The 57283-nt window shown below is 66.2% G+C and carries 48 protein-coding genes, 3 tRNA genes and 1 pseudogene (1 of these 52 cut by a window edge); 38 read left to right on the top strand and 14 right to left on the bottom strand.

What is annotated here, in order from left to right; genetic code table 11:
* A protein-coding gene (locus Q1V78_RS04475; protein ID WP_300612089.1) for a hypothetical protein crosses the window boundary here: on the top strand, positions 1-77 show its end. It extends 694 nt beyond the left edge of the window; the window shows 77 of its 771 coding nt (coding positions 695-771); its start codon lies off the left edge, out of view; its stop codon occupies positions 75-77.
* A gap of 65 nt (positions 78-142) precedes the next feature.
* The gene (locus Q1V78_RS04470; protein WP_300612087.1) at positions 143-1072 is read left to right on the top strand and encodes a hypothetical protein; all 930 of its coding nucleotides are present in this window, start codon (positions 143-145) and stop codon (positions 1070-1072) included.
* An 87-nt stretch (positions 1073-1159) separates the two neighbouring features.
* Here the strand turns inward: Q1V78_RS04470 and Q1V78_RS04465 are convergent, their stop codons facing one another.
* Positions 1160-3760, bottom strand: coding sequence for a DEAD/DEAH box helicase (locus tag Q1V78_RS04465; RefSeq protein WP_300612085.1), 2601 nt, complete (start codon positions 3758-3760; stop codon positions 1160-1162).
* Positions 3761-3899: 139 nt separating this feature from the next.
* Here Q1V78_RS04465 and Q1V78_RS04460 point away from each other — a divergent pair, with 139 nt between their 5' ends.
* Entirely contained in the window at positions 3900-4751 is an 852-nt protein-coding gene (locus Q1V78_RS04460) for a 3-hydroxybutyryl-CoA dehydrogenase (RefSeq protein ID WP_300612083.1), read from the top strand.
* 78 nt (positions 4752-4829) lie between these two features.
* Positions 4830-5003 (top strand): CsbD family protein, encoded by a 174-nt coding sequence (locus Q1V78_RS04455; protein WP_284846627.1) that lies wholly within the window; start codon positions 4830-4832, stop codon positions 5001-5003.
* Positions 5004-5157: 154 nt separating this feature from the next.
* On the opposite strand, the gene Q1V78_RS04450 is transcribed toward Q1V78_RS04455, so the two are convergent.
* Positions 5158-7053 carry an ABC transporter ATP-binding protein gene (locus Q1V78_RS04450; RefSeq protein ID WP_300612080.1) on the bottom strand — a complete coding sequence of 632 codons (1896 nt, stop codon included), beginning with the start codon at positions 7051-7053 and terminating at the stop codon, positions 5158-5160.
* Positions 7054-7124: 71 nt separating this feature from the next.
* Entirely contained in the window at positions 7125-8426 is a 1302-nt protein-coding gene (locus Q1V78_RS04445) for an aminotransferase class I/II-fold pyridoxal phosphate-dependent enzyme (RefSeq protein WP_300612078.1), read from the bottom strand.
* Positions 8427-8644: 218 nt separating this feature from the next.
* Here Q1V78_RS04445 and Q1V78_RS04440 point away from each other — a divergent pair, with 218 nt between their 5' ends.
* The 18 genes from Q1V78_RS04440 to Q1V78_RS04355 all read left to right on the top strand — a co-directional run bounded on the left by Q1V78_RS04440 (position 8645) and on the right by Q1V78_RS04355 (position 27838).
* A complete protein-coding gene (locus tag Q1V78_RS04440) occupies positions 8645-9571 on the top strand; it encodes an ABC transporter substrate-binding protein (protein WP_300612077.1) in 927 nt (308 codons plus the stop codon).
* 98 nt (positions 9572-9669) lie between these two features.
* Positions 9670-11841 (top strand): M3 family metallopeptidase, encoded by a 2172-nt coding sequence (locus tag Q1V78_RS04435; protein ID WP_300612075.1) that lies wholly within the window; start codon positions 9670-9672, stop codon positions 11839-11841.
* Between the two features lie 35 nt (positions 11842-11876).
* A complete protein-coding gene (locus tag Q1V78_RS04430; protein WP_300612073.1) occupies positions 11877-12164 on the top strand; it encodes a hypothetical protein in 288 nt (95 codons plus the stop codon).
* A 236-nt stretch (positions 12165-12400) separates the two neighbouring features.
* On the top strand, positions 12401-14236 hold the full coding sequence (locus Q1V78_RS04425; RefSeq protein WP_300612149.1) for a long-chain fatty acid--CoA ligase: 1836 nt from the start codon (positions 12401-12403) through the stop codon (positions 14234-14236).
* A gap of 210 nt (positions 14237-14446) precedes the next feature.
* Entirely contained in the window at positions 14447-15154 is a 708-nt protein-coding gene (locus Q1V78_RS04420; RefSeq protein ID WP_300612071.1) for a hypothetical protein, read from the top strand.
* A 6-nt stretch (positions 15155-15160) separates the two neighbouring features.
* Positions 15161-16426: a radical SAM family heme chaperone HemW gene (gene hemW, locus Q1V78_RS04415; protein WP_300612069.1), complete on the top strand. Its 1266-nt coding sequence runs from the start codon at positions 15161-15163 to the stop codon at positions 16424-16426.
* A gap of 69 nt (positions 16427-16495) precedes the next feature.
* Positions 16496-17548 (top strand): heat-inducible transcriptional repressor HrcA, encoded by a 1053-nt coding sequence (gene hrcA / locus Q1V78_RS04410; protein WP_300612067.1) that lies wholly within the window; start codon positions 16496-16498, stop codon positions 17546-17548.
* 46 nt (positions 17549-17594) lie between these two features.
* On the top strand, positions 17595-18737 hold the full coding sequence (gene dnaJ / locus Q1V78_RS04405) for a molecular chaperone DnaJ (protein WP_300612065.1): 1143 nt from the start codon (positions 17595-17597) through the stop codon (positions 18735-18737).
* 94 nt (positions 18738-18831) lie between these two features.
* Positions 18832-19611, top strand: coding sequence for a 16S rRNA (uracil(1498)-N(3))-methyltransferase (locus Q1V78_RS04400; RefSeq protein ID WP_300612063.1), 780 nt, complete (start codon positions 18832-18834; stop codon positions 19609-19611).
* Between the two features lie 12 nt (positions 19612-19623).
* The gene (locus Q1V78_RS04395) at positions 19624-20676 is read left to right on the top strand and encodes a PhoH family protein (protein WP_300612061.1); all 1053 of its coding nucleotides are present in this window, start codon (positions 19624-19626) and stop codon (positions 20674-20676) included.
* A complete protein-coding gene (gene ybeY / locus Q1V78_RS04390; protein ID WP_300612147.1) occupies positions 20676-21263 on the top strand; it encodes an rRNA maturation RNase YbeY in 588 nt (195 codons plus the stop codon). Before Q1V78_RS04395 ends, ybeY begins: the two co-directional genes overlap by 1 nt.
* Positions 21264-22817 (top strand): hemolysin family protein, encoded by a 1554-nt coding sequence (locus tag Q1V78_RS04385; protein ID WP_300612059.1) that lies wholly within the window; start codon positions 21264-21266, stop codon positions 22815-22817.
* Positions 22801-23841 (top strand): GTPase Era, encoded by a 1041-nt coding sequence (era, locus tag Q1V78_RS04380; RefSeq protein ID WP_300612057.1) that lies wholly within the window; start codon positions 22801-22803, stop codon positions 23839-23841. The genes Q1V78_RS04385 and era overlap by 17 nt, the downstream gene beginning before the upstream one ends.
* A gap of 69 nt (positions 23842-23910) precedes the next feature.
* Complete coding sequence (locus Q1V78_RS04375) at positions 23911-24516, top strand: DUF4282 domain-containing protein (protein ID WP_300612056.1); 606 nt, start codon at positions 23911-23913, stop codon at positions 24514-24516.
* The gene (locus Q1V78_RS04370; RefSeq protein WP_300612054.1) at positions 24500-24919 is read left to right on the top strand and encodes a DUF4282 domain-containing protein; all 420 of its coding nucleotides are present in this window, start codon (positions 24500-24502) and stop codon (positions 24917-24919) included. The genes Q1V78_RS04375 and Q1V78_RS04370 overlap by 17 nt, the downstream gene beginning before the upstream one ends.
* Positions 24920-24949: 30 nt before the next feature.
* The gene (gene recO / locus Q1V78_RS04365) at positions 24950-25708 is read left to right on the top strand and encodes a DNA repair protein RecO (RefSeq protein ID WP_300612052.1); all 759 of its coding nucleotides are present in this window, start codon (positions 24950-24952) and stop codon (positions 25706-25708) included.
* Between the two features lie 110 nt (positions 25709-25818).
* Entirely contained in the window at positions 25819-26577 is a 759-nt protein-coding gene (locus tag Q1V78_RS04360) for an isoprenyl transferase (RefSeq protein WP_300612050.1), read from the top strand.
* 79 nt (positions 26578-26656) lie between these two features.
* Positions 26657-27838 carry a VIT1/CCC1 transporter family protein gene (locus tag Q1V78_RS04355; protein ID WP_300612048.1) on the top strand — a complete coding sequence of 394 codons (1182 nt, stop codon included), beginning with the start codon at positions 26657-26659 and terminating at the stop codon, positions 27836-27838.
* Between the two features lie 5 nt (positions 27839-27843).
* On the opposite strand, the gene Q1V78_RS04350 is transcribed toward Q1V78_RS04355, so the two are convergent.
* Positions 27844-28272, bottom strand: a complete 429-nt coding sequence (locus tag Q1V78_RS04350) for a Fur family transcriptional regulator (RefSeq protein ID WP_300612046.1) — start codon at positions 28270-28272, stop codon at positions 27844-27846.
* A 218-nt stretch (positions 28273-28490) separates the two neighbouring features.
* Between Q1V78_RS04350 and Q1V78_RS04345 the strand changes: the two genes are divergently transcribed.
* The 4 genes from Q1V78_RS04345 to Q1V78_RS04330 all read left to right on the top strand — a co-directional run bounded on the left by Q1V78_RS04345 (position 28491) and on the right by Q1V78_RS04330 (position 33418).
* Complete coding sequence (locus Q1V78_RS04345) at positions 28491-29870, top strand: glycine--tRNA ligase (RefSeq protein ID WP_148792506.1); 1380 nt, start codon at positions 28491-28493, stop codon at positions 29868-29870.
* Entirely contained in the window at positions 29870-30409 is a 540-nt protein-coding gene (locus tag Q1V78_RS04340; protein WP_300612042.1) for a hypothetical protein, read from the top strand. The genes Q1V78_RS04345 and Q1V78_RS04340 overlap by 1 nt, the downstream gene beginning before the upstream one ends.
* Before the next feature lie 31 nt (positions 30410-30440).
* Positions 30441-32042, top strand: coding sequence for an FMN-binding glutamate synthase family protein (locus tag Q1V78_RS04335; RefSeq protein WP_300612040.1), 1602 nt, complete (start codon positions 30441-30443; stop codon positions 32040-32042).
* Between the two features lie 95 nt (positions 32043-32137).
* On the top strand, positions 32138-33418 hold the full coding sequence (locus Q1V78_RS04330; protein WP_300612038.1) for a deoxyguanosinetriphosphate triphosphohydrolase: 1281 nt from the start codon (positions 32138-32140) through the stop codon (positions 33416-33418).
* Positions 33419-33431: 13 nt separating this feature from the next.
* Here the strand turns inward: Q1V78_RS04330 and Q1V78_RS04325 are convergent, their stop codons facing one another.
* The gene (locus tag Q1V78_RS04325) at positions 33432-33932 is read right to left on the bottom strand and encodes a ribonuclease domain-containing protein (protein ID WP_300612036.1); all 501 of its coding nucleotides are present in this window, start codon (positions 33930-33932) and stop codon (positions 33432-33434) included.
* A gap of 29 nt (positions 33933-33961) precedes the next feature.
* Positions 33962-35689: an FAD-dependent oxidoreductase gene (locus tag Q1V78_RS04320; protein ID WP_300612034.1), complete on the bottom strand. Its 1728-nt coding sequence runs from the start codon at positions 35687-35689 to the stop codon at positions 33962-33964.
* 154 nt (positions 35690-35843) lie between these two features.
* Here Q1V78_RS04320 and dnaG point away from each other — a divergent pair, with 154 nt between their 5' ends.
* Positions 35844-37856 (top strand): DNA primase, encoded by a 2013-nt coding sequence (gene dnaG / locus Q1V78_RS04315; protein WP_300612032.1) that lies wholly within the window; start codon positions 35844-35846, stop codon positions 37854-37856.
* A gap of 104 nt (positions 37857-37960) precedes the next feature.
* Here dnaG and Q1V78_RS04310 read toward each other — a convergent pair whose 3' ends face one another.
* A complete protein-coding gene (locus tag Q1V78_RS04310) occupies positions 37961-38290 on the bottom strand; it encodes a hypothetical protein (RefSeq protein WP_300612030.1) in 330 nt (109 codons plus the stop codon).
* Positions 38291-38585: 295 nt separating this feature from the next.
* On the opposite strand from Q1V78_RS04310, the gene Q1V78_RS04305 reads away from it, so the two are divergent.
* From Q1V78_RS04305 to Q1V78_RS04290, 4 genes are all read left to right on the top strand, one after another.
* Positions 38586-39686, top strand: coding sequence for an S-(hydroxymethyl)mycothiol dehydrogenase (locus tag Q1V78_RS04305; protein WP_300612028.1), 1101 nt, complete (start codon positions 38586-38588; stop codon positions 39684-39686).
* A gap of 70 nt (positions 39687-39756) precedes the next feature.
* The gene (locus Q1V78_RS04300; RefSeq protein WP_300612026.1) at positions 39757-40440 is read left to right on the top strand and encodes an MBL fold metallo-hydrolase; all 684 of its coding nucleotides are present in this window, start codon (positions 39757-39759) and stop codon (positions 40438-40440) included.
* A gap of 162 nt (positions 40441-40602) precedes the next feature.
* Positions 40603-43029, top strand: a complete 2427-nt coding sequence (locus Q1V78_RS04295; protein ID WP_300612024.1) for a cation-translocating P-type ATPase — start codon at positions 40603-40605, stop codon at positions 43027-43029.
* A gap of 4 nt (positions 43030-43033) precedes the next feature.
* Positions 43034-43405: a metal-sensitive transcriptional regulator gene (locus Q1V78_RS04290; protein ID WP_300612022.1), complete on the top strand. Its 372-nt coding sequence runs from the start codon at positions 43034-43036 to the stop codon at positions 43403-43405.
* A 109-nt stretch (positions 43406-43514) separates the two neighbouring features.
* On the opposite strand, the gene Q1V78_RS04285 is transcribed toward Q1V78_RS04290, so the two are convergent.
* Positions 43515-43588 (bottom strand) — tRNA-Ile (locus Q1V78_RS04285).
* A 118-nt stretch (positions 43589-43706) separates the two neighbouring features.
* Between Q1V78_RS04285 and Q1V78_RS04280 the strand changes: the two genes are divergently transcribed.
* Together Q1V78_RS04280 and Q1V78_RS04275 are read left to right on the top strand one after the other, a co-directional pair.
* Positions 43707-43778 (top strand) — tRNA-Asn (locus tag Q1V78_RS04280).
* Between the two features lie 894 nt (positions 43779-44672).
* Positions 44673-44744: transfer RNA gene (locus Q1V78_RS04275), tRNA-Asn, on the top strand.
* 34 nt (positions 44745-44778) lie between these two features.
* Here the strand turns inward: Q1V78_RS04275 and Q1V78_RS04270 are convergent.
* From Q1V78_RS04270 to Q1V78_RS04260, 3 genes and pseudogenes are all read right to left on the bottom strand, one after another.
* Positions 44779-46029 carry a BCCT family transporter gene (locus tag Q1V78_RS04270; protein ID WP_300612020.1) on the bottom strand — a complete coding sequence of 417 codons (1251 nt, stop codon included), beginning with the start codon at positions 46027-46029 and terminating at the stop codon, positions 44779-44781.
* Between the two features lie 85 nt (positions 46030-46114).
* A pseudogene (locus Q1V78_RS04265) lies at positions 46115-46660 on the bottom strand (BCCT family transporter); the annotation flags it as partial.
* 475 nt (positions 46661-47135) lie between these two features.
* Positions 47136-47876: an LppP/LprE family lipoprotein gene (locus Q1V78_RS04260; protein WP_300612018.1), complete on the bottom strand. Its 741-nt coding sequence runs from the start codon at positions 47874-47876 to the stop codon at positions 47136-47138.
* A 194-nt stretch (positions 47877-48070) separates the two neighbouring features.
* Between Q1V78_RS04260 and Q1V78_RS04255 the strand changes: the two genes are divergently transcribed.
* Both Q1V78_RS04255 and Q1V78_RS04250 read left to right on the top strand, forming a co-directional pair.
* A complete protein-coding gene (locus Q1V78_RS04255) occupies positions 48071-49069 on the top strand; it encodes a hypothetical protein (RefSeq protein ID WP_300612016.1) in 999 nt (332 codons plus the stop codon).
* Complete coding sequence (locus Q1V78_RS04250; RefSeq protein WP_300612014.1) at positions 49053-50036, top strand: hypothetical protein; 984 nt, start codon at positions 49053-49055, stop codon at positions 50034-50036. Before Q1V78_RS04255 ends, Q1V78_RS04250 begins: the two co-directional genes overlap by 17 nt.
* Before the next feature lie 98 nt (positions 50037-50134).
* Here the strand turns inward: Q1V78_RS04250 and Q1V78_RS04245 are convergent, their stop codons facing one another.
* Genes Q1V78_RS04245 through aceE form a run of 3 tightly spaced genes read right to left on the bottom strand, consistent with a single transcriptional unit; the run spans position 50135 to position 54297 of the window.
* Positions 50135-51016: a serine hydrolase gene (locus Q1V78_RS04245; protein ID WP_300612012.1), complete on the bottom strand. Its 882-nt coding sequence runs from the start codon at positions 51014-51016 to the stop codon at positions 50135-50137.
* Between the two features lie 44 nt (positions 51017-51060).
* Complete coding sequence (locus Q1V78_RS04240; protein ID WP_300612010.1) at positions 51061-51471, bottom strand: acyl carrier protein; 411 nt, start codon at positions 51469-51471, stop codon at positions 51061-51063.
* A 36-nt stretch (positions 51472-51507) separates the two neighbouring features.
* Positions 51508-54297, bottom strand: coding sequence for a pyruvate dehydrogenase (acetyl-transferring), homodimeric type (gene aceE, locus Q1V78_RS04235; RefSeq protein WP_300612008.1), 2790 nt, complete (start codon positions 54295-54297; stop codon positions 51508-51510).
* A 176-nt stretch (positions 54298-54473) separates the two neighbouring features.
* Here aceE and Q1V78_RS04230 point away from each other — a divergent pair, with 176 nt between their 5' ends.
* The 3 genes from Q1V78_RS04230 to Q1V78_RS04220 all read left to right on the top strand — a co-directional run bounded on the left by Q1V78_RS04230 (position 54474) and on the right by Q1V78_RS04220 (position 57067).
* Positions 54474-54926, top strand: a complete 453-nt coding sequence (locus Q1V78_RS04230; protein WP_300612006.1) for a DUF3052 domain-containing protein — start codon at positions 54474-54476, stop codon at positions 54924-54926.
* Positions 54927-55031: 105 nt separating this feature from the next.
* Positions 55032-56594 carry an AMP-binding protein gene (locus Q1V78_RS04225; RefSeq protein ID WP_300612004.1) on the top strand — a complete coding sequence of 521 codons (1563 nt, stop codon included), beginning with the start codon at positions 55032-55034 and terminating at the stop codon, positions 56592-56594.
* On the top strand, positions 56591-57067 hold the full coding sequence (locus Q1V78_RS04220) for a peroxiredoxin (RefSeq protein ID WP_300612002.1): 477 nt from the start codon (positions 56591-56593) through the stop codon (positions 57065-57067). Before Q1V78_RS04225 ends, Q1V78_RS04220 begins: the two co-directional genes overlap by 4 nt.
* Positions 57068-57283 lie beyond the last annotated feature (216 nt).

The following is a 57283-nucleotide window of genomic DNA, read 5'->3' as shown; positions in this document are numbered from 1 at the left end:
CCGCTGCCGCCTTCACCTGGGGCGGACCTGCTAAGCAGACGGAAGATGTGAAGTCCGCCCGCCCACACTCCTGGTAGTCGTTTAAGTCACCTAGACTGGTTCCTCAAGATAAGGGTTCTTACCCTGAAGGAGGACACAAACTGTGACCAACCACCGCGACAACGGAAGCGGCCGTCCGAACTGGAACTACGAGGACGACGACGCCGAGACCTCGTTCTTCCCCGGCGTGAACGACGAGGGCTTTGACCAGGCCGACGGGGGTTTCGACGGAGACGACGATGCGACACGCATCATTCGCCCGGAGCAGGGGCCGGATCACGGGGCAGATCACGCTGCCGCCGATCAGTTCGACACCCAGTACCTCCCGGATGGGATCGGTGACTACCCCGACCACGAGGCTGCGCAGTACCCGCCGCACCGCGCTGCCGGGCAGCCGGATAATCAGAACGGGCAGCCTCCCCAGTACCGTCACGATCAGCCCCAGTACCAGCAGGGGCCACCCCAGTATCAGCAGGGCCCGCCACCGGGCTATGCTTCCGGCTACCCGGGGCCGCAAGGACCAGGCCCACAGCAGGGCTATCGGCAGCCGCCGAATGGCTATCCGCCGCGCCAGCCGCAGCAGCACGGCAATCCCCAGTTCAGCGGCGGCGCCCCTGGGCGGAATGGTCAGGGCAAGCGGCGCACCCCAGTGGGACCCATCCTGGGAATCCTACTGGTCATCGCTCTGCTGATCGGCGGGTTCATGTGGTGGAATAACCGCTCCGACGAGTCCGCGGATGAGAAGTCCTCGAGCTCCACGACCGCCACCACCACCGTCACCACCGAGCCCACCACTGAGGATTCGGAGCCGTCGACGGAGCCCAGCCGCGGCCCCAACCTGGATGACCTGCGCAACCGCCTCGGCGGTCGCGATAACCAGGGTCCGGGTGGCCAGCCGGGCGGGGACACCAACCCCGCGCCGGAGGGCAATAACCCGGGCAACGGCACCGGCGGCATCGAGCTGCCCGACACAAGCCAGCTCGAGCAGGACCTGCGCAACCGCGCCGACGACCTGCTGAACCAGCTGGGCTAGTATCCAGCGCCTGCCCGCGAGCCGTTGCGGCGCGCCCCCTGGGCAAGCTTGAGAAGGCGAGAGTGGCCCAGAACGCCTGGGAACAACCTAAAGCGTCGGGGTCTCGCCCCGAAGCTCCTTGATCCGCTCCTTCTCGGCGGCGAGCACCTCGCTCATGACCTGCTGGTCCGTAATGTCCATGGCCTCCGGGTTCTGTTGCGCCGCCACCGAGTCGCGGGCATAGGAATCGAAGAGCTCCCGCTTGGTTGCCAGCAGCAGGTGCAGTCGCTCCTCCACGGAGTCTGGGGTGAGCAGCCGGTGCACCTCCACCGGGTTGATTTGGCCCATCCGGTGGGCGCGCGCGATGGCTTGCGCCTCGACCGCCGGGTTGAGCTGTGGCTCGATGAGCACCACGTGGTTCGCCGCCTGGATATTCAGCCCCTCGCCGGCAGCGTTGATCTGCGCGACGAGCACCGCGCCAGGCTCGGCTGCGGTGAAGTCATCCACCGCCTGCTGGCGTTCCTGGTGGCTCACCCCGCCCGCGATCGGGCCGAATGCCCGGTCGCCGAGGCTGTCCATGAGGTGATCGAGCACGCCGCGGAAGTACGTGAACACGATCGTCTTATCGTCATCCAGGCCATCGGTGAGCAGCTCGGCGAAGCGCTCCATCTTCGCGGACCCCGGCCCGCTGAAGCTCTGCCGCATCTGCATGAAGTTGCCCACCTCGACGGCCTCGTTGTACCTCTCACGATCCGACTCGACGGCCTCGATCCATTCCTCCGTCTCGGTCAGCGGTGGCAGCTCGGCGAGGACGTCGCTCTGGTTGCGGCGCAGGTAGCGGCGCGCGACGACGGTGCGGAACTCACGCGCGCTCCTGCGTGCCTTCTCGAGCTTGGGCCCTAGCTCGGGGTCGAGGTAGCCCAGCAGCGTCTCCATCTCGGCCACCCGGTTTTCCAGCGGGGTGCCGGAAAGATAGGTGACGACGTCCGTCCGTGCGGTGAGTTGCTGTACGCCCTGGGCCTGCTTGGACTTGGGGTTCTTGGCGCGGTGGGCTTCGTCGACGACGAGCGCGCCGTAGTTAAGATCGCCGGTCATGACCGTCGAGTCCCCGCGCACCTCGGGGAAGCCCACGATGGCCACCCCGCCCCGGTTGCTGAAGGCCTCGTAGGCGGCGTCCTTGTACGGGCCGGCGATGATGTGGGGCTCAAGATCCGTGAACTTTTTGATCTCGCGCTCCCAGTTGATGCGCAGGCTGGGCGGGCAGACCACCAGAAAGTGCTTCTCGCCGCGGGCAGCGAGGTGGGCGAACACCGCCAGGGCCTGCATGGTTTTGCCCAGGCCCATCTCATCGCCGATCAGGACCTTGCGCTGGGCAAGCGCGTACCTCGCCCCGAAGTCCTGGTAACCGCGCAGGCTCGCGTGCAGCACGCCACGGAGGGTGATCTCCTCGATGGACTTGGCGATGTCCTCCGGCACGGCGGTGGCGGACTTGTCGTCGCCGAAGGCATGGAACTCCGCCGCGCGGATGGCGTAGAGGTGCCACGCCTGCTCCGTGGACAGCGGGGCGCCGCGGGTGGGGATCTTCGCGAGCTCTGCCTGCGTGATCAGGCGCGGACCATCGGCCGGCCGGGCCAGCGCGAATTCGCTGACGCCCTGTGCGTAGGCATCGAAGCCTTCCGGCAGTGCCAGGAATGGGCCTTCGAGCTGCGCTTCGCGTTGCTGTTCGCGGAACTGGAGGAGATCCGCCAGCGCGCGGACGTAGCCCGTGGATGGGCCCTTATCCCGGTAGTCGATGACCGCGGGCTGGTCCGCGCGCATCTCTGCCGCGTAGCGCTTCGCCGCGGCGATCGCCTGCCGGGCGGTCTGTTCCCCCACACCGTCATAGCGGGTGAGATCGCTGACGGTGGCGGCCTCGATATCCAGCAGGTTCAGGTGCTGCAGCGGGCCTAGGCGCAGGGAGGTCGACGGCGTGAGCTGGTCGAGGATCTGGATGTCGGTCTGCCTCAGCTCCGCGTCCGCCAGCGTGCTCTTCAGAGAACGCTGCTGGCTCTCGACCTCCGCGAGCAGCGACTTCTCGGTGGCTTCGACCTCGGCCAGCCGGGCGAGCGCTTGCCGATGGACATCGAGCTCCGCGGGCTGGTGCCAGTGCACCTCCCAGCCCGTGAGGCGCTCCAGCTCGGCGGTGATCGCCGGGCGCATCGCCGCCAGATCGATCCCCAGGAACTGACCGCGGTCCGTGGAACCCAGGGCGGCGTCCACACCGGTCAGGATGGAGTGAACCGTGGCCCCGTCGATGGCGGTGTACCTGCGGTAGGTGTCGATCTGGGCCTGTGGGCGGGAGCGGAATAGGCGGCGCAGGCCCCGGTACTCGGCGAGCTTCTTGAGCTCCGGGCGCTGCTCCTCGAGCCCGTCGCGGGTGGGGATCTCTCCCACGGTCTGCAGCGAGGAGTTGACCTCGTTCCAGGGAATGCTCGGGGCCTGGCCTGGTTCGATGCTGCGCAAGAAAGCGGCCGTGCTGAGATTCTGCCCAAGCCCGAACAGGCGGGCGGAGTCCTCGGAGCACAGCGTTGGGGCGGGTCCACCCTCGCGGAGCCAGCTGACCCGCTGCGTGGTGGCCTCCCAGTGGTAACGCACGTCGACCAGCCCGTCGATGAGCGAATCGATGCGTTGAACTGTGACTTCCTGGCCGTCGATGTTCACGCCGATCATCCTATCAACGCCCGTGTCGGCAGACCGTGCGAAAAGTGGCGAGGGGAGTGGCAGCGGAGAGGGGAAAATGACGGCGAAATGTCGTCTGCGTCACTATGCTGGAAAATATAACTATCTACCGACAAAACGGAGGTTTCACATGGTGCAGCGAGTAGGCATCGTCGGAGCAGGTCTCATGGGATCCGGAATCGCAGAGGTTGCTGCGAAGTCCGGCGCGGACGTCCTCGTGTGGGAACTGAAGCAGGAGGCCGTGGACGCCGGCCAGGCGCGAATCGAGAAGTCCCTGGCTAAGGCCGTGGAGCGCGGGAAGCTCTCCGCAGAGGACCGGGACGCTACCCTGTCCCGTCTGGGCTACACCACCAACCTGGAGGACTTCGCAGACCGCGAGATGGTCATGGAGGCCATCGTCGAGAACGAGAAGATCAAGAAGGACGTCTTCGCACAGCTTGACGAGATCGTCGAGGACAAGAGCGCCCCGCTGTGCTCCAACACCTCGTCGCTGCCGATCCAGACCATCGCCTCGGCGACGAAGAACCCGGAGCGCGTGCTCGGCCTGCACTTCTTCAATCCGGTTCCGGTTCTGCCTCTCGTGGAGGTCATCCCGGCGCTGACCACCTCTGAGGAGGCAGTGGAGAAGGCGCAGACCTTCGCGACCGAGAAGATGGGTAAGACTGCTATCCGTGCGAAGGACCGTTCCGGCTTCATCGTAAACTTCCTGCTGGTGCCGTACATGCTCTCCGCGATCCGCATGGTGGAGCAGGGCGTGGCCACCGCAGAAGACATCGACACCGGCATGAAGTTGGGCGCCGCGCACCCGATGGGCCCGCTCACCCTGGCCGACATGGTTGGCCTCGACACCTGCGCGTTCATCGCGGACGTGATGTTCGAGGAGTTCGGCGACCCGACGTACTCCTGCCCGCCGCTGCTGCGCCGCATGGTGCAGGCCGGCCACTTCGGCCGCAAGTCCGGCAAGGGTTTCTACGAGTACTAAAAATTTTTCTGCCCCGCTCGCGGTTTTTCTGTACCGTGGATGGGGCACAGGAAAATTCCTACTTCTAGGAGGAACTACATGTCTATCGACGACATCAAGGGCAAGGCAAAGGAAGCTTTCGGCGACGCAACGGGCGACGAGTCCACCAAGGCTGAGGGCAAGATCGACCAGGCTAAGTCCGACCTGCAGGACAAGGCTAACGAGGTCAAGGACAAGGCTGCTGAGGCCTTCAACAACGCCACCGACAAGTAAAGAATTTTCCCTCGTTTAAGCCCTTGGGGCCTGAGCCCCAGAGCTTGAGCTGAAAATTTTTGAGGCTCCCAACCGGTTTTCCGGTGGGGGCCTTTCTTGTTGCCCAGTCGCCTCTTGTTGCCCAGCCGCCTGAGCTCGGGGCGAGCCCCTGTGCTTAGCCCTCCGCGGGCTCTTCCTCGGGCTCACCCTCCCAGAAGCCGAAGCGCTTCAATCGTTCGCGGTCGGCCGCCGAGGTCGATCCCGTGAGCTTCAACAGCTCGGAGTAGATACCCCCGGAGGTCGCCAGCTCCGCGGGGGAGCCGACCTCGTCGACGCGCCCCTCATCCAGGGTGACGATGGTGTCCACGTTCGCGATCGTCGATAGCCGGTGGGCGATCACCAGCGTGGTGCGCCCCTCCATCAGCTGCTCCAGGCCCGCCTGGACCACGCGCTCCGCCTTCGTATCCAGCGCGGAGGTGGCCTCATCCAGCACCAGCACGGGTGCGTCCTTCAGCATCGCGCGGGCCACCGCGATGCGCTGCTTCTGGCCACCGGACAGCCGCAGGCCTCGCTCGCCGATGATCGTGTCGTAGCCATCGGTGAAGCCCATGATGAACTCGTGCGCATTCGCGCGCTTGGCCGCATCCTCGATCTCCGCCTGGCTGGCATCCGGGGTGGCGTAGGCGATGTTCTCCCGGATCGTGCCGGAGAACAGCGCGGGTTCCTGGAAGACCACGCCCACCGAGGAACGCAGCTCCGCGCTGGTCAGCGTCGACACGTCCTTGCCGCAGACAGTGAGCGTTCCGGCTGTGGGCTGATACAGGCCCAGCAGCAGGTTCACCAGGGTGGACTTCCCGCCGCCGGACTCGCCGACCAGCGCCACCGTCTGGCCTCGCTGCGCGCTGAAGCTTACGTCGTGAATGACAGGCTCGCCGGGCAGGTATTCGAAGTCCACGTCCCGGAACTCGAACACCGGGCCGGACTCCGGGGCGGAGAGCTGCGGGACGAGCGCGGCATCCACGGTCTCCTGGTCGACGAGCATGCTGCCACCCGGGCGGGAAGCGTCCCGCAGGGCGGGGGCCGTCGTCGGCTCCTCCAGCTCCTCCATCGCCTCGAAGTACTCGCGGGAACCCGCGGCGGCGCGCTGGGCGGTGTCCACCAGCCAGCTCATCATGCTGGCCGGCTGGCGGGCCATGACCACCAGCTGCAGCAGCAGGACCATATCGCCGATCGTGAAGCGCCCGCTGATCGTCTGCCAGAACAGGGTGAGGTAGATGGCGAAGAAGATGATGTTCATTCCGCCCATGCGGAAGATATCCATCATGTGCCAGTAGCGGGACTGCACGCGGGTAATCTGCACGGTTTCGTCGAAGTGCTTCTGGAACAGGCGCAGCTCGAGCAGCTCCGTGACGAAGGACTTGACCACCTTCACCTGGCCGATGACCTCGGCGAACCGGCCCTGAGCTGTATCGATGTGCTCGTTTTTCTCCTTCTCCCAGACGATCCACTTCCGGCTCGTCAGCGCGGTGAGCCACAGGTACATCGGGAAGATCACGGCCAGCAGCAGGGCCAGTGGCCAGTAGTAGATCGCGGTGATGACCAGGATCATCGCCACCGTGAGAAGCATGGAGAAGAAGTTATTGGCGAAGGACTGCAGGAACTGGGTGAGCCCCAGGATCGAGCGGTCCAGTCGCGAGATGATGGTGCCCGTGACCTGCTTGTCGTAGTAGCTCTGCGGCAGGCTGAGGAGCTTCGCGAAGTAGCGGTTGGAGAGGATCTGCCGCATCCGAGTGGCCATCACGTCACCGAACCAGCCGCCGATGTTGCGCACCAGGTTATTGGCCAGCTCCACGCCGAGCAGGGCCACTGCCAGCCAGATCACGGTCTGCAGCGCGGTGTCGCGGGAGAGCTCGCCCTGCACCGAGGCCACGATCGTGTCGGTGGCGTTTTTCACCAAGAATGGCGCGGCCAGGGCCAGGCCGGCGGTGAGGATGCTCGAGATCATCACGATCACGTAGAAGGGCATGAGCTCCTTCGTGGATCGCAGGATCCTGCCGAAAGCGGCAATCATGTACTCGCGTGCTCCTTAATTGGGGTTGAGCTCTAACAACCAAGAAGCCTAGCGAAGAGGGCAGACAGGCCTTAAGCACGCTCTCCGAAGCCCGCAGCCGCGAGGCGATCCAGGGCCTCCGTGAGGATCGCCCTAGAGGTCGCGAAGTTGATCCGCAGATGCCCGGCGCCACCGGCGCCGTAGATGGCTCCGGTGTTGAAGGCCACCTTCGCTCGCTTGAGGATCTGCTCCGCTGGGTCTGTGGGCTCCGCTGCGTTCGGTGCTGTTTCGCTGTTCCCATCCATTGCTGCGCCGAGTCCGGGGACGTCGCGAACATCCACCCACAGCAGGTAGGTCCCTTCTGGGCGGTGGAACTTCGCGCCGGGCAGTACCTCGGGCAGTCGGCGTTCGAGCAGGTCGAGGTTGCCACTGAGGTAGTCGATCTGTTCCTCCAGCCAGCCGGACTCGTCGCGGTAGGCGGCGGTCGCGGCCGCGATTCCGATGGTGGACGCCTCGCCGCTGCGCAGCTTGTGCACCCCGGCCATGATCTCGCGGTCGCGTGGGGAGCTTAAGATCATTTGGGCACATCGCAGGCCGGCGGTGTTCCACCCCTTCGACGTGGCGGTGACCGTGATGGTGTTCTCTGCCGCGATTTCGCTGACCGAGGCGGCCGGGGTGTGCTGGTGCCCCGGGTAGACGATGGGGGCGTGGATCTCGTCGGAGATCACCCGCACGTTGTACTTCGCCGCCAGCTCCACGACGTCGCGCAGTTCAGACTCGCTGAACACCCGGCCGAGGGGGTTATACGGACTGCACAGGATCAGCGACCCGGCCGGCGCGGCTGTGTTTCCCTTTTCCTCCTGTCCGTCGTTGCCCGCTCCCTTATCGACGACGACACGCCCGCGCGTGCTTGCGGTGCCGGCTGCGAAGACCTCCTCCAGGGCCGCGAGGTCGAAGCCTCCCCCCGGAGTCATGGGCACCTCGATCGCCGGCCGACCGGTGACGTCGGGCATCTCGAAGAAGGGGTTATAGGCGGGCACGGGCAGCACGATCGCGGAGCCTGCGGGGGTGAGTTCCTCGACGGCGATTTTCACGCCTGTGACCACGTCGGGGACGGAGCGAACCCAGTCTGGGGAGAAGGTCCAGCCGAAGCGGCGTTCGTAGAAGCCGGCGAGTGCTTCCCGCAGCTCCTCGTCGTCAGCGGAGTAGCCGAAGTATTCGCGGTCCATGCAGTCCTGGATGGCGCGGGCAACGGCCGGGCAGGTGTGAAAGTCGGACTCCGCGACCCACATGGGGATGACGTCATCGGGGTAGCCGCGCCACTTCTTCGTACCGCGGCGTCGCAGTTCCGCCAGGGTGGGCAGACCGAGTGTGCTGGAGTTGTGGCTAGTCATGGCCAACAGTGTACTCGCCCGGTCGGGGGGATAGACAACTCTGTCTATATTCTGGTTTTTCGCATTTAGCTAGGATAAGTATCCATTGAACGCCAGAGCGATGGGTGTGTCGGATGCGGACCAGCCGGTCGCGACCCGGTGAATATCCCTCCCGTGACTGATGAAGGAAGATCAATATGTAGAATAAAACTCTGCGGATCGGCGCCGGCATCGTTGGAGTGACCCTGGCAGCAGGGCTCGTTGCGTGCTCGGAGGAGGACACCACCGCCCAGGGTGGGCGCACCATCGATAACTGGGGCATGGAGATTTCGATTGATGAGAAGCCGGAGCGCATCGTCACCCTGCGCCAAGCCACGACCGAGAACCTCTTCGAGCTGGGGCAAAAGGACAAGATGGTCGGAACCAGCTCGCTGCACGACAAGGTTCAGCCGAAGTGGCAGGAGGCCTATGACAGCATTCCCGTGCTGAGCAAGACCGTCGCGACCGCGGAGCAGGTGCTCGACGTGGACCCGGACTTCATCGTCGCCACCCAGCGCGGCAGCTTCGTTGGAAGCCTCACCGGGGCCCGGGAGTTCTGGGCAGAAAACTGTGTGCGCACCTTCGTCTCCAACACGGATTGCCCGGAGGACGGCACGACCGGCTTCGAGAACCTCCAGAAGGACTACGAGCAGCTGGGTGAAATTCTCGGCGCGGAGGAAGAGTTCAAGAAGCTCATCGACCAGACCCAGGAAGCCGTCGATAAGGCGGACGTGAACTCCGGTAAGTCGCTCGCCTTCCTCTTCAATATCAACGATGCCGCCCCGTGGGTTGATGGCCGCTACGGCATCTCCAACGACATCGCGAAGCTCACCGGCTCGACCAACGTCTTTGAGGACCTCAAGGAGGCCCGCAACGAGGTCAGCTGGGAGGCTTTCGCCGAGAAGGATCCGGACTACATTGTCGTCGCCGACATCTCCGGCCGTGGACTGCCGATGGACACCGCGCAGGAGAAGATCGACGAGCTCAAGCGCGAGCCCGCGACCAAGAACATGAAGGCGGTGCGCGAGAATAAGTTCATCGTCGTCCCGGGCGTTGGCCTGGACCCGTCCGTGCGCTCCCTCGAGCCGCTGGAGATCATCGCCAAGGAAGTGTCTAAGGACGACTAGCGCCAAAGCGCTTGGCGCCGAAGTTTCTAGCGCCGAGGTCCCTAGCGCCCGCCACCGGCCCCACAGCCGTGTCCGGGCGGGTCGCTACACTGGAGCGCATGTTAGATTTCGACACGCCTTCCAGCCTTCCCTACGAGCTGCCGGACTTCGCCAAAGTCGAGGTCAGCGAGCTCGTCCCGGCCTTCTTCACCGCGGTGGACGACCACGCCGCGGAGATCGCGGCCATCGCGGCGAACCCCGAGGAGCCGACCTGGGAGAACACCCTGGAGGCCCTCGAGGTCTCCGGTCGGATGCTCGACCGCGTGCTCGCGGTGATCTTCAACTACGCCGGCACAATGGCCACCCCGGAGATCCGCGACGTGGAGGAGGCGGTCTCCCCGCCACTGGCGAAGCACTTCTCCGAGCTCTACCTCAACGAAGCGCTGTGGGAGCGCATCAAGCGCGTCGACGAGAACACCCAGATCGAGGAGGGCAGCGAGGAGGCCGCGCTCATGGCCTACTGGCGCCGCAAGTTCCGCCGGGGCGGGGCGGAGCTCGCCCCGGAGCAGCGGGATGAGCTCAAGCAGATCGACGAGCGCCTCGCCGAGCTGTCCACCCGCTTCGGCCGCGTCCTGCAGGAGCAGACCGAGGCCTCCGCCGTGCTGATCACTGAGGAATCGGAGCTCGCTGGCCTCAGCGAGGCCACCCGCGAGGTGCTGGCTACCGATGCGAAGGAGGCCGGCAAGGAGGGCTGGCTCATCCGGCTCGGACTGCCCAGCGTGCAGCCCATCCTGGAGTCTCTCGAGAACCCGGAGGTCCGCCGCCGGATTTACGAGGCCTCCCTGCAGCGTGCCGGCACGGCCACTGATGAGACCCTCAAGGAGATCGCCCGCCTGCGCGCCCGCCGCGCCAAGCTGCTGGGCTACGCCTCCCACGCTGACTTCGTGGCGGAGGAGGAAACCGCCGGCTCCGTCGAGGCCGTCAAGGGGCTGCTGAACCAGGTGATTCCCCCCGCGGTGAGCAACGCCCACGGCGAGTACAAGCGACTGCTGGACAAGCAGGCCGTCTCCGCTGGAGCTTCCGGTCAGGAAAACCCCGAGCTCACGGGCGCGGACTGGGCCTACTGGTCCGCCCAGCTGAAGCAGGAGGAACTCTCGGTCGACGAGGAGGAGCTGCGCAGCTACTTCCCACTGGATCAGGTGCTCGTCGACGGTGCCTTCTACGCCGCCCAGCGCCTCTACGGCATCGAGGTTGTCCGCCGCGAGGACCTCGAGGGCTACCACCCGGAGGCCCTGGTCTGGGAGGTCCGCGAAGGCGCAGACAGCAGCTACCCGGGAGCGACCCCCGGTGAGGGCATCGGCCTAATCATCACGGACATGTACGCCCGCCCCACCAAGCGGGGAGGCGCGTGGATGAGCAGCTTCGTGGACCAGTCCGACCTGCTGGGGACCAAGCCGGTTGTCGTCAACGTCCTGAACGTCGCCAAGCCTGCCGAACTTGCGCCGGGTGAGGTGGGACGGGCGCTGCTGAGCCTCGACGAGGTGGCCACGGTCTTCCACGAGTTCGGTCACGCCCTGCACGGGCTGCTCTCCGAGGTTCGCTACCCGAGCCTGTCCGGCACCTCCGTGCCGCGCGACTTCGTGGAGTTCCCCTCCCAGATCAACGAGAACTGGGCCTTCCAGCCGGAGATTCTGGCCAACTACGCCAAGCACGTGGATACCGGTGAGGTGCTGCCCGCCGAGCTGGTCGCCGCCGTCCAGAAGCAGGCGCAGTGGGGTGAGGGCTTTGCCACCACCGAGTACGTCGCCGCCTGCGTGGTGGACCTGGCCTGGCACCAGCTGACTGAGGACGAGGCCGCCCAGGTTACGGACATCGCTGCCTTCGAACGCCGCGCGCTCGAGGAGGCTGGCATCGATATCGCGGATAAGATCGCCCCGCGCTACCGTTCCGCCTACTTCAACCACATCTTCGCCGGTGGCTACTCGGCGGACTACTGGTCTTACCTCTGGGCGGAGGTGCTGGACGCCGATGGCTTCCAGGCTTTCGTTGACACCGGTGCGGCCCGGGAGGCGACGTTGGATGCTGACGAGGCAGCGACGAGCAACGAGGAGGGCGCCGAGGAGATCGATCTGGACGACGTCCGCTTCGCCGGGGAACGCTTCCGCCGCATGATCCTCTCGCGCGGTGCGACCATCGACTACGAGGATGCATTCTGGATGTTCCGAGGCCGCCAGCGCAGCGTCGAACCGCTGCTGCGCCGCCGCGGTCTGTGGGGTGCGGTTAACGGCTAAGCGCCCGCAACGAGTAGATTCTCGGTAGAGAGAACATGAATTGGCTGATCAATGCCTCGGTATGGATCCAGGCTCCGGTGGTGGTGGCATTCCTGCTTGCCTTCGCCGGGGGTACCTCCTGGCTGCTCAACAAGGTGCTCTGGGGGATCATCCCGCGCAGCGCCGAGGAAGCGGAGGTCCTGGGGCCGGAGAGCGTGAAGCTGCTGGCAGCACAGGTTGAAAAATCTGCGCCCCCGGGGCATGCCCAGCGATCCTCGGGTGCTCAGCCAGAGGGTGTCGCCAGCGCCGAGAATGGGTGTGGCGGTGAACAGGAGAGTGTTTAGGAAACCATGAAGCACCATTCGAAGGTTCGGCAGGCCCTTGCCCTGCTGCTCGTGCTCCTTCTCGTGGCGTGGCTCGTGACTAACGTCCTTTAAGGTCCTCACCCTTCGGCGGTGGGGGAGATCCGCAGGGATGCGTGACTCGGGAAAATTGGCGTTTTAGTGATCTGCACCACTTATGTGTGTTTTTATAGCTGTAGCGAAATCTATTCCTGAGCTACGGTCCACAAAGGAGAATGATGAGGACGGAATACACCTCAGAGCCGCTGTATACCATCGGCGAGAACGAGACGATTCTCACCGCGCTACGCGACCTGCAGAAAGATCATCCGAGCGTGGTCTCCTTCAGTCGCCCGAAGAACTTCGACTGGGAGGACGTCACCACCACCCAATTCCTCGATGAGGTCTATGCCGTCGCCCGCGGCCTCATCGCCAACGGGGTGCAGCCCAAGGATCGCGTCGTCCTCATGTCGGAAACTCGCTACGAGTGGTCGCTGCTCGACCTGGCGATCCAGGCGGCAGGCGCGATCTCCGTGCCGATTTACCCTTCCTCCTCGACCTCCCAGTGCGCCTGGATCGTGCAAGACTCCGGTGCCAGCTTTGCGGTGGGTGAGACTCAGGAGCACTGCGAGCGCCTCGAGAACTTCATCTCTGAAGACGGCACCCCCACCGAGAAGGAGCCGCTGACCCGCGTGCTGGGAATCAACCGCGGCGCCGTCGACATCCTCATCAACGACGCCCGCGACAAGAAGATCTCCCAGGACGAGGTCGAGGCCCGCATCGCCGACGTGCGTAGCTCCGATGTCTGCTCCATCGTCTACACCTCGGGCACCACCGGTCGCCCGAAGGGCTGTATGGTGCTGCACTCCAATTGGCTTAGCGAGGCTCGTGGCCTGGGAACCCACCCGATCGGCCGCCTGGGCATGCCGGGCAAGAGCGCGGTAACCTTCCTGCCGCTGGCCCACGTGCTCTCCCGCGCGGTGTCCTACCTGCTGCTCATCACCGGCTGCACCCAGACCCACTGGTCCGACTTCGGCACCCTGGTCACCGAATTCCAGCGCTCCAACCCGAACCTGATCCTGGGCGTGCCGCGCGTCTTCGAGAAGGTCCACGCGGGCATGCGCGCCAAGGCCTCCGATGGCTCCACGATAGGTGAGAAGCTCTTCGAGCGCGCCGAGAAGATTGCTATTGAGTATTCCAAGGCGCTGGACACCCCGCAGGGGCCGAGCCTTGCCCTGAAGACCAGCCACGCCATCTTCGACAAGCTGATCTACTCCAAGGTTCGCGAGGCCATGGGCGGGGAGCTGGAGTACGCCATCTCGGGTGGCTCGGCGCTCAACGCGGAGCTCATGCACTTCTTCCGCGGCGTCGGCGTGTATATCTACGAAGGCTACGGCCTGACCGAATCTACCGCCGCCATCACCGTGAACTTCGAGCCGGATAACATCATTGGCACCGTGGGCCGACCCGTCGGCGGCAACACCGTCCGCATCGCCGACGATGGCGAGATCCTGCTCAAGGGCGACGTCGTCTTCGGTGGCTACTGGAATAACGAGGAGGCCACCAAGGAGGCCTTCGACGAGGACGGCTTCTACGCCACCGGCGACCTGGGTGCCCTGCTGCCGACCGGCCACCTGCGCATCACCGGCCGAAAGAAGGAAATCCTCGTCACCGCTGGCGGCAAGAACGTCTCCCCGGGCCCGCTGGAGGACATTCTGCGCTCCGCCCCGCTGATCTCCCAGGCCATGGTCGTCGGCGATGATCAGAAGTTCATCGGCGCACTGATCTCCCTGGATGAGGCTGCGGTGGAGAGCTGGAAGGCCCGCCACGGCATCTCCGCTGGCACCTCTATTCGCGAGCTGGCGAAGAATGCGAACCTGCGTGGCGAGATTCAGGACGCGATCAACGAGGCCAACCAGTCGGTCTCCCACGCCGAGGGAATCAAGAAATTCCGCATCGTTCACCGCGACTTCGAGGAGGAGCGCGGTGAGGTCACCCCATCGATGAAGCTCAAGCGCTTCATGGTGGAGAAGAACTTCGCCGACGACATCGCCTGGATCTACTCCGAGAAGTAGCTGCCCGGCTCCCAATCACCGCCCCACGGGGTGGTGCCGGGGCTCGAAAGCTCATATAAATCCCCGGACACGGCCAAGCCTCCCGGACGTACCCGCATCACTCACATAATGTGATGCGGGTACAGTCTTTTATGCGCCGCCCTACAGGGAACCGGAAGCTACAAGGCGAAGTGCCGGATGTCGTGGACGAAGCGAAAACAGGGAGGTCACGTGCACTACGATGCGTCGCTGCGCGTGCGCGACCTCACCCAGAACATCTACGACATTGGTGACGAAATCGCCGAGCACATCGAACACATCGCCCAGGCCGTCGCGGACTGGGACGGTGAGCTGGTCGAGGATTGCCTGCTCGAGTTCACCTCCGTCGTCCGCCAGGGACGCAAGGAAGTCCGCCCGGGGCTCGCGGAGCTCAACGGATTGCGTCAGGCCTTCGTCTCCGGCGTGCGCAGCGGCGAGATGTCTAATACCTTCCAGCACCCCGGACGCACCCTGTCCTTCCTGCGCAAGGGTGCGCCCAGACCGCCGTCCCAGGGGAACGGCGCTCAGAATGGGGAAACGTCCTCAACTCACGACGCGGACGATGGAGACCAGCCGCAGATGGCGACGACCGTCGGCTGGCGGCTGTGGTTGCGCGAGCGCAACGAGGAACTCATCGGGGAGCTGGAGGAGCTCGCCGAGTGGGTCGTCCAGCAGACCGACCTGGCCATCAACGCGCAAGCCGTGCTGTTGCCGCAGGTTTTCAACGAGGCGGAGAAGCGTACTCGGGAGATCGTGGCGCAGTGGCAGGAGGGCGTGGCCAAGCAACCCGCCGTGGCACAAGCCATGCGCGGGGAGGCCCCACCGCAGTTCCTCGCCGAGCGGGCCCGCATCGAACAGCTCATCGCAAAGCTGACGAAGCGGCGCGGCCGGGTAGTGTAGCTGGGCATGACCAGCGGGCTGTATATTCACGTGCCGTTCTGCGCCTCGCGCTGCGGCTATTGCGACTTCAACACCTATACCCCCGCGGAGCTGGCCGCCGATCCAGCCAGCATGGGTTCCGCGCAGGGGCGCACCCCCGCCGGCTACCTCGACGCGCTCGAGGTGGAGCTCGAGCTGGCGGCAGCGGCCTGGGACCGGCAGGGACTCTACGAAGGGGATTCCGACCCCGGGGTGAGCACCGTCTTCTTCGGCGGCGGCACCCCCTCCATGCTGGGGGCCGAGGGGCTGGTGCGCGTCCTCAATGCGGTGCGCCGCGCCGTTGGCCTGGCTCCGGGCGCGGAGGTCACCACGGAGGCCAACCCGGAGTCCACCAGCCCGGAATTCTTCTCCCAACTTCGCGAGGCCGGCTTCAACCGGATCTCCCTGGGCATGCAGTCGGCGGCCGGGCATGTGCTGAAGGTCCTGGAGCGCCAGCACACGCCCGGCCGCCCGGAGCAGGCGGTGGCGGAGGCCAAGGCCGCGGGCTTTGAGCACGTGAACCTGGACCTGATCTACGGCACTCCCACCGAGCGCGACGAGGACCTGGCCCGCAGCTTGGACGCCGTCATCGAGGCGGACGTGGACCACGTTTCTGCCTACTCTCTCATCGTCGAGGACGGCACCGCGATGGCCCGCAAGGTCCGCCGCGGGGAGCTACCCGCCCCGGACGAGGACGTCTACGCCGACCGCTACCGCATGATCGACGAGCGCCTCGTCGAGGCGGGTTTCCAGTGGTACGAGGTTTCCAACTGGACAAAGCCGGGCGGGGAGTGCGAGCACAACCTCATTTACTGGCGGGATGGCCAGTGGTGGGGTGCGGGCCCGGGAGCCCACGGCTGCGTGCGACTGCAGGAAGGTGCGGCGGCGCAGTACCTGCTGGCCGAGGCTGCGGAGCGCGTTGGCGCGGAAGACTTCTCTGGCATCACCCGCCTGGTCAACGCCAAGTACCCCGCCCGCTACTGGGAAGCCCTCATTCAGCGCCACAGCCTGCCGACGGTGACCTTCGAACCACTGAGCCATGCGGACCTGGCCACCGAGCACCTGATGCTGGGGCTGCGCCTGCGAGAGGGCGTGGCGCTCGCGGGGCTGGCGGGAGCCGAGGCAGAAATCGAGCGCTACCAGCGCCTGGGCCTGCTCGAGGTCGATGCGCACGCACAGCGACTGCGCGTCACGGAGCAGGGCCGCTACCTGGTGGACGGCATCGTCACCGATCTGCTGCTCGCCATGGAGTGATCATGGAGTGAGCCGGGCCTTTCGCCTAGGCTGGGGGAGAAGCAGAACAGATGGTGGTGAGCATTTTCCGTGACTAATCGCGTGCCCAAGAACCGCGCGTCGCTGTCGACCCAGCAACGCCGCAGCGAGGTGCTGCGCGCCATCGTGTCGGACTACATCTCCCTGCAGGAGCCGGTGGGCTCCAAGATGCTCCTCGACCGGCACCAGCTGGGAGTGTCCTCCGCGACGATCCGCAACGACATGGCCGCCCTCGAGAAGGATGGCTACATCACCCAGCAGCACACCAGCTCCGGGCGCATCCCCACCGCGAAGGGCTACCGCCACTTCGTGGACGGCATCCACGCGGTCAAGCCGATGAGCATGCCGGAGCGGCGGGCGATCCTGGACTTCCTGGAGCACGGGGTGGACCTGGAGGACGTCCTGCGTCGCAGTGTGCAGCTGCTGGCCCAGCTGACCCGTCAGGTGGCGGTCGTGCAGCTGCCGGACATGCGCATCGGCTGGGTGAAGCACTGCGAGCTCGTGCGCCTCACCACCCACCGTCTGCTCGTCGTCCTCATCACGGACACCGGCCGGGTCGATCAGCGCAACGTCGACCTCGCCGAACCGCTCGCCGAGTCTGACCTGCCGCGCGTCCGCGACCTGGTCAACCACAGCGTCGTCGGGCTCACCCTAGAGGAGGCATGTGCGAAGATCGCCTCCCTCGCCCAGGAAGCCCGGTTGAAGACGGTGCCCGCGGAGCTGCGGCCAGCCCTGATCGCGGTGGCGACCGTGCTGATGGAGACCATGGTGGAGCGACCCAATGACCGGCTCATTCTCGCCGGCACCCCGAATATCGCCCGGGTGGGGGAATTAACCCCGGTGCTCGAAGCGTTGGAAGAGCAGGTCGTCGTTCTCAAGCTCCTCTCCGGGGTCCGAGACATGGGCATCCAGGTCAGCATCGGCGAGGAGAATGAGGACGAAGAGCTGCGCAGCGCCTCGGTGATCTCCACCGGCTACGGCGCGGAAAACGCGGTCATGGGCGGGCTCGGTGTGCTGGGCCCGACGCACTTGGACTACCCTGGCACGATGTCTAAGGTGACCGCAGTGGCGCACTATGTATCCCGGATTCTGGCCGGGGAGTAGACTGTAAGTTTGGTTTCGATAGCGAGCAAAGGGGATAAAACTCACCGTGGCCCGTGACTATTACGGCATTCTTGGCGTGGAACGAAACGCCACCGATGCGGAGATCAAGAAGGCTTATCGCAAGGTCGCCCGTAAGTACCACCCGGACGTCAACCCGTCCGAGGACGCGGCGGAGAAGTTCCGGGAGGCGACCCTCGCCCAGGAGGTCCTCCTTGACCCGCAGAAGCGCCAGATCGTGGACGCCGGCGGGGACCCAGAGGAGCAGGGCTTCGGCCAGCCGGGTGGCGGCGGTGGATTCGGCACCGGTGGACTGGGCGATATCTTCGACGCCTTCTTCGGCGGTGGCGGCGGGGGAGCGGGCCAGCGCGTCTCCCGCGTACGCCGTGGCAACGATGCGCTGCTGCGAATCTCGCTGAGCCTGGAGGAGATCTACTCCGGCATCAAGCACGAGGTCACCGTGGACACCGCCGTGCTGTGCGAGCCCTGCGAGGGGACGGGGTCGCAGTCCAAGTCCGAGCCGGTGGGTTGCCCCACCTGTCACGGGCAGGGCCAGGTCATGGAGGTTCAGAACTCCATCCTGGGCCGCGTGCAGGTCGCCCGCCCGTGCCACCGCTGCGGCGGCACCGGCGAGATCATTGAGGACCCGTGCGAGAACTGTCAGGGTGATGGCCGGGTGCGCGCCCGCCGGGACATCGCGGTGAACATCCCGGCCGGTATTTCCGACGGCATGCGCATCCGTATGGCCGGTGAGGGCGAGGTCGGTCCGGGCGGTGGGCCGGCCGGTGACCTCTACATCGAGGTCCAGGCCGAGGATCACCCGATGTTCATCCGTGAGGGCGATAACCTGCACGTCACCATCTCCGTCCCGGCGGTGGACGCCGCCCTGGGCACGAAGACCTCGCTGGAGCTGCTGGACGGCAGCAACGAGTCGGTGGAGATCCCGGCCGGTACCCAGCCGGACGAGCAGATTCGCCTGTCCGGCCAGGGCATGCCTCACCTGCGCCGCGAGGGCCACGGCAACCTGATCGTCCACGTGGACGTCATCGTGCCAAACAACCTGAGCCACAAGCAGCGCGAGCTGCTGGAGCAGCTGCGCGACCACTCCAAGGAGGACGTGACAGTGAACATGAAGGGTGGCCAGCACAGCGGCCTGTTCTCCCGGCTGCGCAAGCACTTCTCCCGCGCCTAAGAAGGCGCAGGGAGGCCGATAAGGCCGGCCTAGCCAAGCGCCCGTGCAACGGCGTAGCCAGCCGAGCCACCAGCGGAAGAAGCGGAAGAAACTAGTGACAGAATCGGTGTTCATTCAGCCCCTGCCCGATGGTCTTGCGGTCGGTGATTCCGTCCAGCTCACTGGCGCGGAGGCTCGGCACAGCCAGGTCAAGCGCATTGCCGAGGGGGAGGCGGTCATCGTGAGCGACGGTGCCGCCACCGCCGTGCGTGGCACGTTTTCTACTGCTGGCGTGCAGGTCTCCGAGCTACTGGAGCTGCCGCAGCCCACGCCCCGGGTGACGATCGTCCAGGCTCTGCCGAAGTCCGACCGCTCCGAGCTGGCGGTGGACCTGATGGTCCAGGCCGGGGTGCATCGAATCATCCCGTGGGCTGCCAGCCGCTGCATCGCCCGCTGGGACAAGAAGGAAGACAAAGCCCTGGCCCGCTGGGAGAAAACCGCCTTCGCGGCCACCAAGCAGTCCCGCCGGCTCGTCCTTCCCGAGATCACTGGGCTGCTGCGCAATCTCAGCGACCTGCCGGAGCTCGTGCCGGGGCTCGCCGCGCCCGAACCAACCGCGCGCCTCGGGATGCTTCACGAGGACGCCCGCGGCAGCTTCCGATCCTTCGTCGAGAGCGCGGCCGGAGTAGAGGAAATTGTGCTTGTCATCGGGCCGGAGGGCGGCATCACCCCGGACGAGCTGACGGCCCTCGAGGGGCTCGGCGGCCAACCGGTCGTCCTCGGACCCGAGGTGCTGCGCACCGCCACCGCAGGCGCCGTGGCGTTGGGGGCGATTGGTGCCCTCACCGGCCGCTGGGAGCGATCGGCGCCCTCACTGACTGATAGAGCGCGGTAGGATAAGGCCCATATGGTTCCTCATACTGTCCGCACCCACGGAGCCCACGCAGCGCAGTCACCACGCCCGCGAGTAGCCAGCTCCACCCTTGAACTTCCCCCAGAAGCCGTGCTGGCCGTCTCCGGTCCGGCAGATGAAAATCTCAGGATCGTCGAAGACACCGTCGACGCAGACATCCTGACCCGTGGCAACCACCTGGTCTTGCGCGGCGAGGCCAGCGAGGTGAGCCGCACCCGCAAGATCCTGATGGAGATGGCCGCCATCGCTGATCACGGCCAGACGGTCACCCCGGACGTCACCCGTCGCATTATCGAAATGCTCGACGAGCAGGGCGCGGCGCTGAACTACAAGGCCGCTCCGATCGTCAGCTACCGCGGCAAGGCGGTGCGGCCCAAGACCCTCGGCCAGGAAGAGTACGTCGAGGCGATCGACAACTACTCGGTCGTATTCGGGCTCGGCCCCGCAGGCACGGGCAAGACCTACCTGGCGATGGCCAAGGCAGTGCAGGCGCTGCAGGCCAAGGAGGTCACCCGGATCATCCTCACCCGTCCGGCCGTGGAGGCGGGGGAGAACCTCGGCTTCCTGCCCGGCACCCTGGGCGACAAGATCGACCCCTACCTGCGCCCCCTCCACGACGCGCTGCGGGAGATGGTGGATCCGGAGATCATCCCGCGGCTCATGGAATCCGGCGTCATCGAGGTCGCCCCGCTGGCCTATATGCGCGGCCGCACGCTGAACAACAGCTTCGTCATCCTGGACGAGGCGCAGAACACCACGCCCGCGCAGATGAAGATGTTCCTCACCCGCCTCGGCTTCGGGTCGAAGATGGTGATCACCGGCGACCTGACCCAGGTGGACCTGCCGAAGAATCAGCGCAGCGGCCTGGCCGCAAGCCAGGAAATCCTGGACGGCGTGGACGGCATCCGTTTCGCCGAGCTGAGCAGCAACGACGTCGTCCGGCACCGCCTGGTGACCCGCATCGTGGACGCCTACGAGCGCTTCGAGGCCGAAGAGGAGCTCGCCCGCTTGGACCGTGAAGAAGAACAGGAATGGAGAACCCGCTAGTGAGCATCGAGGTTTTTAACGAATCCGGCTGGGGCGAGATCAACGAGGAAGAGCTGATCGACGTCGCCCGCTATACGCTGTGGACCATGGACGTCCACTCCAGCGCGGAGCTGTCCATCCACATCGTGGACGAGGAGACCATCGCCGATCTCCACCTGCGCTGGCTGAACCTGCCGGGCCCGACGGATGTCATGAGCTTCCCAATGGATGAGCTCACCCCGGGATGGGGCCGCAAGGACGGCCCGCCGACCTCCCCGGCGATGCTGGGCGACATCATGCTCTGCCCGAGTTTCGCGAAGGGGCAGGCCGAGCGCGCCGGCCACTCCCTGGCCCACGAGCTGGACCTGCTGACCGTGCACGGCGTGCTGCACCTGCTGGGCTTCGACCACGTGACCCCGGAGGAGGAACAGCAGATGTTCTCCATCCAGAACGAGGTCCTGGCGAATTGGTACGACTCCCAGGAGGAGCGCGGCGTGAAGTTCGGCCCGAAGCCGAGCGGTGCCGCGGCCTTCCCGAGCGCCGCCGACCGCGACGACACCGGCTCCGGCAGCTCCTTCAGTGCCGATGCAGAAACCGAGTCTAGGTAAATGGACTACTGGATATTAGCTGGCACTATCGGCCTAATTCTCGCGCTCGCGGTCGGCGCGGTGTTCTCCCTTGCTGAGACCGCACTATCCTCGCTCTCTGCGGCGCGGGTTGAGACGCTGGTGAAGGACGAGAGGCCAGGTTCCCGTCGCTTGGCCAAGGTCATGACGTACCGCGCGGAGCACATCAACCTGCTAGTCCTGCTGCGCACCCTGTGCGAGGTCACGGGCACGGCGCTGATGGCGGCGGTGTTCGTCGAGGCCTTCGGTCTGCACGTCTGGTCCCTGGTCGCCGCGATTGTTCTGACGGCGCTCATCAACTTCGTCGTCATCGGCGTGCTGTCTCGCACTTTGGGACGTCAAAACCCTTACTCCATTTCCCTGGCGGCGGCCCCATTCCTGCTGGGGGTGAACCGGGTCTTCGGTTTTCTTGCCCGCGGGCTGGTGCGCGCTGGTTCGGTGCTCTCCCCAGGCCGGGGCTTTAGGGACGGCCCGTTCGCCTCGGAGATCGAGCTGCGGGAGATGGTGGACATCGCTACGGAGCACGGCATCGTGGAGACCGACGAGCGCCGGATGATCCAGTCCGTCTTCGACCTGACGAATACGACCGCGCGTGCGGTGATGGTGCCGCGCACGGAGATGGTGTGGATCGAGGACACGAAGTCCGCCGGCCAGGCGACGAGCCTGTGCGTGCGCTCCGGGCTGTCCCGTCTACCGGTGATCGGCGAGGACGTCGACGACATCGTCGGCATCGTCTATCTCAAGGATCTGGTTGCGCAGACGTACCACGACCAGGACGCCGGCCGTCACACGCCGGTGACCGAGGTGATGCGCAAGCCGAACTTCGTCCCTGATTCCCGGCTGCTCACCGACCTGCTCGAGGATATGCAGCGCGACCAGGTGCACCTGACGATGCTGGTCGACGAGTACGGCGCGGTCGCGGGCCTGATCTCCATCGAGGACATCCTGGAGGAGATCGTCGGCGAGATTTCCGACGAATACGACGCCGTCGAGGACCTGCCGATCGAGGACCTGGGCGATGACCGTTACCGGGTCAGCTCCCGGCTCTCCCTGGACGAGCTGGAAGAGCTCTTCCGTGAGCAGCGCTACGAGGGCGTGCACCACGGCGAGCAGTGGGACTCCTCCCGTGGCGAGTCTGGAAACGGGGAGGCGGCCCGCGAGGAACGCGGCGGCGAGGGCTCCCGGGAGGACCGCAGCTGGGTTCCGGAGCGAGCCACGGAAATCGAGTTCAGTGAGGAGCAGCATGACCAGGCCGACACAGTGGCTGGGCTGGGTGCCCTGGAGCTGGGCAAGGTGCCGATGCCGGGGGCGGAGATCACCACCGCCGGGCTGCACCTGGTCTTCGAGGGCGGGCACAACAAGAGGGGTCGCTACATCGTGAAGTCCGCGGTCGTCAGCCGGGTGGCCCCGGGGGAGGATCAGCCCGCTGAGGATGGTGCCGAGGCAGCGGCCCAGTCCGGTTCCGGCGAGGCTAACCCGCGACGCGATGATTCCGCCCCACGGCCTGCAGTAGGGCAGAATGGGGAGGGTGACTAGCGAGATGAACTTCCCCGATGAGTCGATGCTCCCCGCAGACGCCGCTGCCAGCCCAGCAGCAGGCAAGCCCACGAATGACGGTGCGAATGCTGGGCTCGGCTTCGACACGCCCGAGGGCTTCCGCTCCGGCTTCGTGAGCTTCGTGGGCCGGCCGAACACCGGCAAGTCCACGCTGACCAACGCCCTGGTCGGCGAGAAGATCGCCATCACCGCCGACCAGCCGGAGACCACTCGCCACCCGATCCGCGGGCTCGTGCACCGGCCGAAGGCCCAGATCGTCGTCGTGGACACCCCGGGACTGCACCGGCCGCGCACTCTGCTGGGCGAGCGGCTCAACGACGTGGTCAAGGAAACCTACGTGGACATGGACCTGATCTGTGTGTGCGTGCCGGCCGACGAGAAGATTGGCCCAGGCGACCGCTGGATCGTGGAAAACGTCCGGCATGTCGCACCCAAGGTGCCGCTGATGGGCATCGTCACCAAGACCGACAAGGTCTCGAAGGACCGGGTTGGCCAGCAGCTACTCGGCCTGCACGCCATGCTCACCGAAGCGCTCGACGGCGCCGAGGTGGACGTCGTCCCGCTGTCCGCCCAGGACGGGTTCCAGCTGGAAACCCTGGTGGACGTCATCGCCGAGAAGCTGCCCGAGGGCCCGAAGTTCTACCCTGACGACCACGTCACCGACGACGACACCGAGACCCGCATCGCCGAGCTGATCCGTGAGGCCGCGCTGAGTGGACTGGAGCACGAGCTGCCGCACTCGGTGGCGGTGAAGGTGGACGAGATCCTGCCGTCCCCGACCAGGGAGGGCGTGCTGAACGTGCACGCGGTGATCTACGTGGAGCGGGAAGGGCAGAAGGCCATCCTGCGAGGCCGCAACAACCGCCGCCTGTCCCGCATCGTGCACAACTCCCGCCTCCAGATCATCGAGATGCTGGGGCAGAACATCTTCCTGGACGTCCGCCTGAAGGTGGCGAAGAACTGGCAGTCCGACCCGAAGGCACTGGAGCGCATGGGCTTCTAAACCCGCGCCCGGCCCGGCCACTGGGCGCATCGCGGCACACCGGCGCGATCGCGCACCCGAGGAGAACACATGGAAAACCCCGAAAAACAACCTTCTGACTTCTCACCCCGCACCCCGGGCGAGCTGACGCCTGAGCAGGCCCGGCAGGCCAACGAGACCTTCCTGCAGGGCCAGGGCATGGAAAACCGCACTCCGGAGTATCGGCCCAGCCCCGGGGCTCAGGACCCACAGGACGGCAGCTTCCTCGGCGCGCTATTCGACTTCAGCTTCCGCCGCTACGTCACCCCGAGCGTGGCCCAGGTGCTGTACATGGTGCTCTTCGTGGTCATCGGCGTGGCCGCCGGCCTGGCGCTGCTGGGCGCGGTGAGTGTGTTCTTCTCCGGCCAGCCGCTGGGCTTCAGCCTGCTGGTCTTCGTCCTGGCTGTCCCGCCGATCGTGCTGATTACGGTGGCGGTGCTGGCGCTGTCCCGCGTCTACCTGGAGGTCGCGGTCTCCCTGATCCGCACTTCCCAGTCGGTGCAGGCCATCGACGCGCGCCAGGAGCAGCGCCTGCGCGCCATGGAGCAGGGCCAGGTGCAGAACCACAGCGCAGCCCAGCAGCGTGAGAACTCCGCGCAGCAGAACTACCCGCCGCACCTGCCGAACCCGGGCCCGAGCCATGGCGACCAGAACTAGCCAGACCGCGAAGCCGGAGGGCTTCCTCCGCACGCTGACGGACTTCGGCTTTGACCGCATCCTTTCCCCCGGCTTCATCCGGGTGCTCTACATTCTGGGCATCGTGATCATTCTGGTGAATGCGGTGGTCATGACCTTCGGCTCGATGATCGGACTGAGCGGGGTGGGCATCTCCATCAATGGTTTCGACGGCTCCGAGTTCTTCACCAGCTTCCCGGAGATCAGCTTCGAGCCAAACGTGGCGAACGTCCTGGTCTCCGGCGTGCTCTATGCCGTGGTCGCCTTCATCGAGATCGCCCTGCTGCGCGTGGCCCTGGAGATGGTCGCCGCCATCGCCGCGACGGCCACCGCTTGGAAGCGGATCCGGCGTCGCTCCGACGCGCACCCCGAGCTCATCGTCTAAGCAGCCGCCCCACGCGGTAGCCTGTCAGCCATGTCTTCTTTCTCGCCTCGCCCGAACTTCCGGGACGAGGCCTTCGTCTTGCGCAGCTACAAGCTGGGGGAGGCCGACCTCATCCTCGTGTTGCTGACCCGCAGCCACGGGGTAGTGCGCGCGGTCGCCAAGGGCATCCGCAAGACGAAGTCCCGCTTCGGCGCTCGCCTCGACCGCTTCTCGAAGGTCAGCGTGCAGGTCTACCGGGGCCGCAGCCTGGGAAAGATCACGGATGCCGCCTCCCTGGCCAGCTACGCCGGCCCCATCGTCGCGGACGTGGACAAGTACTTCGCCGGGGCCGCCATGCTGGAGCTCGCCCAGATCCTCTCCACCGCGGAGGGCTCCTCCGAGGCCGTCTTTTCTAGCTTGGACGCCAACCTCGCCCTGCTTGCCGGGACCGACCCCGCCGCCCCAGAGCTGCCCCCGGTGAGTGTGGCCGATCGCTTCGTCCTCCACGGGCTCGCTGAGGCTGGCTGGATGCCCAGTCTCGTGGACTGCGCCCAGTGCGGCCGCCCCGGTCCGCACCGGGCCTTCCACCCGCGCGTTGGGGGTAGTGTGTGCGTGCTCTGTCGCCCGCCGGGCTCGGCCACCCCGCCGCCCGAGGCGGTGCGCCTGCTGTGGCTGCTGGCCCACGACCGGCTGGCGGTGGCCGCCCAGGTCGCGGCCAACCCCGGCAACGTGCGGGTGGCCCACGAACTGCTGTTGGCGCACGTCCGCCAGCAGCTGGAGGTCGCCTGCCCGGCCTACGCTGCCCTCTGAGCCGATCGGGCCCGGCCGGGAAGGACCACCCGCCGGCGGGTGGCGTCGTCCCCACGACAACGGGGTGACCGCGGGAGGGAATAACGGGCCTGCGGAGTGGGGCTGGCACAATGGCTGTTGTGAAGAACGAAACCGCAACCCGAGAACAGATCGCCAGCCTCCCCACCGGGCTTGTGCCGCGGCACATCGCGCTGGTCATGGACGGCAACGGCCGCTGGGCGCAGGAACGCGGTCTGGCGCGCACCGAGGGGCACAAGCGCGGCGAGGCGGTGCTGATCAGCCTGGTGGAGGAGTGCCTTGAGCTGGGCGTCGAGGCGCTCTCTGCTTATGCCTTCTCCACGGAGAACTGGCGGCGCTCGGCCGAGGAGGTGCGCTTCCTCATGGGCTTCAACAGGGATGTGCTGCGCAAACAGCGCGATTACCTGGACTCCCTCGGGGTGCGGATCCGTTGGGTGGGCCGCCGCCCGCGCCTGTGGCGCTCGGTGATTAGCGAGCTGGAGCGCGCGGAGGAGCAGACGAAGCACAACACTCGGATGACGCTGTACATGTGCATCAACTACGGCGGCCGCGCGGAGATCGCGGATGCGGCGAAGGCCCTGGTGGCAGAGGCGAATCACGGGCGGATCAAGCCCCGGGATGTCTCCGAGAAGGATTTCGCCCGTTACCTCGACGAGCCCGACATGCCGGACGTGGACCTGTTCCTGCGCCCGTCGGGGGAGCAGCGGACCAGCAACTTTTTGATCTGGCAGTCGGCTTATGCCGAGATGGTCTACCAGCAGGTGCTGTTCCCGGACTACACCCCGGCTCACCTGCGCGGGGCGATCTGGGAGTTCGCTTCGCGGGATCGCCGCTTCGGTGGCGTGAAGTAGGATTGCTCTCTGGTTTTCTTTTCTGCTTCTCTGATTTTTATGACGTCGCCGCCGCGGCGTGAGGAAGGCGTGATGGTTCGTGGTTGATCAGCCGGATCAGCGGCCCAACGAGCAGCCTGACGAGCTGCCGGCTGAGCAACCAGTGGAGCAGCCGACCAAGAAACAGATCGCCACGTGGCGGCGCTATCTCGCCGACGAGCGGGCGGAGGGGGCCGTGTACCGCGAGCTGGCGCGCAAGAAGACGGGGGAGGAGCGCGAGATCCTGCTAGGCCTGGCTGAGGCGGAGGCCCGGCACGAGGCCTATTGGCGCGCCCGGTTGGGGGAGTACGTCGGCCTGCCGCAGAAGGCCAGCTTCAGCACCCGGATGCACGCCTTCTTGGCGGAGCGTTTCGGTTCGGTCTTCGTGCTTGCGCTGTTGCAGTCGGCGGAGGAGCGCCGCAGCGGGGTGGCGGATATTGATGCGGCGGATTCGATTCTTGCGGACGAGGCCATTCACGCGGAGGTGGTCCGCGGTCTGGCGGCGCGTGGCCGGGCACGGATGTCGGGGGACTTCCGGGCAGCGATCTTCGGGGCGAACGACGGGCTGGTTTCGAACCTCGCGCTGGTGCTGGGCATGGTCGGCACCGGCGCCCCCTCGAACGTGGTGTTGGTGACCGGCATTGCCGGGCTGCTGGCCGGTGCGTTGTCCATGGCTGCCGGCGAGTACGTTTCGGTCTCCAGCCAGCAGGAGCTGCTCGCGGCCAACGCCCCGGCGGAAGACACCGCGGGGGCGGTGCCGAAGCTGGACGTGCGGGAAAACGAGCTGGAGCTGGTCTACCGTGCCCGTGGCATGGCGCCGGAGGAAGCCCGGGCGAAGGCGCAGCGGGTCTTCGAGGAGATTCTTTCCTCCCCGGCGGTGGACGTGGGGTTGCCCTACGAGGATCCGGCCCACGGTTCTTCAGCCCACGAGTCTTCGGCGGAGGCAGCCCCGAAGGACGAGGAGTCCACGGGCTCCCCGGTATCCGCCGCGGTGTCGAGCTTCCTGCTGTTCTCCCTGGGCGCGATCGTGCCAGTGCTGCCGTACCTCTTCGGCGCGGACGGGCTGAGCGCTGCGGTGATCGCCTGCGTGTTGGTGGGGATAGCCCTGCTGCTGACCGGCGGGATCGTGGGCCTGCTCTCCGGCGCCTCCCCGGCTAAGCGCGCATTGCGCCAGCTGGCTATCGGCGCCGGGGCCGCTGCGGTGACCTACGGGCTGGGTTCCCTCTTCGACGTCAGCGTTTAAAGCTTCTAGGACTTCTTTGCGGCGCAGTCCGCGCAGAGGCCGAAGATATCCGCAGTGTGGCCTGTCTTGCGGAAGCCGTACTTCTTTGCGACGTCGCGGGCCCAGTCTTCCACCGGACCGCCGTCGATCTCCACGGTCGTGCGGCAGTCGTTGCACACCAGGTGATGGTGGTGGGTATCCATGGCGCAGCGCCGGTAGAGGGTCTCCCCGGACTCGTTATTGAGCGTGTCGATCGCCCCCATCGCGGACATCTGCTGCAGGGTGCGGTAGACCGTGGTGAGCCCAACCTTCTCGCCCGCCGCGACGAGGCGAGCGTGGATGTCCTGGGCGCTGGCGAATTCCTCCACCTGTTCGAGCATGGCGACGACCGCCGCGCGCTGCCGGGTATTGCGCTGACCGATGTTGATTCCGCCGGTGGAGTTCTTGCTAGTCATGAATCGAAGCCTAGCCCTGGCGACGCTGGTTTTCAGTAAGTTGTCAATAACGGACCTGTGGGGTGGTACGGCGAGGAGGGGATGCACTGAAACGCCGAATTGCCATATCGGTTAAGATAGCCTCTGGCAAGCGACCGCCCTGGTGTCCAGGAATGCAGGTCGCGCAACAGTGCAAGAAATTGCAGAACAGAGTTCGTTTTAAAGGAGAGCGTCCCAGCATGGCAGGAAAAGTAGATGCCGTTGTCAACCTCGCGAAGCGCCGTGGCCTGGTTTACCCCTGTGGTGAGATTTACGGCGGTACCCGCTCTGCGTGGGATTACGGCCCGCTGGGCGTGGAGCTCAAGGAGAACATCAAGCGCCAGTGGTGGCGCTCGATGGTGACCAGCCGCGGCGACGTCGTCGGCCTGGACAGCTCCGTCATCCTCCCGCGCCGCGTGTGGGAGGTCTCCGGCCACGTGGACGTCTTCACCGACCCGCTGGTCGAGTCTCTCTACACCCACAAGCGCTACCGCGCCGACCACCTGCTGGAGGCCTACGAGGAGAAGCACGGCCACCCGCCGGCAAACGGCTTGGCTGATATCAACGACCCGGAGACCGGCCAGCCGGGCAAGTGGACCGAGCCGCGCGCCTTCTCCGGTCTGATGAAGACCTACCTGGGTCCGGTCGACGACAAGGAAGGCCTGGCCTACCTGCGTCCGGAGACCGCACAGGGCATCTTCACGCAGTTCAAGAACGTAATGAACTCCTCCCGCCAGAAGCCGCCGTTCGGTATCGCCCAGATCGGTAAGTCTTTCCGCAACGAGATCACCCCGGGCAACTTCATCTTCCGCACCCGCGAGTTCGAGCAGATGGAGATGGAGTTCTTCGTCGAGCCGGGCACCGACGAGAAGTGGCAGGAGTACTGGATCGAGCAGCGTCTGAACTGGTACGTCAACCTGGGCATTGACCGCGAGAACCTGCGCCTGCGCGAGCATACCGAGGACGAGCTGTCCCACTACGCCAAGCGCACCGTGGACGTCGAGTACGCCTTCCATTTCACCGGCTCCAAGTGGGGCGAGCTCGAGGGCATCGCCAACCGCACGGACTACGACCTGAAGACCCACTCCGAGGGATCCGGCGAGGACCTGTCCTACTACGACCAGCAGAAGGAAGAGCGCTGGATCCCGTACGTCATCGAGCCGGCCGCCGGCCTGGGTCGCTCCCTGATGGCCTTCCTCGTCGACGCTTACACCGAGGAGGAGGTGCCGAACGCTAAGGGCGGCACCGACACCCGCACCGTCCTGAAGCTGGACCCGCGTCTGTCCCCGGTGAAGGTCGCCGTCCTGCCGCTGTCGAAGAAGGAGACCCTGACCCCGACCGCGGAGAAGATTGCCGACAAGCTGCGCGGTCTGTGGAACATCGACTACGACACCTCCGGTGCTATTGGTCGCCGCTACCGTCGTCAGGACGAGATCGGCACCCCGTACTGCGTGACCGTCGACTTCGACACCCTGGAAGACAACGCCGTCACCGTCCGCGAGCGCGACACGATGGAGCAGGAGCGCGTCGCTATCGACGAGCTCGAGGGCTACCTCGCGCAGCGCCTGGCTGGCTGCTAATGAATAGCGACATCCGATGGGGCGTGCCCAGCGACGGGCACACGTTCCCGATCTATGCCGGACCGGCGGATGACATGGACCGCATCGCGGAGTTCGCCGATGAGCGCGGGGTGCAGCACATCCGCTTCGGCGGCGACACCTGGCGGCTCACCGCCGACGAGGGACCGGAGGCACAGGCCGAGAACCCGACGGGTACCTGGACCGCGAAGGGGAACAGCGATAAGTTCCACACCGCGGACCGGGTGACCATCAACGCGGACCGCCACGAGATCGGAATCATCGCTGAATCCCGCCGCAACTTCGTCCTCGACATCGACGGCGAGAAGGCTGGGCAGTACAGTTCCGATAACCGGGGCCTGCGCAACCTCCACGTGGAGTTCGAAGGGCCGGGGGAGAAGCTGCCGCTGGATGTCCAGGTCTTCGTGTCCTGGGTTGCCCGGCGTACCCTGGAAACTCGAGTGGTTCGAACCACGGGGATGTTGACGATGGCGCTGGCCATTTGCGTGGTCATCGCGATCGTCGTCTGGTTCACCACGTAGCCGGAGAATAAAATTCTTAAGGAGCATCATCATGCCAAGTGGTCGCAAACTCATCCGTAAAGCGGTGAAGTACGGGGCACTGGCCGCCTCTGCCGTCGCGGCGGTGGACATCATCCAGCCCAAGCACGCCATTCGCCGTAACTACCCGGTTCTGGGCCGCGCCCGCTGGATGATGGAATCCATCCGCCCGGAGATCCAGCAGTACTTCGTCGAGTCCAACATCGATGGCCGCCCGTTCGACCGCGTGACCCGCACGATGGTGTACCAGAGCGCGAAGAACCTCCCGGCGGAGGAGGCCTTCGGCACCCAGCGCGACCTCTTCGTTCCGGGCCGTGACCACCTGCTTCACTCCACCCACCCGGTGCCGGCCCGTACTGACGCACCACTCGTGCGCCTCGGCGGCCCGGAGTGCACCCAGCCCTATGACATCTCCCTGTTCAACATCTCCTCGATGTCGTTCGGCTCCCTGTCCGCCAACGCTGTGCTCGCGATGAACAAGGGCGCGGCGATGGGCGGCTTTATCCAGGAGACTGGTGAGGGCGGGCTGACCAAGTACCACCTGGAGTACGGTGCGGACCTGATCTGGGAGATCGGCTCCAGCTACTTCGGCTGCCGTACCGAGGACGGCCACTTCGACCCCGAGCAGTTCCGCGTCAAGGCCAACTACCCGGAGGTCAAGGGCATCCTCATCAAGCTCAGCCAGGGTGCGAAGCCGGGCATGGGCGGCATGCTGCCGGGCCACAAGGTCAACGCGGAGATCGCCGAGGCCCGCGGCATCGAGGAGGGGCAGGACTGCCTCTCCCCGGCGTGGCACTCCGAGTTCGACACCCCGCTGGAGCTGATGCACTTCGTTAAGAAGCTGCGCCGCCTGGCCAACGGCAAACCGGTGGGCATCAAGTTCTGCGTGGGTTCCCGCCACGAGGTGCTCTCCCTGTGTAAGGCGATGCTCAAGGCGAAGACCGCCCCGGACTGGATCACCGTCGACGGTGCCGAGGGCGGCACGGGTGCGGCCCCACTGGAGTTCCTGGACCGCGTGGGTACCCCGCTGACCGAGGGGCTGATGATCGTCCACAACGCACTGGTGGGCACGGGCCTGCGCGACCAGGTCGCCGTCGGCGCGGCCGGTAAGGTCGTCGGTGGCGCGGATATCATCCGCCGCCTTGCGATCGGCGCGGACTTCACGATGTCCGCCCGCGGCATGATGATGGCCGCAGGCTGCATCCAGGCCAAGAAGTGCCACGACAACACCTGCCCGACCGGTGTGGCCACCCAGAATCCGTGGCTCGCCCGCGGCCTGGATGTCGACAGCAAGGCCGAGCGTGTGGCGAACTACCACCGCAATACGCTGAAGTCCACCACTCGCATTCTGGGAGCCATGGGGCTGCATGACGTCAGTCAGCTGGGTCCCGGCCACCTGGTGCGCCGCGTGGACCAGACCCAGGCTCGCCCGTACGAGGACCTCTACCCGTGGCTCGAGCCGGGCAGCCTGCTGGAAGAAAAGGCCCCGGACGACTGGCAGCGTGACTACGACCGCGCGACCTACGACCAGTACTCGATGCTGCCGCCGGTGCAGGGCCGTGTGCGCCGCCCGGGCCACCACTTCTTCGCCGAGGGCAACGTCGGCAGCGTCTAGGGGATAAACGCCCCGTGGGCTGGGGTAGTCCTGTCGGTGCGGCGCACCAGGAGACTGCCGCCCCGGGGACGGATACAGGACTAACGGAGCGCGAGATGCAGGGGTATCAGTACACGGAGCACGACTGCGCGCGCCGTCATGCCGTCGCACCCAAAACCCTGGGGTTGGCAGGATCGGTCCCGGACGGCAGGGAGGACTTCGACCGCGACCGGGCGCGCGTCCTGCACTCCGCGGCGCTGCGCCGTCTGGCCGATAAGACCCAGGTTGTGGGGCCTGGGTCGGGGGATACGCCGCGCACCCGGCTGACGCACTCCCTGGAGGTTGCCCAGATCGCCCGTGGCATCGGCAAGACCCTGGGTGCGGATCCTGACCTGGCGGACCTGGCGGGGCTGAGCCACGACATCGGCCACCCGCCCTATGGTCACAACGGCGAGCGCGCCCTGGACGAGGCCTCAGCCAGCATCGGCGGCTTCGAGGGCAACGCGCAGACCCTGCGCATTCTGGCCCGGCTAGAACCAAAGACCCTCGGGGCGGACGGCACCTCCTACGGGCTGAATCTCACCCGCGCGGCCCTGGATGCGGCGTGCAAGTACCCCTGGGGCCCGACCGCCCCGGACGGCACCCCGCGACGCAAGTACAGCGCCTACGAATCCGACCTGCACATCTTGGAGTGGATTCGTCAGGGTGCGCCCGATGGTGCGCAGTGCCTGGAGGCACAGATTATGGACTGGTCGGACGATGTTGCCTACTCCGTCCATGACGTCGAGGACGGCATGCTCTCTGGTCGCATCACCCTGGGCGTGCTGTGGGACCTGGTGGAGCTCGCCACGCTCGCGGACAAGGGCGCCCACCACTTCGGCGGGGAGCCCGAGGAGCTGCTGGCCGCAGCGGACCGCTTGCGGCAGATGCCCGTGGTTTCCCGGGCCGCGGACTTCCGCCACAGCCTGCAGGACCTGGTTGCACTGAAGTCCATGACCTCGGAACTGGTCAGCCGCTTCGTCACGGCCGTGGTCACCGCGACCCGCCGGGAGTACGGCACCGGACCGCTGGGCCGTTATGCCGCGAACCTCGTCATCCCCGCGGAAGTTAAGGCCGAGGTCACGCTATTGAAGTCCATCGCCGTGCTCTACGTGATGGACGAGAAGCTGCACCTGGCGGAGCAGGATCGCCAGCGGGAACGCATCTTCCGCGTCACGGAGTTCTTGGCCCGTGGTGGTGCCGGGGCGCTGGATCCGGTCTTCCGTCTCTGGTACGAGAACGCGGCCACCGATGTCGAGCGCCGTCGCGTGGTCATCGACCAAGTCGCCTCTCTCACCGAATCCCGGCTGGAGCGCTTGGACGCCTCTGCCGCCGGTGTCAGCGCCGCGTGGGCTTAGTGTTTTCTCCGCGTTAGTCCTCGGCGTCGGGGATCTCGCAGAAGCTCTCGAAGTGGTCGGAGGTGTAGTACCAGACCTCAGGGTCGGTCTCCGTGCCACCACCGACGACGAGGCGACGCTCGCCCCGGTGGTTCAGACCCGGGGTTTTGACGGTGTACTCGCGGTAGTAGCTGGACTTTTCCTTCGGTAGGAGGCCCTCGTAGTTGCCGAAGTGCTTGCCGTCGTGCGGGCCGTCGTCGGAGGGGGCGCCGGTGAGGATGTCCTCGATCTGCTCCCGGGCCTCCTCCGGCAGGGTGTCCACGGCGCACTCGGAACCAGCAGCGCTATCCGCACCCGCGTTCTGCTGGGAGGCGTTGGATGACTGGCCGGACTGGGAACTGCCGCCCTGCCCACCGGCGTTATCGTCATCGCCGAAGAGACCGAGTTGGCTCGCCCCTGCCAGTGCCAGGGCGACGACCACGCCGCCAACCGTTCCGTACTTACCCGCTTTAGCACCGTTATTCTTCTGCGCCATAACAGCCAGTTATACCGGGCGGGGTGGGGCTAGTTGCCCACCGGGGTAATCGGCAGGCGCAGTGCGGCCGGGGCGGTGGCCGGCACCATCGGGGAGGCCGGCTCCACGGCCTCGATGCGCTGATAGCCCTCCGACTGCTCCGGACGCGGGTCCTCCTCGCCCTTATTCGGCCACATCGCCGCTGCGCGCTCCGCGTTCGCGGTGATGGACAGGGAAGGGTTCACACCGGGGTTGGCGGCCATGGACGAGCCGTCGACCACAAAGAGATCCGGCAGCCCCCACACGCGGTGATAGGGATCCACCACACCGTCGTCCGGGGAGCTGGAGATCGAGCAGCCACCCAGGAAGTGCGCGGTCAGCGGAATATCGACCACCTCGGACCACACCCCACCTGCCAGGCCGCCCTTGCGCAGCGAGGCCAGGATGCGGGTGGCCTTGTTGCCCTCCGGGATCCAGCTCGGATTCGGCTCGCCGGTGCCCTGCTTGGAGGTCAGCCAGGTGAATTTGCCCAGCTTGCGTGGGTAGGTGGTCAGGGAGTTATCGCGGGACTGCATCACCAGGTTGATCACCGTGCGCTGCGACCAGCGGCGCAGGTTCACCAGGCGGGGCACATGGTGGAACTGGAGGATCACCTGGCGGAGGAACTCGAGCACGCGGGGGCGCAACTTATCGCCGTCGGTCATGAGTGTCTGGAGTAGGCCCATGGAGTTCGAGCCCTTGCCGTAGCGCACCGGCTCGATGTGGGTATCCGGGGCGGGGAAGTAGCTGGAGGTGATGGCCACGCCCTCGGAGAAATCCCATTCCGGGTCGTACTTCTTGAACTGCGCGCCGAGCAGGGCCTCGGAGTTCGTGCGGGTCATCGTGCCGAGGGAGTCCGGCAGCTGCGGGAGGTTGCCGTTAATCTTCTGCCGGTGCAGCAGGTTCTGGGTTCCCCACGCACCCGCAGCGACGACGACCTTGTCCGCGGTGAAGCGGCGGGTTTTCTTCTTGCCCAGCAGGCCTCCCGTGGCCTTCGTATCGACGTTCCAGCCGCCGCCCGGCTTGCGGGTGATGTCGGTGACCGTGGTCAGTGGGTGGACCTCGGCGCCGCCCTTCTCCGCGAGGTAGAGGTAGTTCTTCAGCAGGGTGTTCTTCGCGCCGTGGCGGCAGCCGGTCATGCACTCGCCGCACTCGTGGCAGGCGGCGCGCTGCGGGCCCGCACCGCCGAAGTACGGGTCCTCCACGGTCTCCTTCGGCTTGCCGTTCAGCCCCACCTTTTCGCCGAAGAACACGCCCACCGGTGCCATGCGGAAGGTATCGCCCACGCCGAGCTCCTCGGCGGTCTGCTTCGAGAGCTTGTCCGCCGGGGTCATGGTGGGGTTGGTGACCACGCCCAGCATGCGGCGGGCCTGGTCGTAGTAGGGGGTGAGTTCCTCCTTCCAGTCGGTGATGTGTGCCCACTGCTTGTTGCGGAAGTACTCATCCTCGGGCTGGTAGAGGGTGTTGGCGTAGTTCAGCGAGCCACCGCCCACGCCGGCGCCGGCGAGGATCATGACGTTGCGCAGCAGGTGAATGCGCTGGATGCCGTAGCAGCCGATTGCGGGCGCCCAGAGGAACTGCTTGAGGTGCCAGGAGTTCTTCGCGAAGTCCTTGTCCGCATAGCGCTTGCCGGCCTCCAGGACGCCGACCTTGTAGCCCTTCTCGACGAGGCGCAGGGCGGTGACGGAGCCGCCGAATCCGGAGCCAATGATGAGGACGTCGTAGTGGGTTGCGGCCATGGCGACCTACCTTCCCGGGTCTGTGGTGCACGCGATGGGAAAACATCGTGGCAGTTAAGTATGTCAGGGAACCTATGTTAAAAAGCCGGACCGGTTTTGTCTGGCGAATGGGCGTTCCGCTCGACCACATCCCTTGTCTGGCGGGTGTATTAGCATGTCCCTTATGGGTAAGGGCAGGATCCCGGAGCGGGACATCGAGGCGATTCGCGAGGCGACGCCGATCGAGGAGATCGTGGGGGAGTACGTCCAGCTCACGCCCGGCGGCGTCGATTCCTTGAAGGGCTTGAGCCCCTTCAAGGATGAGAAGACCCCGTCCTTCCACGTCCGCCCGAATAAGGGCTACTTCCACTGCTTCTCCACCGGCGAGGGCGGGGACGTGTTCAGCTTCCTCATGAAGATGGAGCACCTGACCTTCCCGGAGGCCGTGGAGCAGGTCGCCGAGCGCATCGGCTATCGCATCAACTACGAGGGCGGCGGCCCGGGGAGGCGGGAGAAGCCAGGCACCCGCCAGCGCTTGGTCGCGGCGAATAAGGCTGCCTTCGAGTTCTACCGGGAGCAGTTCGCTTCTGACGTCCAGGGTGCGGACGTGGCCCGCCAGTTCCTCATCGACCGTGGTTTCACCCAGGAGCATGCTGATCAGTTCGGCTGCGGCTACGCCCCGCCCGGCTGGGACACCCTCACCAAGCACCTGCTGCGCAAGGGCTTTGAGTTCCAGGAGCTGGAGGCCGCCGGCCTGTCCCGCATGGGCTCCAAGGGGCCAATCGACCGTTTCCACCGCCGCCTGCTGTGGCCAATCCGCTCGGTGGCAGGCGACGTCATCGGCTTCGGTGCCCGCAAGTTGTTCGAAGACGACAAGCTGGGCAAGTACATGAACACCCCGGAGACCTTGCTGTACAAGAAGTCCAAGGTGCTCTTCGGCATCGACCAGGCCAAGCGCAGCATCGCGGAAAAGCACCAGGCCGTGGTGGTGGAGGGCTACACGGACGTCATGGCCATGCACGCCGCGGGCGTGGACACCGCGGTGGCCTCCTGTGGCACGGCCTTCGGCTCCGAGCACCTGGCGATGCTGCGGCGCTTCATGCTGGACGACCGCTACTTCCGTGGCGAGATTATCTACACCTTCGACGGCGACGAGGCCGGCCAGAAGGCCGCGCTACGTGCCTTCGAGGGCGACCAGCAGTTCACGGGCCGCAGTTACGTCACCGTCGCGCCGGGCGGCCAGGACCCCTGCGATATTCGCCTGGAGCGTGGCGACGAGGCGGTGCGGGAGCTGGTCTCCAACCGCATCCCCATGTTTGAGTTCGTGATCCGCACCCTGCTGGAGGGCTACGACACCGCCGTCGTGGACGGCCGTATCCATGCGATGCGGCGGATCATCCCGGTGCTCGCCGGGATTAAGGACGATGCCCTGCGCGACGAGTACTCCCGCCAGGCCGCCGGTTGGGTGGGGTTCGACGACCCGGATGACATCGTGGCCCAGGTGCGCGAGGAGGCTCGGCGCGGCCGGTCGGAGAAGCCGAAACTGGAGCTGAAGCGCGGCGCGGCGCGTCGGGAGAGGCTCGCGGAGGAGGGTACTCCGGCAGGTCAGGGCGCGGCGAACCAGGGTGGTGTGCCTGGTGGCGAGGACGCCGGCGGTCACCTGAGGGTCGTGGCGGGCATGGAGCGACCAGACCCGAAGGACGAGTTCCTGTTGGGGATCCGGGAGGTGCTGAAGCTGGGTCTGCAGGAGCCGGAGCTGGCGGGGCAAATCTTCGACCTCATGCCCCCGGAGAGCTTTGTGCATCCGACGTATATCGCGATCGTGAACGCGATGGCTGCGGCCGGCGGCACCGCGCAGGCCAAGTCCGGTTCGGGCTGGTTGGACGCGGTGAGCCATAACGTGCCCGATGCGATGGGGCAGGCAGTGGTCTCCGAACTCGCAGTGGAGGACCTGCAGTGTCAGCAGGAGCGGCTGCCCTACTATGCCCCGGCGATCATGGCGCGGATGCAGGAACGTTGGGTGAGCAACGAGGTCGCGGAGCTGCGTGCGCAGATGCAGCGCATGCGCCCGGATGAGGACAAGGAGGCCTATATGGCCACCTTCGCCGACCTCACCGCGCTGGAGAAGTACCGGCGCTCGCTCAACGAGCGGGCCAACGCCTACGGGGATTTCACCTTCGGCAACTAATTTGCCCGCCGCTTATGGGCTGTACTGCGGGCATCCAGCACTCGGGCCAGCGCCGGAGGCGGGGGCGGTCGGCGAGCAGCGGAAGAGGGGGCGAGACCCTAGCCCTAGCGGGGCTTCTTGGGGGAGCGGGGGCGCTTGAACTCGGACGCGGAGCGCCGCGGACGGTCGTTGGGGTGGGCGTTGTCCGGCTCGACGATGCTGTGCCCATCGGCCAGCGAGCTTCGGGTGCTGGCGTTCAGATCGCGAACCTCGTGCATGCGCGGGTCCGGGTCCAGGCGATTGGCCAGCGCCTTGCGGCTGGCACGTAGCGCGGACTGGGCGACCTCGGAGTTGATCGCGGTCTCATAGCCACGCCGGATCTGCTCGTAACGGCGCCGCCCGGCCTTGGTTCCCATCAGGTAGCCGGCTGCGGCCCCGACAACGAACTGGATCATGAAGTTCAAGCCCTCCCAAACGTGGTGTGCACTCGGCCACCGCTTGCCCGGATGTTCGTCGGCTGCGGTGGAGCTTTAAAAGCCCAGTCTACGTCATAACCCCGCCACGGGAATCAGCTTCGCCTGAGCGCGAGGGGCTTAGATGCTACCGGCAAGTACGCCGCGGGGCGCGCGGTGGGAAGTTATGCCACGATGGAAAGTGCAAGTCAGCGCCACGCTGCCGGGGTTGACGTCCTAAAAATGACGGAATGTGGCAGCGGCGGCGCCAGAAATTTAGATACAGCAGGAGGAAAGCATGACACAGAGCGTTAAGGCAGTGGTCTCGCGCGGCAAGGGCGACCCGGTGGAGCTGGTGGATATTCAGATCCCCGCCCCGGGCGCGAATGATGTGGTTGTGCAGGTGCAGGCCTGCGGCGTGTGCCACACCGACCTCGCATACCGCGATGGTGGCATTACGGACGATTACCCCTTCCTGCTGGGCCACGAGGCCGCGGGCGTGGTCTCGGAGGTCGGTGAGGACGTCACCCACGTCGCCGTCGGCGATTACGTGGTCCTGAACTGGCGCGCGGTGTGCGGCGAGTGCCGCGCCTGCAAGAAGGGCCAGCCACAGTACTGCTTCGACACCTTTAACGCCTCGAAGAAGATGACTCTCACCGACGGCACCGAGCTGGAGCCCGCCCTGGGCATCGGTGCCTTCGCCGAGAAGACCCTGGTCCACGAGCGCCAGTGCACGAAGGTGGACCCGGAGGCGGACCCGGCGGCAGCGGGTCTGATGGGCTGTGGAGTCATGGCCGGCCTGGGCGCTGCGGTGAATACCGGCGAGATCCAGCGCGGTGAGTCCATCGCCGTCATCGGCCTGGGTGGCGTGGGCATGGCCGCCGTCGCCGGTGCCGAGGTCGCGGGAGCCAGCACGATCATCGCGATCGACATCTCCGAGGACAAGCTCAAGCGCGCGAAGGAAGAGTTCGGCGCGACCCACACCATCAACTCCCGCGGGCTCACCACCGACGAGCTGGTGGAGAAGGTGCAGGAGCTCACCGGCGGCTTCGGCGTGGACGTCGCCGTGGACGCGGTGGGAATCCCGGAGACCTTCAAGCAGGCCTTCTACATTCGCGACCTCGCCGGCCGCGCGGTGCTGGTGGGCGTGCCGACCCCGGAGATGACGCTGGAGCTGCCGTTCCTGGACGTGTTCTCCCGAGGCGGTGCGCTCAAGTCCAGCTGGTACGGCGACTGCCTACCGGAACGGGACTTCCCGACGTATATCGACCTCTACCGCCAGGGCCGTTTCCCGCTCGACCGCTTCGTCGACGAGCGCATCGGCATCGCGGACGTGGAGGCCGCCTTCGAGAAGATGCGCGGCGGCGAGGTCATGCGCTCCGTGGTGGAGTTTTCTTAAAAACCCCCTTGCTGCGGGGCGCGCAGCGCTTGTTGCCGGGGTACTGGCATCCCAATGAAGGAGAAGAATCATGAGCGATAACGCGATCACGGACATCATTTCCCCAGGACAGCTCTCTGACGCGGGCGAGAATCTGCGGATCACCCGGGTGATCACCAACGGCACCTTCGCCCTGGATGGCGGCGAGTGGGACGTGGAGAACAACATCTGGGTCATCGGCGATGATAAGGAGTGCTACATTATCGACGCCGCCCACGAGCTGGACCCGATCCAGGAGGCCGTCGACGGCCGCGAGGTCAAGGCCATCCTGTGCACCCACGCGCACAATGACCACATCACCGTGGCGCCGGAGCTTTCCCAGATTTTCGGCGCGGACATCTACGTCCACCCGGCGGACCGAGTGCTCTGGGACCAGAGCTACCCGGACCTGGAGCCGAAGGAACTGGCTGACGGCGACGTCTTCGAGGTCGGTGGCGTGGAGCTGAAGACGATGAACACCCCGGGCCACTCGCCGGGCTGCTGCGTGTTCTACGTGCCGGCTGCGGACGTGCTGTTCTCCGGCGACACCCTGTTCAACGGTGGTCCTGGGGCGACGGGACGTTCCTTCTCGGACTTCGATACGATCATCGAGTCGATCAAGACGAAGCTGCTGACGCTACCGGCGGAGACGAAGGTGCTCACCGGCCACGGCGATTCCACCACTATCGGGGACGAGGCCCCACACCTGGACGAGTGGATTAAGCGCGGCTACTAGTGCGCTGAATTGGGGCCTAATGGGCCTCGGTCGAAGGGGTTGTGGGAGTTTTCCCACGGCCCTTTTTCTTGTCTTAAGGTGCGCCCTTCTTCGCGGTTCTCTACCGCTGGGGAACCCTTGCCACATACCCCCAGGGGGTATAGGGTCGGTGGTGGAAAGGGGATGGTCAACGTGCCAGAACACCAGGATCGCTCAGCGGCCGCGGCGGCCCAGCCAGTTCTCGACCTGGACTACAAGATCACCGGAATGACCTGCGCCTCCTGCGCGAACCGAATCGAGCGCAAACTCAACAAGCTGGACGGGGTAACGGCTTCCGTCAACTACGCCACGGAGAAGGCGCACGTCGAGCAGGACGGCGCCGCCGAGGCGGTGACGGATGAGCAGATTCGGGAGATTATCTCGGGCATGGGCTACGGGGCCCAGCTCTCCCAGCCGCTGCCTTCCCAGGCCGCAGTCGGTAACCCGCAGGGCGGGGCCGGCGAACAAGGGGTGGCGGGCGCACCTCGGCCAGAGGCCGAACCGACGTCCCAAACCCCGGCGGAGCAAGCGGCAGAGCGTGAGCTGGAGGGCCTTCGCAACCGTCTGATCGGCTCCCTGTGGCTCGCGATCCCGGTGATCGTGCTGGCCATGATTCCGAACCTGCAGTTCACGAACTGGCAGTGGCTGTCGCTGACGCTGGCTGCGCCCGTGATCGTGTGGGGCGGCTACCCGTTCCACCGCGCGACCTGGCTGAACATCAAGCACGGCGCGGTGACGATGGACACCCTGATCACCGTGGGAACCGGGGCGGCCTTCCTGTGGTCGCTGGTCGCACTATTCTTCGGCAGCGCCGGCGAGCCGGGGATGAGCCACACCTGGAGCCTGTTCAATACTCACAGCGACCCGATGGGGGATATCTACCTCGAGGTCGCCGCGGGCGTGATCATGTTCGTCCTGGCCGGGCGCTATTACGAGAAGCGCGCGAAGCACCGCGCTGGCGAGGCGCTGCGTGCATTGGGTGAGCTGGGGGCGAAGGACGTCGCCGTCGTTGACGACGCCCAGGGTGGCAACGCGCGTCGCATCCCGATCGGCCAGCTGGCTGAGGGCATGTACTTTGTGGTGCGCCCGGGCGAGAAGATCGCCACGGACGGGCGCGTGATCGCGGGCAGCTCCGCAGTGGATGAATCCATGCTGACCGGCGAATCCGTGCCGGTGGAGGTCGCCCCGGGCGATGTGGTGACGGGTGCGACCGTGAACGCGTCGGGCCGGTTGATCGTGGAGGCCACCCGCGTGGGCTCCGATACTCAGCTGGCGCAGATGGCCAAGCTGGTGGAGCAGGCACAGTCCGGCAAGGCCGATGTGCAGCGGCTCGCAGACCGCGTGTCCGCGGTGTTCGTCCCGGTGGTCATCGCCCTGGCGGTCATCACGCTGTTGGCATGGCTGCTGATCACGGGGGATGCGGGTGCTGCGATGGCCTCGGCCGTGGCGGTGCTGATCATCGCCTGCCCGTGCGCGCTGGGGCTTGCAACCCCGACCGCGCTGCTGGTCGGTACGGGCCGGGGTGCCGCGATGGGCGTGCTCATCCGCGGGCCGGAGACCCTGGAGCAGACCCGTGGCGTGGACGCCATCATCCTGGATAAAACCGGCACCATCACCACCGGCGAGATGACGGCCACCCAGGCCTGGCGCGCGCCGGCTGCGAACTCGATCGAGGACGGCTCCGGCAAGGTCGGGATCAGTGAGGCGGACCTGTGGCGTATCGCGGGTGCGGTGGAGAATCACTCCGAGCACCCGATCGCCCAGGCGATCGCCGAGCGTGCCCGCACGGAGTCCGGCGGCGAGCTGCCCGAAGCGAAGGACTTCGAGTCCGTCCCAGGGCGCGGCGTGACTGCCACCGTTGCCGGCGTGACCGTCCAGGTCGGCCGCGGTTTCGAGACCGCCGACGGCACCACCGTTGGCTCCGAGACCGTCGAGCGCAGCGGGCTGGGCGGCACCGTGGTTCCGGTGCTCGTCGACGGCCAGCTGGCTGGTGCGATCGCCGTCGAGGACGCGGTGAAACCGGACAGTGCGGAGGCCATCGCACAGCTCAAGGAGCTCGGTCTGGAACCGATGCTGGTCACCGGTGACAACGAGCAGGTCGCACGTGAGGTCGCCGACGTCGTGGGGATTAACCCCGACAACGTGCGGGCGGGCGTGATGCCCGCCGATAAGGTCACCGCGGTCAAGGATCTGCAGGCCACGGGCAAGCGCGTGGCGATGGTTGGTGACGGCGTCAACGATGCCGCCGCGCTGGCCCAGGCGGACCTCGGTATCGCCATGGGCACGGGGACGGACGTGGCCATCGAGGCTGCAGACATCACGCTCGTGCGCGCCGAGATGAGCGCGGTGGTGGACTCCATCCGCCTGTCGCGCAAGACCCTGCGCACCATCAAGATGAACCTGTTCTGGGCCTTCGCCTACAACGTCGCGGCGATCCCGCTGGCAGCCTTCGGCTTGCTGAATCCGATGCTGGCGGGTGCGGCCATGGCGCTGTCCAGTGTGTTCGTGGTCTCGAACAGTCTGCGGCTGCGTGGTTTCAAGTCCATCCAGCCCGAGGTCGAGGAGAACTAAGCGCGTGAAAAATTCGAAGGCGGCAAGCGCAAACGACTGCCACGCGCCGCAGCACAGCGGGCCTGTGGCCAACGGCAAGGTCGATCACAGCGAGAAGCCACTGAGCGGCGATGGCGACCGGGCCAAGGTAATCGCGCGGCTGAAGCGCATCGAAGGCCAGGTACGCGGTGTGCAGCGGATGGTCGCCGAGGAGGAGTACTGCATCGATGTGCTCACCCAGATCGCAGCACTGCAGTCCGCGCTGAAGGGGGTGGGGCTGGTGCTGCTGGAGGAGCACATGGCCCACTGCGTGGTGCAGGCCGCCCGCACCTCGGACGAGGCGGTGGAGGAGAAGCTGGCGGAGGTCTCCCAGGCGATCGCGCGCTTCACCCGCTAGCCGCCTAAGGCCGGGGTGAAGGATGCGAAAATCCCGGCGGGTAGGGTCTCGTTCCTGGACCCAGCCCCGCCGGGGGAGACGCCGTTTCAACGGCGTCGAATGATCTTTGTGGGACTAGCGGGGCTCGAACCCGCGACCAGCGAATTATGAGTTCGCGGCTCTAACCGACTGAGCTATAGTCCCGCCACCAGGTCATTGAACCACACCGTGCCCTTAAAGCCGATATTGTGCTTCTGACCTGCTGATTTGGCGCTTATGGGCTTGCTGGGTAGAGTGTCTATTCGTTGCCAAGATGGCATATTCCCCCATAGCTCAATGGCAGAGCACTCGACTGTTAATCGAGTGGTTGCTGGTTCGAATCCAGCTGGGGGAGCCGCACCAAAACCCAGGGTTCGCAAGCCCTGGGTTTTCTGTTTCTAAAGCCTCACCGTGTGGCGGATTCTGCTGGAAAAATCGAAGATCCTTCGACGTTGAAAACTGCTTGTTAGGATCAGTTTCATGCACCAGCTACGGGAAGATATGGGGTACGTTCTCGACTATTTGAATTTCGTCGGTGAGCGAACACCGAGAATTTACCTCAGAAATCCGTATCAGTATGCACGTCGGGGGATGAAAGTCGAAGGGGATATTTGGTGGCCTGGGGGGAGAGCGGTCGCTCGCTGACTTGTGGATTTGGCGGGAACATCTCAATCGAGGAAGGTACTTAGCTGTCGGTTCGCATCAGCAAATTGTAGGCCTCTGGCCCGATTCGAAGTCACATCATCAACGCCATTGGAAGGTGAGCTTAGGGGAGGACTACTGCTGGGTTGCTGAAGAAGCTTTGGAACGAGTATCATAATTCTTTGTTAAGCGTGCAAAAAGTCGCTTCCGTCCACCGGCCGTAAGGAAAGCGTGCGCATGCTGGGCGCAGGAACTACATGCGGCAGCGCCCACGACAAAGCCGTTATTCTTCTACGGGGGTGTAAGGAAAGCGGCTCAGTTGGAGGCTCCAGTTAACGCGTTTGATGAACGGAAGGTGCCGGAGGAGGCCTTCGAATCCTGGTTTAAAGCCTTCCTACACTGGGTGGATCGCGTGACAGCCTGACGCCCTCGGAGAGCTGGGTGAGGTCAAGAACTTGGCTTCGTCCAGTGTGACTCTCCACTGGACGCGCATACAGAAGGCCTGCGGTCAGCTTTTCTCTTGCGATGCAGGCTTCGCTGACCTGCGGTATAGGAGTGCCAAGATTTGGTGGACAGGGTAAGCCTTAGTAAGCTTCCTCCTGAGCATTCCCCCATAGCTCAATGGCAGAGCACTCGACTGTTAATCGAGTGGTTGCTGGTTCGAATCCAGCTGGGGGAGCAAAAGGCCCAGGCCGTATAGCCTGGGTCTTTCTTTATTTGCGGGGGCGGGAACTATCGTCCTTTTCCTCCGGAGCATCGCCGCTCTCCGCATCGTCCGGGGAGGCATCCTCCGAATCTGATTCCACGCCGGAGTCAGACACGTATTCGGTCCAGTAGTCCTCCATCGCACGGGCGTCGTTGGCGATCTCCGCCTCTGCTTCAGCCCGGGCCTCAGCGTCGGCGACAGCCTTCTCGAACGCCTCCCGTTCGATCTGCTCACTGGCCTTCTCCTCGGCCCGGTGGACCATGAAGTCCTCCGAGGCGTTATCGGTGTACCACTTGTGGAAGGACTCGTCCTCCACATCAACTGCCTCGGCAGCACCCTGGCCGGCCGGCACCTGGGTGGCGCCGAAAATGAAGTGGCCATCGTGCTCGTCCAGGCCCCGGCGCACGCCCCGGTGGATCGCCTCCACGGCGAAACGACGACGAAGCATCACCGGGTCATTGTGCAGGTCCTTCGTCCAGGTCACCATCACACCGATGAGGATGACCGCGAACGGTAGCGCACAGGAAACCATGATCGCCTGAAGCGCGGAGAGCGCATCGTCGCCACCGGCGAGAAGCAGGAACAGGGCGACTGAACCCAGGGCGGTGCCCCAGATGATCGGCACAGGCAGGGAGGGGACCGGGCGACCGCTCTGGGACATCGAACCCATGACGTTCGTTGCGGAGTCCGCGGCCGTGTTGAAGAAGATGATGATCGCGATCAGCGCGATGATGTTGACCAGACCGGAGAACGGCAGCTTGTCGATGAGATCGAACATGACGTTCTCGCCCGAGCCCTTGATCTCGATCGGGTCGCCGTTGAGGCTGTGCCAGATGGTGGTGCCGCCAAAGACGACGAACCAAACGAGGGACAGCCCCGACGGCACGAGCAGCACCACGGTGACGAATTGGCGCAGCGTGCGGCCCTTGGAGATCTTCGCGATGAACATGCCCACGAACGGGGACCAGGAGATCCACCAGGCCCAGAAGAGCATGGTGTAGGCGGTGACGAACTCCTTCTCCTCCGGGCCCTGGGAGGGGTTGGCGGACATCATGTTGATGAAGTTTTGGATCAGCTGCAGCACGGGCGGTGGCAGCAGATCGAAGATGAATAGCGTTGGGCCGGTGAGGAGCACGAACAGGCCTAGGGTGATGACCAGACCCATGCTCGTATTCGACAGGATGCGGATGCCGCGCTTGACCCCCGAGGTCGCGGAGAAAATGAAGACCACGGTGAGGATGGAGATGATCGCCATCATCACACCGTCGCCCCTCCAGGGGCTTGCCGGTGATGATCGAGGTGCCCGTGCGGATCTGCAGGGCGCCGATGCCCAGGGAGGTCGCGGTGCCGAAGAGGGTGACCAGGACGGCGAAGATATCGATGATCTTTCCCGCGACCCGGTTATTCGGGTCGGTGATCAGCGGCTCGAAGAGCGAGGAGATCAGTGGCAGGCGGCCACGGCGGAAGGCTGCGTAGGCCAGGGAGCCACCCACCAGCGCATAGACCACCCACGGCATGATTGCCTGGTGGAGGATTGCGGCGGTCAGTCCCGGGAACACAGCGTCATGGCTGCCCCCTTCTACACCCGCGAACGGTGGCGGGTTGAGGAAGTGGGTCAGTGGCTCCATCGGGCCATAGAAGATCAGACCGATGCCCAGGCCCGCGGTGAAGAGCATGGAGATCCAGGCGAAGGTGGAGAACTCGGGCTCGGAATCATCCTGGCCGAGCCGAATCTTGCCTGTCAGCCCGAGCCCCACGAGCAGCAGGAAGACAAGTGTGGAGACCATGATCGCGGTGAACATCCAGCCGAAGTGGACGACGACCCACTCGCGCATGGCCCCGCCGGTTTCGGCGAGGCTTTCGGGTGCGATGATCGCCCACGCCAGCACGGCGATGGCGGCAGTGAGCGCTACGGCGAAGACCGGCTTGTTGGTCTTGGACTCCGCGTCGGTGTTTTCGACGTCGATGCCTGGGATCAGCGCCGGGTGGATGGAGCGCTCGCCGCTGGAGGCCTGCGCCAGGGCGGTGCGGGATCACCTGGTCATCGCGGCTTGGGTTTCGCGGCGCCGGGCGCGTTCCTGGTGGGCACGTTCGGCCGCCCGCTGCGCGCCGGCAGCGGCTTCTTCCTTACGCCGTTGTGCGGCTGCCTGTTCGGGTGGCAGGCCGCGGGGGTTGTCTGACACGGTGGGGTCCTTCCTCACACTTGCTCGCCGAAACGTTAAGTGATTTCGGCATAAAGGAATTCAGTGTAGTGAAAGGACGCACACAGTACCCTAAAACGCCGGTCAGCACCCGGTGTCAGACGGCCGTGGGAGGCGCTGAGGCCAGTACTGCGCTGCCGGGCCGGGGTTACCGTGGCTGAGCTTAGCTATGCGCCCCGGCCAGGCGAGGCGCACTGCTGTCCACATTCGGTGGGAGGGTGGATTCCTCTTGGACGCCGTTGCCGGTCGCCCGGGTCGTGACGGAGCCAGTCGCACCCTGCGCGGTGCGGTAGGTGACCTGGACGGCGTCATCCCCAAGGCGCTGAATTCCGGTGACGGCGGTGATCAGCCGCGGTTGTGGGGAGTTCACCGGGTTGCCGTTGTGATAGAGCAGCACTGCTTCCTTTGGCCCGTCGTGCTCGCCGGCGATGTGGATCCAGGACAGCGTCTTGCAGGGGTTATAGCGGTTGGCCTTCAGCGTGTAGTGGAAGCTGCCGCCGCCAGCCATGGGGATGGTGGTGTTGTTCAGTGGTGGGGCGCTGCGGTTGCGGCAGTTGTAGTCCGGCGCGCTCGCCGCCGGCGTGCCCGGGGTGGTGGCCGCTCCGTTGCTGCGGTCGGGTTGTGGCGCAACGTTGTGGGGCGACGTCGCCGGCTCCGGCGTGCCCTCGTCCGCTTGGTCGGTATCGCTGGCCAGGGTGGGCTTGGGGGTGGCGTGGCTCGTCGAGGTGGTGGGGGACGCGCTGCTGCTCGTCGTGGGTGGAGCGCTCGAGGTGGTCTCGGGACTCTTGCCGGTGGGTTCTTCTGATCCTGAGCCGCACGCGGTCGCGGTGGCGAGCAGGGGGAGGGTGCACGCCAGGAAAAGTAGCTGGCGTGACCGAGATCGGGCATGCGCTGGGTGGGCCACGGTCGCCTCCTTTTTTGGGCCTGCCGGTTGGGGTGCTGATCACACAGTGCCAGTGACACGGTGCCGATCACACGGGGGACCGCGGACCCGCGGTGAGCTGTTGTGAAAGCCAGTCTAACGGTCAGGGGTGCGACGCGTTTGTTGAGGGGCTCGGGTGCATGGTGTTGTCTGCGGCGTGCGCTAACTTTAGGGGCATGACGAAGCCACAGAATCACCACTCTGATGACCCCGGCGCCGAGGGCGGGGACGCCTCGGGCCCGCAGCCACCGCAGTACCGCCGTCCCGGGGACACTCCAGCCGACGATGGTGCAAGCCAGCCGGGCGCCAATCCCTGGGCCCAGCCGGGCGCTGGGCCGTCCGCGCAGCAAGGCTCCGGCCAGTGGGGGCAGCAGGAGCCGGGCCAGTGGGGGCAGGCTGGCGCGGGTTATGGCGCAGGCGCAGCCCAGCAGTGGGGGCAACAGAATCCTTATGGCGGCCAGGCACAGAGTGGCCAGTGGCAGGGCCAGGATTACGGTGGCCAGGGCTATAACAATCAGGGTTATGGTGGGCCGAACTACGGCAATCAGGGCTACCCGGAGCAGGGTTATGCGGGCCCGGGTGGCCAGTGGCAAGGTCAGGGCTATGCCCCGCAGGGTTACCCGGAGCAGCCGGAGGAGAAGTCCAGCGGGCGCAATATCCTGATCATCGTGCTGGTGGTTCTGGCGCTGCTGGCCGCCGCGGGCTTCGCCGCATTCTGGTTCACCGGCAAGCCTGGCGGGGGAAAGAGCTCCGAGCAGACCACCGTGAGCTCGGCCGAGGGCACGGATGCCCGCGGCTCCGAGCAGGAAAACGCCGACGCCGGGAGGGACGATCGCGACGAGGACGCCAACCGCGAGGACGACGAGGCCGATTCCCGTCCGAAGAACCCGCGCCTTCCAGGGTATGCGACCCCGGTGAACGATTCGGCGCGGGGCTCCAACCCGGGCGGCGACCTGAACAGCGTCTGGAAGTCAGGACCGACCAGCGATAGCTTCGCCCTCGCGGTGCGCGATGCCTACGTGGACGCCTACCTGGACGGCGACGAGGAGGAGTTCAACCACGTGGTCGAGGCATATAGCGACGTCACGGGCACCAGCTACACCATGACCTGCCGCGATAACGGCCAGTACGTGCACTGCACCGGCGGGAACGACGCCAATGTCTACATCGCTTAACCGGCGCGCGGTGGTCGCGGGAACCCTCCTGGCCACCGGCCTGGGGTTGGCGTCCTGCACCATTCCCACCGACCATCGGGAAGAGGAGGAGCCGACCGTGGCACAGACGGGCCCTCGCGAGTCCGTGGGACCCAAGCCCACCCGCGGGGCAGAACCGGACCCGGACGGGGAGCGGCGCGGACCGCAGCCGACGGGGGAGGAGACCGCGGAAGGCGCACCCATCGACCAGGCGAAGCTTGAGGCAATCGTTCAGGAGGTCTCGGCACGGTTCGGAGCTCAGGTTGGCGTGAGCCTTGGCAGCGGTGCCGGGGCCGTGCAAGCCGGTGCGCTGCGGGGCGAGTCCGAGCCCGCGTGGTCGACGATCAAGGTGCCACTAGCTATCGCCGCGCTGCGCTCCGGGGGAGGGGATCACTCCGCCGCCACCCGAGCTATTCAGTCCTCGGATAACGCCGCGGCGGAGCAGCTGTGGGCCTCGCTCGGCGGTGAGGCTGCTGCGGCCGAAAAGGTCGCGGCGGTGATCCGCGAGTACAGCGGGCAGGAGGTGTCGGTGCAGCCGACCGTCACCCGCCCGGGGTTCAGCGCCTACGGGCAGACCCGGTGGTCGCTGGGGCAGCAGGCCGCGTTCGCCGCGGGCCTGGCGGAGGGTGCGGGGCAGGACCCGGCCGCCGGTGAGGTCTACCGGCTGATGGGGCAGATCATGCCGGGGCACGCCTATGGCATCGGCCAGCTGGCGGGGTCCGCGTTCAAGGGCGGTTGGGGGCCGGACGAGTCCGGTGGCTACCTGGTCCGGCAGTTCGGCGTGGTGCCGGCCCGCGCGCTTTCCGGTGGCGGGGCCGGGCACGGCGAGGCTGGCGCAGCGGGCGCAGTGGTGCCGATCGCGATCGCCGTGCGCGCTGCGGATGGCTCCTACGAGACGGGCCAGCAGGTGCTCAACGCGGTCGCACAGAAGCTCAGCGCTGGGGTTTAACCGCTGGGGCTTAATCGCCGAGGTTGAGCCGCCGGGCCGCGCCTCCTGGGAGTTGCCGGGCCCAAGCAACGCCCAGCCCTCCGAATGCCCGGGCAGGCCTAGTCGGCCATCGCCTCCCACAGCTGGGCGTTGAACTCCGGCCAGCGGTCCTTGGACCACTCGCCGAAAGGCTCGTCGGTGAGCACCACCGCGGCCAGCCCCTGCTCCGGGGCGAACCACAGGAAGGTGCCGGACTGCCCGAAGTGCCCGGCCACGGTGGCGGGCATGTTCTTCCCCAGCCAGTGGGGGTGCTTCTCCCCGTGAATCTCAAAACCCAGGCCCCATGGGCACGGGGTCTGGCGGCCGTAGCCAGGCACCACACCCACCAGGTCAGGGAATTGCACGGTCAGTGCCTCGGCCACGGTCTGCTCCGCGAGCAGCTTCGGGCGCAGGAACTCCTGGGCCAGGGTGGTCACAGCGGACGCTGAGGCGCTGAAGCCGTGGCCGGCGGAACCCTCGACGGTGATCTCGATGCCCAACGGCTCGCAGATGCCAAGCTTCACGTACTCCGCGAAGGACATCTCGGTGGCCTGCTCGATGAAGCTGGCCAGCACCTCGTAGCCCGCCGAGGAGTAGATCCGCCGGGTCTGCGCCGGGCGCATCTGCCGGTGCTTCCGGAACTCGATGCCGGAGGCATGCGACAGCAGCTCGCGGACCGTCGGCGGCTCCTCGAAGGAGGGCACCAGCTCGGCCGGGACCTTCTCGTCCAGCTCGAAGGCTCCCTCCTCGACGGCCATCAGGGTGGCATAGGCGGTGACGAGCTTCGAGACGCTGGCCAGCTGAAAGACGTGCTCCATGTCGCCGTGTGTGACGACGTCAACCTCGCCTTCCGCACCGTCGGCGCCGTCCCCACCGCCGAGCGTGATGGCCGCTGCCGCCACGTTCTTCACCGGCCAGTCCGCGACCTGATTCAGGGCATCCGTGATTGCGGAATCAGTCATGCTTCCTCGCAGTGTTCCTTTCTCGGTGCTTACCTAGCCGCCGACTAGTTGCCCGCCTGCCGGGCCTCGATGAGCTCCGTGAATTCCCCCACGGTCATGCTGGCCTGCAGGTCAACCTCGTCGATGCGCACCCCGAACTTATCCTCGGCCTGGGTGATGATGTCGATCCGGGACAGCGAATCGATCGCCAGATCCTCCTCGATCCGGGCATCTGGGGTGATCTCCTCCAGGGGCAGACCAGAGGCGGCCTCGATGATGCGGGCCAGCCCGGCAGCCACCCCGGCCTCCTCCTCGGCGGGAGCTTCCGCTGCCTTAGCCTTCGCAGCAGACCCCGAAGCCTTCGCAGCGGGTTCCTCGCCCGCCGCGCCGACCGAGCCGCCGAGGGCCGCGGCGAGCTTGGCCTTGGCGTCCTCGGAGAGGCCGGATTGCGGGGTGGCAGAAGAATTCTCGGGCATTGCTTACCTTCCTGAACGTCCTGAACGTCCTGAACTTTAAGCCTTCGTCGGGTCGCCGACGTTCAGGTCCTCGGCGGCCGTGATGGCAATCTGCCGATCAATCTTTCCCTCACGGGCCAGGCTGAGCAAAGTAGCAACCACGATGGACTCGGCGTCGATGTTGAAGTACCGGCGGGCGGCGGCGCGGGTATCGGAGAATCCGAAGCCGTCGGCACCCAGGTTGATGAAATCACCCGGCACCCAGCGGCGCACCTGCTCGTGTAGCGCGGTGGCGAAGTCGCTGACCGCGATGAACGGGCCCTCGTAGCCCTCCAGTATCTGCTGGATGTACGGCGTGCGCGGCTCCTCGCCCGGGTTGCGCAGCTCCTCCAGCCCGGCCTCCTGGCCGTCGCGGGCCAGCTCGTTCCAGCTGGTCACGGAGAAGATATTGGTGTTGACCCCGTACTCGGCGAGCATCTGCTTGGCACGGATGGCCTGGGCCATGCCCACACCGGAGGCGAGGATGTTCGCCGTGTGCTCCAGCTCCTCGGCCTCGCCCGCATCCCCAGTGATGCCCTCGTCGGTGCCGACCAGCTTCTCGGCTGGGCTCCACAGATAGATGCCCTTGAGCAGGCCCTCGACGTCCAGGTCCTCAGGCTGTGCAGGCTGGTGCATCGGCTCGTTGTAGACGGTGAGGTAGTAGATGACGTCCTCGCCCTGGCCGTCGCCGTCCGGGCCGGAGCCTTCACCGTACATGCGCTGCACACCGTCGCGCAGGATGTGGGCGATCTCGTAGGCGAACGCCGGGTCGTAGGTCACGACGGCCGGGTTGGTCGTCGCCAGGACAGGGGAGTGGCCGTCCATGTGCTGCAGCCCCTCGCCGGTCAGAGTGGTGCGCCCGGCGGTCGCGCCAATCAGGAAACCACGGCTCATCTGGTCGGCGGCCGCCCAGATGGAATCCCCGGTGCGCTGGAAGCCGAACATCGAGTAGAAGATGTACAGCGGGATCATGGCCTTGCCGTGGGTGGCGTAGCTGCTGCCCGCGGCGATGAAGCTGCCCACCGAACCGGCCTCGGTGATGCCCTCGTGGAGGATCTGGCCGTCCTTGGCTTCCCGGTAGCTCAGCATGAGGTCGTGGTCGACCGGGGTGTAGTTCTGCCCGTGGGTGTTGTAGATCTTCAGCGTCGGGAACCAGGAGTCCAGCCCGAAGGTGCGGGCCTCGTCCGGGATGATCGGCACCATGCGCTCGGCCATCGTCTCGTCGCGCATGAAGTCGCGCACGATGCGCACCAGGGCCATAGTGGTGGCGACCTTCTGCTTGCCGGATCCCTTCAGGGCGCTGCGCATGGTCTCCACCTCGGGCACGGCGAGCGGCTCGAAGCGCTGGCGACGCTCCGGCAGGAAGCCGCCGAGCTCCTTGCGGCGGTTGAGCATGTACTCGATCTCCGGGGCGTCCGGGCCGGGGTGGTAGTACGGCGGCAGCTCCGGGTCCTTCTCCAGCGCCTCGTCGCTGATGGGGATGTCCTGCTTGGTGCGGAACTGCTTCAGGTCCTCGAGGCTGAGCCTCTTCATCTGGTGGGTGGCGTTGCGGCCCTCGAAGTTGTGGCCCAGGCCGTAGCCCTTGATCGTGTGCGCGAGGATGACGGTCGGCTGGTCCTTCGTCTCCATCGCGCGGGCGTAGGCGGCGTAAATCTTGCGGTAGTCGTGGCCGCCGCGGGGCAGCGCCCAGATCTCCTCGTCGCTCATGTCCTCGACGAGCTTCTTGGTGCGGGGGTCGCGGTTGAAGAAGTGCTCGCGGACGTAGGCGCCGTCGTTGGCCTTGAATGTCTGGTAGTCGCCGTCCGTCGTCTTGTTCATGACGTCGACGAGGGCGCCGTCCTTGTCCTTTTCGAGCAGTTCGTCCCACTCGCGGCCCCAGATGACCTTGATGACGTTCCAGCCGGCACCGCGGAAGTAGGACTCCAGCTCCTGGATGATCTTGCCGTTGCCCGTCACCGGCCCGTCGAGCTGCTGGAGGTTGCAGTTGATGACGAACGTGAGGTTGTCGAGCTCCTCGCGGGCGGCGACCCGGATCGCGCCCAGCGACTCGGGCTCGCCCATCTCGCCGTCGCCCAGGAACGCCCACACGTGCTGGTTGCTGGTGTCCTTGATGCCGCGGTTGGACAGGTAGCGGTTGAACCGCGCTTGATAGATCGAGTTGATGGCGGCCAGCCCCATGGAGACGGTCGGGAACTCCCAGAACTCCGGCATCAGCCGCGGGTGCGGGTACGACGAGAGCCCCTGCCCCGGACCGTGCTGGACCTCCTGGCGGAACCGGCCGAGCTGCTCGGCGGTCAGCCGCTTCATCAGGTAGGCGCGGGCGTAGATGCCGGGGGCGGCGTGGCCCTGGATGTACAGCTGGTCGCCGCCGCCGGGGTGGTCCTTGCCGCGGAAGAAGTGGTTGTAGCCGACCTCGTAGAGGCTCGCGGCCGAGGCGTACGTCGCGATGTGGCCGCCCACCTCGAGGCCCTTGCGGTTGGCGGAGGAGACCATCACCGCGGCGTTCCATCGGATCAGCCGGCGGACCTCGCGCTCCATCTCCTCGTCGCCGGGGAACCACGGCTCGCGCTCCGGGGGGATGGTGTTGATGTAGTCGGTGCTGCGCAGGGCGGGGACGCCGACCTGCTTCTCGCGGGCGCGCTCCAACAGGCGCAGCATCACGTAGCGGGCCCGCTCGCGGCCCCGCTCGTCGACCATCGAGTCGAACGAGTCGACCCATTCCTGGGTCTCCTCAGGGTCGATGTCGGGGAGCTGGGTCGGCAGTCCCTCATGGATCACGGGGCGGGAGGAGCTGGTATCCGGACTCACCTGGCCATCGTCGCACGCGTGACCAGCACGGGAAACACGCTGTCGGGTGGATGGGCAGCCCGCCGGGCGTCACCCTCGCGCCGGGTTGCACAGTCGGGCCAACTCAGGTGGACTACTGCCACGAACGGCTGGCAGCCGTGGACGCGTCATACCCGGACCGGAGAGCGAGGAGACCGTTGAGTTCCACCGCGGGAGGCGAAACCTCCCAGCAGGCCCCAGGAAGCTCAGGGGCGGGTGCTGCGGCGGCCAAGCTGGGCTTCACCGTGGGCACCGTCGTCCAGGAGCTCGGCTGGGACAACGACACCGACGACGACCTCCGGGTCGCCATCGAGGACGCGATCGACGCCGACATGGTCGACGGCGACTACGGCAACGTCGTTGACGCAGTGCTGCTGTGGTGGCGCGACGACGACGGCGACCTGGTCGACGGCCTGGTCGACGCGCTCACCGACCTGGTCGGCGGCGGTTCCATCTGGCTGCTGACCCCCAAGGTAGGCAGGTCCGGCTCCGTCGACCCGTCCGACATCGCCGAGGCGGCCCCGATCGCGGGGCTGTCGCAGACCACCACGGCCGCTGTCAGCAGGGACTGGTCGGCCACCCGGCTGGTCGCCCCCAAGACCCGTCAGTGATCCTGACCCCATGGTGAGCCCGTGGTGAAGCTCTCGCTGGACCCCTTGGTGTCGAGCGCCGCCAAGACCGGTACGGCGGCCCAGGTGCTGCTCAAGTCCGGTGTCGTGCGGCCGCTCCTACCCTCGCAGGTGATCACGCTCGGCCGGGTGCTGGCCAAGTGGGGGACCGGCCCCGCGGGCGGCTTCCATGCGATGGCCGTGCTCGACCCCGACCGCGACGGCGTGGTCGACGAGCGCGGCACGATCTCCTTCGGCGAGATGCACCTGCGGGGCAACGCCCTCGCCCGGGCGCTGGCCGAGCGCGGCGTCGGCGAGGGCGACGCCGTTGCGGTGATGTGCCGCAACCACCGCGGGTTCGTCGACGCGACGCTGGGGGTCGCCAAGCTGGGTGCCGACCTGCTCTGCCTCAACACCGCTTTCGCGGGCCCCCAGCTCGTCGATCTGCTCGAGCGGGAGCGGCCGCGTGCGGTCATCCACGACGAGGAGTTCGCCGGACTGCTCGCCGGCGCCGACGTGCCGCTGCGCGTGCTCGGGTGGACCGACTCCGATCCAGACACCGAGGGCAGGGTCGACGGCGCCGAGACGCTGGAGGCACTGGTCTCGCGCTATCCCGACGCCGACCTCACGCCGCCGGGGCGCCACGCGCGCATCGTGATCCTGACCTCGGGCACCACCGGCGCCCCCAAGGGTGCTCCCCGCAACGAGGCCGGCATCGGCGCGGCCGTCTCGCTGCTGTCGCGCATCCCCCTCCGCTACGGCATGCGCACCCACATCGCCGCACCCCTGTTCCACACCTGGGGGTTCGCCCACTTCATGCTCTCGGCGTTGATGGGCGAGACCATGGTGCTGCGACGGAAGTTCGACCCGGAGGAGTGCCTGCGGGTGACCCAAGGCGAACGCTGCGAGGCGATGGTCGTGATCCCGGTGATGCTGCAGCGCGCCCTCGGCCTGCCGCAGGAGGTCAAGGACTCCTACGACCTGACCAGGGTCGAGGTCGTCGCGGCTTCCGGATCCGCCCTGCCGGGCGACCTGGCCCTGAGCTGGATGGACCAGTTCGGCGACAACCTCTACAACCTTTACGGCTCCACCGAGGTCGCCTACGCATCGGTAGCCACCCCTGAGGATCTCCGCGAGGCGCCCGGCTCGGCCGGCCGCCCGCCGTACGCCACGGTGGTGAAGATCCTCGACGACGACGGAAGCCCGGTGCCCGACGGTGAACCTGGCCGCATCTTCGTCGGCAACAAGATGCTCTTCGAGGGCTACACCGGCGGTGGCCACAGGGAGGTCCGCGGCGGGCTGATGGCGTCCGGCGACGTGGGCCGGTTCGGCACCGACGGCCGGCTCTACGTCGAGGGGCGCGACGACGAGATGATCGTCTCTGGCGGGGAGAACGTCTTCCCGGCAGAGGTCGAGGACTGCCTGGCGCGCCACGTGCGGGTCGTCGAGGCCGCAGCCGTCGGGGTGGACGACGAGGACTATGGTCAACGCCTGCGAGCGTTCGTGGTCGTCTCCGAAGACGTCGCCGAGGACGAGCTGCGCGAGTGGGTCAAGCACAACCTCGCCCGCTACAAGGTGCCACGCGATTTCGTGTTCCTCGACGAGCTGCCCCGCAACGCGACGGGCAAGATCCTCAAGCGCGAGCTGGCCGACAGGAGTCCGGGAGAATGAGCGGCATCGAGATCGGCGGGCCGGCGCCCGACTTCACCCTGCGCGACCAGTTCGGCCAGGACGTCACGCTCTCGTCGTACCGTGGCTCGAAGGCAGTGCTGCTCGTCTTCTACCCCTATGCCTTCTCCAACGTCTGCACCGGCGAGATGACTCAGATCCGCGCCAGGCTCGACGAGTTCATGACTTTCGACTCCGAGATCTTGGCGATCTCGTGCGACCCGACGCACTCCCTGCGCGCCTTTGCCGAATCCGACGGGCTCAACTTCCCGCTGCTGTCCGACTTCTGGCCGCATGGTGAGGTGACGCGCCAGTACGACGTGTTCGACGACGCCAAAGGTCGCCCTCGGCGCTCGTCGTACATCGTCGACAAGCGGGGGATGATCCGCTGGTCGGTCCACAACCCGACCTCGGTCGGACGCGACCTCGACGAGCACCTCCGGCAGCTTCATCCGGTCGCCGACGAGGTGGCCTGAACGGCGTCTGACGCCACCCGGAGAGCCCACCCCTGGGGGTGGGCTAGACCGGTTTCGAGAAATTTCAAGGATTGGGTGTCCGGATGCAGACAGGCTTGAACCGGCCGGGTAGTGTTCCTCCCGTCGAACCGCTGGTGACCCGAGACGCCAGCGGTTCGACTCATTTCCGCGTGGTTGTTCGCGAGGTCTCCCAGCCTCGCCGAGGGCGGTGCAAGC

This window comes from Corynebacterium sp., from assembly GCF_030152825.1.
GTDB lineage: Bacteria > Actinomycetota > Actinomycetes > Mycobacteriales > Mycobacteriaceae > Corynebacterium.
The sequence above is the reverse complement of the archived record's forward strand: the minus strand, read 5'-3'. Positions and strand labels throughout refer to the sequence as shown.

Excerpts from the sequence above, each read along its gene's own strand:
- Q1V78_RS04425 (WP_300612149.1), top strand. The coding sequence starts at position 12,401 with ATGAGGACGGAATACACCTCAGAGCCGCTGTATACCATCGGCGAGAAC.
- Q1V78_RS04320 (WP_300612034.1), bottom strand. The coding sequence starts at position 35,689 with ATGGCCGCAACCCACTACGACGTCCTCATCATTGGCTCCGGATTCGGC.
- Q1V78_RS04220 (WP_300612002.1), top strand. The coding sequence starts at position 56,591 with ATGAGCGGCATCGAGATCGGCGGGCCGGCGCCCGACTTCACCCTGCGC.
- hemW (WP_300612069.1), top strand. The coding sequence starts at position 15,161 with ATGACCAGCGGGCTGTATATTCACGTGCCGTTCTGCGCCTCGCGCTGC.
- Q1V78_RS04350 (WP_300612046.1), bottom strand. The coding sequence starts at position 28,272 with ATGACTAGCAAGAACTCCACCGGCGGAATCAACATCGGTCAGCGCAAT.
- recO (WP_300612052.1), top strand. The coding sequence starts at position 24,950 with ATGTCTTCTTTCTCGCCTCGCCCGAACTTCCGGGACGAGGCCTTCGTC.
- Q1V78_RS04335 (WP_300612040.1), top strand. The coding sequence starts at position 30,441 with ATGCCAAGTGGTCGCAAACTCATCCGTAAAGCGGTGAAGTACGGGGCA.
- Q1V78_RS04300 (WP_300612026.1), top strand. The coding sequence starts at position 39,757 with ATGAGCGATAACGCGATCACGGACATCATTTCCCCAGGACAGCTCTCT.
- Q1V78_RS04435 (WP_300612075.1), top strand. The coding sequence starts at position 9,670 with ATGTTAGATTTCGACACGCCTTCCAGCCTTCCCTACGAGCTGCCGGAC.
- Q1V78_RS04240 (WP_300612010.1), bottom strand. The coding sequence starts at position 51,471 with ATGCCCGAGAATTCTTCTGCCACCCCGCAATCCGGCCTCTCCGAGGAC.
- Q1V78_RS04375 (WP_300612056.1), top strand. The coding sequence starts at position 23,911 with ATGGAAAACCCCGAAAAACAACCTTCTGACTTCTCACCCCGCACCCCG.
- Q1V78_RS04460 (WP_300612083.1), top strand. The coding sequence starts at position 3,900 with ATGGTGCAGCGAGTAGGCATCGTCGGAGCAGGTCTCATGGGATCCGGA.
- Q1V78_RS04325 (WP_300612036.1), bottom strand. The coding sequence starts at position 33,932 with ATGGCGCAGAAGAATAACGGTGCTAAAGCGGGTAAGTACGGAACGGTT.
- Q1V78_RS04385 (WP_300612059.1), top strand. The coding sequence starts at position 21,264 with ATGGACTACTGGATATTAGCTGGCACTATCGGCCTAATTCTCGCGCTC.
- Q1V78_RS04310 (WP_300612030.1), bottom strand. The coding sequence starts at position 38,290 with ATGATCCAGTTCGTTGTCGGGGCCGCAGCCGGCTACCTGATGGGAACC.
- Q1V78_RS04430 (WP_300612073.1), top strand. The coding sequence starts at position 11,877 with ATGAATTGGCTGATCAATGCCTCGGTATGGATCCAGGCTCCGGTGGTG.
- Q1V78_RS04295 (WP_300612024.1), top strand. The coding sequence starts at position 40,603 with ATGGTCAACGTGCCAGAACACCAGGATCGCTCAGCGGCCGCGGCGGCC.
- Q1V78_RS04465 (WP_300612085.1), bottom strand. The coding sequence starts at position 3,760 with ATGATCGGCGTGAACATCGACGGCCAGGAAGTCACAGTTCAACGCATC.
- Q1V78_RS04345 (WP_148792506.1), top strand. The coding sequence starts at position 28,491 with ATGGCAGGAAAAGTAGATGCCGTTGTCAACCTCGCGAAGCGCCGTGGC.
- Q1V78_RS04360 (WP_300612050.1), top strand. The coding sequence starts at position 25,819 with ATGGCTGTTGTGAAGAACGAAACCGCAACCCGAGAACAGATCGCCAGC.
- era (WP_300612057.1), top strand. The coding sequence starts at position 22,801 with ATGGGGAGGGTGACTAGCGAGATGAACTTCCCCGATGAGTCGATGCTC.
- Q1V78_RS04250 (WP_300612014.1), top strand. The coding sequence starts at position 49,053 with ATGTCTACATCGCTTAACCGGCGCGCGGTGGTCGCGGGAACCCTCCTG.
- Q1V78_RS04245 (WP_300612012.1), bottom strand. The coding sequence starts at position 51,016 with ATGACTGATTCCGCAATCACGGATGCCCTGAATCAGGTCGCGGACTGG.
- dnaG (WP_300612032.1), top strand. The coding sequence starts at position 35,844 with ATGTCCCTTATGGGTAAGGGCAGGATCCCGGAGCGGGACATCGAGGCG.
- Q1V78_RS04305 (WP_300612028.1), top strand. The coding sequence starts at position 38,586 with ATGACACAGAGCGTTAAGGCAGTGGTCTCGCGCGGCAAGGGCGACCCG.
- Q1V78_RS04330 (WP_300612038.1), top strand. The coding sequence starts at position 32,138 with ATGCAGGGGTATCAGTACACGGAGCACGACTGCGCGCGCCGTCATGCC.
- Q1V78_RS04455 (WP_284846627.1), top strand. The coding sequence starts at position 4,830 with ATGTCTATCGACGACATCAAGGGCAAGGCAAAGGAAGCTTTCGGCGAC.
- Q1V78_RS04270 (WP_300612020.1), bottom strand. The coding sequence starts at position 46,029 with ATGATGGCGATCATCTCCATCCTCACCGTGGTCTTCATTTTCTCCGCG.
- Q1V78_RS04395 (WP_300612061.1), top strand. The coding sequence starts at position 19,624 with ATGGTTCCTCATACTGTCCGCACCCACGGAGCCCACGCAGCGCAGTCA.
- Q1V78_RS04445 (WP_300612078.1), bottom strand. The coding sequence starts at position 8,426 with ATGACTAGCCACAACTCCAGCACACTCGGTCTGCCCACCCTGGCGGAA.
- Q1V78_RS04450 (WP_300612080.1), bottom strand. The coding sequence starts at position 7,053 with ATGATTGCCGCTTTCGGCAGGATCCTGCGATCCACGAAGGAGCTCATG.
- Q1V78_RS04255 (WP_300612016.1), top strand. The coding sequence starts at position 48,071 with ATGACGAAGCCACAGAATCACCACTCTGATGACCCCGGCGCCGAGGGC.
- Q1V78_RS04370 (WP_300612054.1), top strand. The coding sequence starts at position 24,500 with ATGGCGACCAGAACTAGCCAGACCGCGAAGCCGGAGGGCTTCCTCCGC.
- Q1V78_RS04340 (WP_300612042.1), top strand. The coding sequence starts at position 29,870 with ATGAATAGCGACATCCGATGGGGCGTGCCCAGCGACGGGCACACGTTC.